The organism is Tenacibaculum sp. AWR4_210, from assembly GCF_056160945.1.
Map to the genome: position 1 here is coordinate 288,358 of NZ_JBSWYF010000004.1, position 57,671 is coordinate 346,028.

49 protein-coding genes and 5 tRNA genes (2 of these 54 only partly in view) are annotated in these 57,671 nt (G+C 38.8%); 21 read left to right on the forward strand and 33 right to left on the reverse strand.

Translation table 11 applies throughout. The features are described from left to right. The 5 genes from ACXAG7_RS09230 to ACXAG7_RS09250 form a co-directional block, all read left to right on the forward strand. On the forward strand, window positions 1-458 hold the 3' portion of the coding sequence (locus ACXAG7_RS09230) for a WD40/YVTN/BNR-like repeat-containing protein (protein ID WP_476666656.1). 2,737 nt of this gene lie to the left of the window's left edge; the window shows 458 of its 3,195 coding nt (coding positions 2,738-3,195); the start codon falls outside the window, past its left edge; its stop codon occupies window positions 456-458. A 67-nt stretch (window positions 459-525) separates the two neighbouring features. Further along, window positions 526-1,194 carry a DUF2490 domain-containing protein gene (locus ACXAG7_RS09235; protein WP_476666657.1) on the forward strand — a complete coding sequence of 223 codons (669 nt, stop codon included), beginning with the start codon at window positions 526-528 and terminating at the stop codon, window positions 1,192-1,194. A 30-nt stretch (window positions 1,195-1,224) separates the two neighbouring features. Next, entirely contained in the window at window positions 1,225-2,619 is a 1,395-nt protein-coding gene (locus tag ACXAG7_RS09240; RefSeq protein WP_476666658.1) for a DUF819 family protein, read from the forward strand. Between the two features lie 108 nt (window positions 2,620-2,727). Further along, window positions 2,728-3,432: a DUF4369 domain-containing protein gene (locus tag ACXAG7_RS09245; RefSeq protein ID WP_408045012.1), complete on the forward strand. Its 705-nt coding sequence runs from the start codon at window positions 2,728-2,730 to the stop codon at window positions 3,430-3,432. 124 nt (window positions 3,433-3,556) lie between these two features. Next, a complete protein-coding gene (locus ACXAG7_RS09250) occupies window positions 3,557-4,693 on the forward strand; it encodes a mycothiol transferase (protein ID WP_476666659.1) in 1,137 nt (378 codons plus the stop codon). 512 nt (window positions 4,694-5,205) lie between these two features. Here ACXAG7_RS09250 and ACXAG7_RS09255 read toward each other — a convergent pair. The 4 genes from ACXAG7_RS09255 to ACXAG7_RS09270 all read right to left on the reverse strand — a co-directional run bounded on the left by ACXAG7_RS09255 (window position 5,206) and on the right by ACXAG7_RS09270 (window position 7,648). Next, window positions 5,206-5,703, reverse strand: a complete 498-nt coding sequence (locus ACXAG7_RS09255) for a hypothetical protein (protein WP_476666660.1) — start codon at window positions 5,701-5,703, stop codon at window positions 5,206-5,208. 323 nt (window positions 5,704-6,026) lie between these two features. Continuing rightward, complete coding sequence (locus tag ACXAG7_RS09260; RefSeq protein WP_476666661.1) at window positions 6,027-6,158, reverse strand: hypothetical protein; 132 nt, start codon at window positions 6,156-6,158, stop codon at window positions 6,027-6,029. A 67-nt stretch (window positions 6,159-6,225) separates the two neighbouring features. After that, window positions 6,226-6,771 carry an RNA polymerase sigma-70 factor gene (locus tag ACXAG7_RS09265; protein WP_408045015.1) on the reverse strand — a complete coding sequence of 182 codons (546 nt, stop codon included), beginning with the start codon at window positions 6,769-6,771 and terminating at the stop codon, window positions 6,226-6,228. Between the two features lie 187 nt (window positions 6,772-6,958). Further along, window positions 6,959-7,648, reverse strand: coding sequence for a Crp/Fnr family transcriptional regulator (locus ACXAG7_RS09270; protein WP_408045016.1), 690 nt, complete (start codon window positions 7,646-7,648; stop codon window positions 6,959-6,961). A gap of 101 nt (window positions 7,649-7,749) precedes the next feature. On the opposite strand from ACXAG7_RS09270, the gene ACXAG7_RS09275 reads away from it, so the two are divergent. From ACXAG7_RS09275 to ACXAG7_RS09330, 12 genes are all read left to right on the forward strand, one after another. Beyond that, the gene (locus tag ACXAG7_RS09275) at window positions 7,750-10,125 is read left to right on the forward strand and encodes a heavy metal translocating P-type ATPase (RefSeq protein WP_476666662.1); all 2,376 of its coding nucleotides are present in this window, start codon (window positions 7,750-7,752) and stop codon (window positions 10,123-10,125) included. Window positions 10,126-10,127: 2 nt separating this feature from the next. After that, entirely contained in the window at window positions 10,128-10,793 is a 666-nt protein-coding gene (deoC, locus tag ACXAG7_RS09280; protein ID WP_476666663.1) for a deoxyribose-phosphate aldolase, read from the forward strand. Between the two features lie 10 nt (window positions 10,794-10,803). After that, window positions 10,804-11,502, forward strand: a complete 699-nt coding sequence (gene deoD / locus ACXAG7_RS09285) for a purine-nucleoside phosphorylase (protein WP_408045019.1) — start codon at window positions 10,804-10,806, stop codon at window positions 11,500-11,502. Between the two features lie 18 nt (window positions 11,503-11,520). Beyond that, window positions 11,521-12,882, forward strand: coding sequence for an oxygen-independent coproporphyrinogen III oxidase (gene hemN, locus ACXAG7_RS09290; protein WP_476666664.1), 1,362 nt, complete (start codon window positions 11,521-11,523; stop codon window positions 12,880-12,882). Between the two features lie 510 nt (window positions 12,883-13,392). Then, window positions 13,393-13,566 (forward strand): cbb3-type cytochrome oxidase assembly protein CcoS, encoded by a 174-nt coding sequence (ccoS, locus tag ACXAG7_RS09295; protein ID WP_408045021.1) that lies wholly within the window; start codon window positions 13,393-13,395, stop codon window positions 13,564-13,566. 59 nt (window positions 13,567-13,625) lie between these two features. After that, the gene (gene ccoN / locus ACXAG7_RS09300; RefSeq protein ID WP_408045022.1) at window positions 13,626-15,830 is read left to right on the forward strand and encodes a cytochrome-c oxidase, cbb3-type subunit I; all 2,205 of its coding nucleotides are present in this window, start codon (window positions 13,626-13,628) and stop codon (window positions 15,828-15,830) included. A 2-nt stretch (window positions 15,831-15,832) separates the two neighbouring features. Then, the gene (locus tag ACXAG7_RS09305) at window positions 15,833-16,003 is read left to right on the forward strand and encodes a CcoQ/FixQ family Cbb3-type cytochrome c oxidase assembly chaperone (RefSeq protein ID WP_408045023.1); all 171 of its coding nucleotides are present in this window, start codon (window positions 15,833-15,835) and stop codon (window positions 16,001-16,003) included. Window positions 16,004-16,017: 14 nt separating this feature from the next. Then, complete coding sequence (locus ACXAG7_RS09310) at window positions 16,018-16,959, forward strand: cbb3-type cytochrome c oxidase N-terminal domain-containing protein (protein ID WP_408045024.1); 942 nt, start codon at window positions 16,018-16,020, stop codon at window positions 16,957-16,959. Window positions 16,960-16,988: 29 nt separating this feature from the next. Further along, window positions 16,989-18,410 carry a cytochrome c oxidase accessory protein CcoG gene (gene ccoG, locus ACXAG7_RS09315; protein ID WP_476666665.1) on the forward strand — a complete coding sequence of 474 codons (1,422 nt, stop codon included), beginning with the start codon at window positions 16,989-16,991 and terminating at the stop codon, window positions 18,408-18,410. A gap of 36 nt (window positions 18,411-18,446) precedes the next feature. After that, entirely contained in the window at window positions 18,447-18,893 is a 447-nt protein-coding gene (locus ACXAG7_RS09320; protein WP_408045026.1) for a FixH family protein, read from the forward strand. Next, a complete protein-coding gene (locus tag ACXAG7_RS09325) occupies window positions 18,893-19,597 on the forward strand; it encodes a sulfite exporter TauE/SafE family protein (protein WP_408045027.1) in 705 nt (234 codons plus the stop codon). The genes ACXAG7_RS09320 and ACXAG7_RS09325 overlap by 1 nt, the downstream gene beginning before the upstream one ends. Before the next feature lie 89 nt (window positions 19,598-19,686). Next, entirely contained in the window at window positions 19,687-20,520 is an 834-nt protein-coding gene (locus tag ACXAG7_RS09330) for a universal stress protein (protein ID WP_476666666.1), read from the forward strand. A 33-nt stretch (window positions 20,521-20,553) separates the two neighbouring features. Here the strand turns inward: ACXAG7_RS09330 and ACXAG7_RS09335 are convergent, their stop codons facing one another. From ACXAG7_RS09335 to ACXAG7_RS09455, 25 genes are all read right to left on the reverse strand, one after another. Next, window positions 20,554-20,877, reverse strand: a complete 324-nt coding sequence (locus tag ACXAG7_RS09335; protein WP_408045029.1) for a DUF3467 domain-containing protein — start codon at window positions 20,875-20,877, stop codon at window positions 20,554-20,556. Between the two features lie 58 nt (window positions 20,878-20,935). Continuing rightward, a complete protein-coding gene (gene rpoC, locus ACXAG7_RS09340) occupies window positions 20,936-25,210 on the reverse strand; it encodes a DNA-directed RNA polymerase subunit beta' (RefSeq protein WP_408045030.1) in 4,275 nt (1,424 codons plus the stop codon). A 98-nt stretch (window positions 25,211-25,308) separates the two neighbouring features. After that, entirely contained in the window at window positions 25,309-29,118 is a 3,810-nt protein-coding gene (gene rpoB, locus ACXAG7_RS09345; RefSeq protein WP_408045031.1) for a DNA-directed RNA polymerase subunit beta, read from the reverse strand. Between the two features lie 234 nt (window positions 29,119-29,352). After that, window positions 29,353-29,727: a 50S ribosomal protein L7/L12 gene (rplL, locus tag ACXAG7_RS09350; RefSeq protein WP_408045032.1), complete on the reverse strand. Its 375-nt coding sequence runs from the start codon at window positions 29,725-29,727 to the stop codon at window positions 29,353-29,355. Window positions 29,728-29,777: 50 nt separating this feature from the next. Then, on the reverse strand, window positions 29,778-30,293 hold the full coding sequence (gene rplJ, locus ACXAG7_RS09355) for a 50S ribosomal protein L10 (RefSeq protein WP_408045033.1): 516 nt from the start codon (window positions 30,291-30,293) through the stop codon (window positions 29,778-29,780). A gap of 21 nt (window positions 30,294-30,314) precedes the next feature. Next, window positions 30,315-31,007: a 50S ribosomal protein L1 gene (rplA, locus tag ACXAG7_RS09360; protein WP_408045034.1), complete on the reverse strand. Its 693-nt coding sequence runs from the start codon at window positions 31,005-31,007 to the stop codon at window positions 30,315-30,317. 20 nt (window positions 31,008-31,027) lie between these two features. Beyond that, complete coding sequence (gene rplK / locus ACXAG7_RS09365) at window positions 31,028-31,465, reverse strand: 50S ribosomal protein L11 (protein ID WP_408045035.1); 438 nt, start codon at window positions 31,463-31,465, stop codon at window positions 31,028-31,030. Window positions 31,466-31,531: 66 nt separating this feature from the next. After that, a complete protein-coding gene (gene nusG, locus ACXAG7_RS09370; protein WP_408045036.1) occupies window positions 31,532-32,080 on the reverse strand; it encodes a transcription termination/antitermination protein NusG in 549 nt (182 codons plus the stop codon). Continuing rightward, entirely contained in the window at window positions 32,080-32,277 is a 198-nt protein-coding gene (gene secE, locus ACXAG7_RS09375; protein ID WP_408045037.1) for a preprotein translocase subunit SecE, read from the reverse strand. The genes nusG and secE overlap by 1 nt, the downstream gene beginning before the upstream one ends. A 53-nt stretch (window positions 32,278-32,330) precedes the next feature. Further along, window positions 32,331-32,403: transfer RNA gene (locus tag ACXAG7_RS09380), tRNA-Trp, on the reverse strand. A 63-nt stretch (window positions 32,404-32,466) separates the two neighbouring features. After that, a complete protein-coding gene (gene tuf / locus ACXAG7_RS09385; protein ID WP_408045038.1) occupies window positions 32,467-33,654 on the reverse strand; it encodes an elongation factor Tu in 1,188 nt (395 codons plus the stop codon). 75 nt (window positions 33,655-33,729) lie between these two features. After that, window positions 33,730-33,802: transfer RNA gene (locus ACXAG7_RS09390), tRNA-Thr, on the reverse strand. Window positions 33,803-33,817: 15 nt separating this feature from the next. Beyond that, a tRNA-Gly gene (locus ACXAG7_RS09395) sits at window positions 33,818-33,890 on the reverse strand. A 21-nt stretch (window positions 33,891-33,911) separates the two neighbouring features. After that, window positions 33,912-33,994, reverse strand: a tRNA-Tyr gene (locus ACXAG7_RS09400). 34 nt (window positions 33,995-34,028) lie between these two features. Then, window positions 34,029-34,102 (reverse strand) — tRNA-Thr (locus tag ACXAG7_RS09405). Between the two features lie 92 nt (window positions 34,103-34,194). Then, on the reverse strand, window positions 34,195-34,500 hold the full coding sequence (hpf, locus tag ACXAG7_RS09410) for a ribosome hibernation-promoting factor, HPF/YfiA family (RefSeq protein WP_408045039.1): 306 nt from the start codon (window positions 34,498-34,500) through the stop codon (window positions 34,195-34,197). An 11-nt stretch (window positions 34,501-34,511) separates the two neighbouring features. Next, window positions 34,512-35,402 (reverse strand): tyrosine-type recombinase/integrase, encoded by an 891-nt coding sequence (locus ACXAG7_RS09415; RefSeq protein WP_408045040.1) that lies wholly within the window; start codon window positions 35,400-35,402, stop codon window positions 34,512-34,514. 87 nt (window positions 35,403-35,489) lie between these two features. Beyond that, complete coding sequence (gene rpsU / locus ACXAG7_RS09420; protein ID WP_408045041.1) at window positions 35,490-35,687, reverse strand: 30S ribosomal protein S21; 198 nt, start codon at window positions 35,685-35,687, stop codon at window positions 35,490-35,492. A 139-nt stretch (window positions 35,688-35,826) separates the two neighbouring features. Next, the gene (locus tag ACXAG7_RS09425) at window positions 35,827-37,209 is read right to left on the reverse strand and encodes an alpha-amylase (RefSeq protein WP_408045042.1); all 1,383 of its coding nucleotides are present in this window, start codon (window positions 37,207-37,209) and stop codon (window positions 35,827-35,829) included. A 188-nt stretch (window positions 37,210-37,397) separates the two neighbouring features. After that, the gene (locus ACXAG7_RS09430; RefSeq protein WP_408045043.1) at window positions 37,398-38,564 is read right to left on the reverse strand and encodes an acyl-CoA dehydrogenase family protein; all 1,167 of its coding nucleotides are present in this window, start codon (window positions 38,562-38,564) and stop codon (window positions 37,398-37,400) included. Window positions 38,565-38,586: 22 nt separating this feature from the next. Next, window positions 38,587-39,474: a ComEA family DNA-binding protein gene (locus ACXAG7_RS09435; RefSeq protein ID WP_476666667.1), complete on the reverse strand. Its 888-nt coding sequence runs from the start codon at window positions 39,472-39,474 to the stop codon at window positions 38,587-38,589. A gap of 11 nt (window positions 39,475-39,485) precedes the next feature. Next, window positions 39,486-41,075: an alanine/glycine:cation symporter family protein gene (locus ACXAG7_RS09440; RefSeq protein ID WP_476666668.1), complete on the reverse strand. Its 1,590-nt coding sequence runs from the start codon at window positions 41,073-41,075 to the stop codon at window positions 39,486-39,488. A 94-nt stretch (window positions 41,076-41,169) separates the two neighbouring features. After that, a complete protein-coding gene (locus ACXAG7_RS09445) occupies window positions 41,170-42,069 on the reverse strand; it encodes an SDR family oxidoreductase (RefSeq protein ID WP_476666669.1) in 900 nt (299 codons plus the stop codon). After that, a complete protein-coding gene (locus tag ACXAG7_RS09450) occupies window positions 42,069-43,073 on the reverse strand; it encodes a potassium channel family protein (RefSeq protein ID WP_408045047.1) in 1,005 nt (334 codons plus the stop codon). The genes ACXAG7_RS09445 and ACXAG7_RS09450 overlap by 1 nt, the downstream gene beginning before the upstream one ends. Then, entirely contained in the window at window positions 43,070-43,291 is a 222-nt protein-coding gene (locus ACXAG7_RS09455) for a PspC domain-containing protein (protein ID WP_408045048.1), read from the reverse strand. Before ACXAG7_RS09455 ends, ACXAG7_RS09450 begins: the two co-directional genes overlap by 4 nt. A 108-nt stretch (window positions 43,292-43,399) precedes the next feature. On the opposite strand from ACXAG7_RS09455, the gene uvrA reads away from it, so the two are divergent. Continuing rightward, window positions 43,400-46,219, forward strand: a complete 2,820-nt coding sequence (uvrA, locus tag ACXAG7_RS09460) for an excinuclease ABC subunit UvrA (RefSeq protein ID WP_408045049.1) — start codon at window positions 43,400-43,402, stop codon at window positions 46,217-46,219. Between the two features lie 31 nt (window positions 46,220-46,250). On the opposite strand, the gene ACXAG7_RS09465 is transcribed toward uvrA, so the two are convergent. Both ACXAG7_RS09465 and ACXAG7_RS09470 read right to left on the reverse strand, forming a co-directional pair. Further along, window positions 46,251-47,045, reverse strand: coding sequence for a tetratricopeptide repeat protein (locus ACXAG7_RS09465; RefSeq protein ID WP_476666670.1), 795 nt, complete (start codon window positions 47,043-47,045; stop codon window positions 46,251-46,253). 5 nt (window positions 47,046-47,050) lie between these two features. Continuing rightward, entirely contained in the window at window positions 47,051-47,608 is a 558-nt protein-coding gene (locus ACXAG7_RS09470) for an RNA polymerase sigma factor (protein WP_408045052.1), read from the reverse strand. Between the two features lie 187 nt (window positions 47,609-47,795). On the opposite strand from ACXAG7_RS09470, the gene ACXAG7_RS09475 reads away from it, so the two are divergent. The 3 genes from ACXAG7_RS09475 to ACXAG7_RS09485 all read left to right on the forward strand — a co-directional run bounded on the left by ACXAG7_RS09475 (window position 47,796) and on the right by ACXAG7_RS09485 (window position 52,045). Then, the gene (locus tag ACXAG7_RS09475) at window positions 47,796-48,305 is read left to right on the forward strand and encodes a hypothetical protein (RefSeq protein ID WP_408045053.1); all 510 of its coding nucleotides are present in this window, start codon (window positions 47,796-47,798) and stop codon (window positions 48,303-48,305) included. Window positions 48,306-48,576: 271 nt separating this feature from the next. Then, window positions 48,577-51,303 carry a CHAT domain-containing protein gene (locus ACXAG7_RS09480; RefSeq protein WP_476666671.1) on the forward strand — a complete coding sequence of 909 codons (2,727 nt, stop codon included), beginning with the start codon at window positions 48,577-48,579 and terminating at the stop codon, window positions 51,301-51,303. 232 nt (window positions 51,304-51,535) lie between these two features. Continuing rightward, complete coding sequence (locus ACXAG7_RS09485; protein WP_408045055.1) at window positions 51,536-52,045, forward strand: hypothetical protein; 510 nt, start codon at window positions 51,536-51,538, stop codon at window positions 52,043-52,045. An 856-nt stretch (window positions 52,046-52,901) separates the two neighbouring features. On the opposite strand, the gene ACXAG7_RS09490 is transcribed toward ACXAG7_RS09485, so the two are convergent. Both ACXAG7_RS09490 and ACXAG7_RS09495 read right to left on the reverse strand, forming a co-directional pair. Then, the gene (locus tag ACXAG7_RS09490; protein ID WP_476666672.1) at window positions 52,902-54,329 is read right to left on the reverse strand and encodes an LGFP repeat-containing protein; all 1,428 of its coding nucleotides are present in this window, start codon (window positions 54,327-54,329) and stop codon (window positions 52,902-52,904) included. 200 nt (window positions 54,330-54,529) lie between these two features. After that, a protein-coding gene (locus ACXAG7_RS09495) for a transglutaminase domain-containing protein (protein ID WP_476666673.1) crosses the window boundary here: on the reverse strand, window positions 54,530-57,671 show its 3' portion. It continues 644 nt past the right edge of the window; the window shows 3,142 of its 3,786 coding nt (coding positions 645-3,786); the start codon falls outside the window, past its right edge; its stop codon occupies window positions 54,530-54,532.

Consider the following 57,671-nt stretch of genomic DNA (forward strand, 5'->3'; position numbering starts at 1 on the left):
CGGCAAAAAAGCTTGAAAGCTACCAAGAAACCATAGCTGCCGCTGTAAAACAATTAGTAACGTCGAAAAAAATAGCTCAAGGATACAAATCTAAATTGAGCAAGAAAGATAAAAAGCGCTACAAAACTACGATTGAAGCATCCGGAAAAATGATTAAAACCATCGATGCCTTACTCGATCAATATCTAGGCAAAAGAGACAAGCGACAGGGAATCACGAGAAACCCTGAGCCCAATGTATACCAGCGTCTTAACACGGCACGATGGTATGTTAACAGTCGTTTTGGTGCACAAACTTCCACAGAACAACGCCTAGTTACTCAAATTAGAGAGGCTCTGAATAAAGCACTAATAGAAACAAACAGCTTTTTTGATACCGAATGGAAGACCTATCAGACTGCTGCTGAAAAGATCCAAATATCTCCTTTTAAGGAAATTACGAATTTCTCGATAAAATAATTATTTTTACGTAAATGAAAACAAAATCTCCTGTTCACGCAGGAGATTTGTTTTAAAAGCTCTTTACATGAAAAAATTATTGATCGTATGCATCTTACTTAGTAGCTATCATTTCCCAACGCAAGCGCAGTCTAACCCCGAAAGTCAACTGGGAGCCTGGTATATGTATGGAGGATCCCACGAACTAGCTGCCTCATGGAAATTAAAATCACTCGCGCACTTCAGAATGTTTGAAGTTGCTGATGAATTACAACAATACCTCTTTAGAATAGGAGCAAATTACAAGATCAATAAGCACCTTAGCCTTACGGGAGGATATGCCTACCTTAATACGGACGCTAGCTATCGTCAGCGCGGTGGTACCGAAGACGAACATCGATTGTACGAAGATGTACTTGTACATCACGCCATTGCAAAGTTAAAATTAGCGCATCGTATTCGACTAGAACACCGATTTTTTGAACGTGATACACAGCATTGGATTCGCTATGAGCTAGGGTTCTCCTACCCTTTAAACAAGCGATGGGGTACCTATTTGTTTGATGAAGTATTCTTTAATTTCCAAGGAGAAACCTTTGCTCAAAACTGGTTGGGAGGCGGTTTTACTTACAAATTGAGTTCGACCACTAAATTCAAACTAGGGTTTATGAATATCGCTACCAATACTGCCAGTTTTAACCGACTGCAAATTGGGGTCGCCTTTAGCACACAGCGAAAATCAAAACGCCCTCAATAGTTTTCTTACATTTGCCAAAATTTTTTCCATATGAATATAACCGAAATTACTAATGATATTCCTTTTTTAGCAAAAGACACCACCATATTTGGAGTGTTATGCATGATTTTAGCAGGAATATTTTATACTTCTAAACACCCGTTATTCTCTAAATTTTACAAGGTTATTCCGGCTTTATTGCTGTGTTACTTTGTTCCTTCTATTTTCAGTTCTATAGGCATTATCGCTGATAAATGGATTGATGTTCAAGCCACTATTGCCCACCTCAGCAAGGTCTATGGCAATTTGGACGGCGTTCATAACCTAGAAGAACTCAAAAACTACATCAGCACGCATCAGATTGCCGCTGCAGAATACCAACAATTTACAGGTAAGAGCAGTATTTATTTTATAGCTTCTCGTTTCTTACTCCCTGCTTCTTTGGTATTGTTAACCTTAAGTATCGATTTAAAGGGAGTGTTCAAATTAGGGCCAAAAGCATTGATCATGTTCTTAACAGCAACGGTAGGTGTTATGATTGGAGGTCCAATCGCCATCGTATTTTTTAAATTCGTCGCCCCTGACATCTTAGTACAAGTAGAAGGTACTGATTTGTGGAAAGGCTTGTCAACAGTGGCAGGTAGTTGGATTGGTGGTAGTGCAAATCAACTCGCTATGAAAGAACAATGGGAAGTAAGCGACAGCTTGTTCAGTATTATGGCTGTTGTGGATGTTTTGGTAGCTGAAGTTTGGATGGCCTTTTTACTCTTAGGAGTTGCTAAATCGGATGCCTTAGACCGTTGGTTAAAAGCGGATAATTCATCCATTACCGAACTCAAAGACAAAATGGAAAAATACTCTCTTGAAACGGCTCGAATTCCTTCGTTTCACGACTTGATGATCTTATTAGGTATTCCTTTTGGGGTAACTACTTTAGGACACATAGTAGGAGACAATCTCGGTCCTTGGATTAAAACAAATTTACCTGGATTGGTCGATTTTGGTTTGGGGAGTTCTTTTTTCTGGTTAATTATCACCGCAACTACTATAGGTATTGTCCTATCTTTCACAAAAGTGAAATCGTATGAAGGTGCTGGTGCCTCAAAAATTGGAACCGTATTTATTTACATACTCGTTGCCGCGATTGGGATGAAAATGAACTTGAATGCAATTGTAGATAATATTAGCTTGTTCGCTATTGGTTTTGTTTGGATGATTATTCACGTCGGACTTTTATTCTTAGTAGCAAAACTTATCAAAGCTCCGTATTTCTTTTTAGCTGTAGGTTCGAAGGCGAATATCGGAGGAGCTGCTTCTGCTCCGGTGGTTGCGGGAGCTTTTCATCCATCATTGGCACCCGTAGGCGTACTCCTAGCTGTTTTCGGATATGCTTTAGGTACCTATGGTGCATTTTTCTGTGCAATTATGATGAAATGGATGAGTTAATGCAAATCTTTTAGCAAGATCCTAAAATAAATATAAAAATTCTGCATATTTGCAATCCTTAAATGAAACAACCAATTGCTTTAAGCAATTACTCTTAAGAAAACACACATGAAAAAAGTATTACTTACATTTTTAATAGCGATAGTAGCGCTCGCTTGTTCATCGAAAAAGCAGGGGAATATGATTGTAAAAGGTCAAATTAGAGGGCTTAAAAAAGGAACCTTATACCTCCAAAAAATGAAAGATACTGCTATTATTTCTGTTGACTCAGTTTCTTTACTTGGCAAGGACACTTTTACCTTAACTGATGATGTTACTTCACCAGTGATGTATTATTTAACCTTTACAGGAAATAAGGATAACAAGAAACTCTTGTTCTTTGGAGAACCAGGAGAAATTACTATTAATGACAATATTGAAGAATTCGGGTTTGCTCCAAAAATTTCGGGGTCTAAAAACCAAGAAGTAATGGATAAGTTTGCCAAAGTTGACAAGCGTTTTATCGATCAGCGATTAGATTTTGTTAAGAAAGACTTAGAGGCAAAGCAGGCAAAAGACGAGGCTTTAATTGCGCAACTTGAGCTGGATTATAAAAAGATGGTACGCAGACGTGTGCTTTTTGCTACCAATTTCGCAATTGCGAATGCAGATACTGAAGCATCGCCGTATATTGCCCTCACGCAACTTTACGATGCAAACATTAAACTTTTAGATACGATTAATAGTAGCTTATCTGACAAAGTAAAGAAATCAGATTACGGACTACGTCTTCAAAAGTTTGTCGATGAAATTAAGAGTAAGGAAAAACAATAGTTTCCAACAATAGTAAAAAGCTGCTTCTAAGCAGCTTTTTTTTTGCTCCATTCTCAGGCTTTCCTCTCCTAAGAATAGATTTAGCCAAAGTGATTTGTGTATCTTTAGCAAAAATTTACTCTATATGAAAAACAACCTTTTTTGGGTTTGTGCATTGTTTATTTACAGTGCTACTGCCCAAGTAAAAACCATTTCAAGAGATTGGACCTCATTTGTTCAATCTGTAACTATTTCAACTAAGACTCCCAAAAAATTCAAGTTGGTCGCAAAGGTAAAAGTAGTTCCTGACGACAACAGAGCTTGGGCTGGGCTATGGGCCAGGGTTGACACTAACAACAGTGAGCCTGGATTTTTTGACAATATGAATGATCGCCCTATAAAATCGACTACCTGGAAAGAGTACAGTGTTGAGGGCAAGCTAGACAAAAATGCGGCATCTTTACATTTCGGAGGCTTGTGTTTATACAATGGATCATTTTGGTTTGATGATTTTCACTTATACATCGAAGACGACCAAGGAAAGTTCAAGGAATTCCCAATTGACAATTACAATTTTGAAACGACTATTCGCAATCAGAAAATTAAGAGTTGGAACGAGTCTATCACTGCCGGAAAATCTGTTCGAGTAAAGGAATTTACTATTAGCTCGAGTACTGATGCTGCTGAAGGAAGTCGTTCTTTATTGATTCGCAGTTCTGGAATTGAGACTCCTGAATACGAGCGAGGAAAAATTGGTAAGGCGGATGCTAAAAATCCACAGATTGACAATATGATTTCGATGTTAGAAGATTTAAGGCTTCGTGTTTCAGGAGCTGTAAAGCATTTAGATTTAAGGGAAACGGATCACTTGCACGACGCCAAGGCCAATCGTATTGGAGCGTTGGTATTGCACTTAGCTGCTGCGGAGGTTTATTATCAGAAATACACTCTTGGGGAGGCTTACAAGGACGCTAAGATAGACAAGGAATTAAAAGCTGCGATGGACTTGGACGATGAAGGAAGAAAAGTACTCAAAGGCAAAGAAATTGGATACTACCTAGACATTTACAACAAAGTACGTAAGAGAACTATTGAAGCGCTTCGCAAAAAGGATGATCGTTGGTTTAAGCAGGTAAATCCTGGCAATGGCATTTCAAATCAATACGCATGGTTTCATGTAATGGAACATCAATCGAGTCATTTGGGTCAGATATTATTCTTAAAAAAGCGAATTCCTAAATTGGAACAGGAGGTAAAACTCAAAAAAAATATTAAAAGTTAATATAAAAAATAGCGTACTAGAGTACGCTATTTTTTTTATGAATAAACCAAAAATCTTCAAAAGAGAATCGTACATATTCTCAAGGGGATACAACAGGGGATAACCATTGAAGGAAACTAATGGTAAGTAAGGTAAAAGCGGAGTCCCCTGTTGTCCCTGTGAAGCAAACCATAATTATTACTCCGTAGATTATATGCAACGGATATTTCTTGTATTCAATTCTAAACTTTGTAATCATTCTATAAAAGAGATTGCTCATTAGAGAAATTAAAAAAGAGATTGCTGGTTGCAAATGGATTTGAATTGGAATAGAACAATTAACCAAATATCTAATATTCAAAAATTAACGAAAAAGGCACCCCTCCACTCCCAACAATCTCTTACTAACTAACTAGATTACAACATTCTTTTACTAATCATAATACATTTTGTTTCTACTAATATTTATTGCTTTACGATTATTTAATACAGTTTTTATTCATTTTATTTCGGTTCTTTTCATATGCCAAGTCCTAGCAAAAAGCTTTCAGACAGCCTGCCATTAGCAATAATCCCACAGTACTCAATGCTATCAACAGCTTATTCCCTAATCTCAGATACGACCAATTGGCTCCCACCTGCTCTCTTTCAACAATCCTCCCTCTTTTCGTTCTACTTATCCTCTCCCAACAACTAGTGCTAGTTTCTTGCTTTGCTATCTTTTGTTCCTCTAGCGCATAATGTATTGGTTCCTGTTTCATTTTCCTATAAATTCCTCCCTTCTTCTCCATTGTTTTCTCTACTTCCTTCTCTCCTCTCTTTCTTCTTCGCTGTATCTTATTTCTCCCTATTCTGAACTGTACCTCATTTTTCCTTTCTAGTTCTCGCAATCTACAAAGCACCCAATTCGCTTTCAATTTGTTAAAAAGCTCCTGATTTCCTTTAGATTTCCGTATCCAATGAATCACAACGCGTTCTTCTTTTCTTGTTACTTTTCGCTCCAAATACCTAATTAAACTCACTTCATCCATGACTCTTCGTTGTATATTCCCTTTATTAGAAGATTATCAGAACTTTTCTATTGCTACAATTGCTAATTCAACTTTTCTAACGGGCTCCTAGTACTAGTACCACCCCAACTAACCCAAAACAGTCAACCTTTACACTGCTCCTACTACAGTAAGGCTTCTTCATTCACCTCCTCACTCACTCACTTCGTCCACTATTTACTGGCCTGCGGGTTCTCTGTCATCGTCCCTTGCCACATATCGGAGGCGGCTATTCACTTCGATCGATCTAACGATAACTACCACTCAATTTTGATCTCATTCAATTTAGCTAACTTCCAATTTTGTCATCTTCCAATTTTGCCATCTTCCAATTTCGCCACCTTCCAATTTTGCCATCTTCCAATTTCGCCATCTTCCAATTTCACCACCTTCCAATTTTGCCACCTTCCAATTTCACCACCTTCCAATTTTGCCACCTTGAGTGTGTCTCCTACTATGTAGACGAAAGAAAAATGATTTCCCCCTATGGGGAAGTAAAAAAAATCACAAAAAATCTTTTAAATAAGCTCTCATGAGCTTGAGGGCTTTGGTCATTTGATTCTCAACAGTTTTAATAGAAATGTTACACTCTTGGGAAATTTCTCGATTCTTATACCCATGAAATCGACTTTTCACAAATACATTTCTGCACTTTTCAGGTAGGTTTGCGATGGCCTTTGCAATTTGCTCATTCAGCTCTTCTTCGATGATCATCATGCTAACGTCATCTTGAAGTGTAGCTACTTGCAGCTCGTTTTCCAGGCAACTAAAAGGATCGTCTAAATACAAATTATACTTTCGCTTTCTGAGATGATCCAAACAAGCATTTCGAGTCATGGTAAACAAAAGGCTGCTCAAGCTTTTCTTCACTACTAATGACTTCTTCTCATGCAGTTTCAAAAAAACGTCGTGAACAACTTCTTCGGCATCTTCTTTCTTTACATAGCTTTCGGCAAAGCACAACAATCGCGGATAATACAAATCGAACAGCATGCTAAAAGCTCGATTATCTTTGCGTTTTAATAATTGAAGTAATACAGTATCCCCCATAGATCTAGGTTTCTTGTGAACATCGAAATTGTGCATGACAAAGCCGTTGTTCTATTAAACAACAAGTCTAGGTGGGTATGGGTTAACTGGGGTAGTTCGCTATCCTTTTATTCTCGATAGCATTCGTATATTAAATTAGAAATTTATACTACTCGTTATGACAAAAATTGAAATTATAAAAGTCGACTTAAAAGCCGTCGGAAATATCTTTCAATCCTTTTTCATTCAAAACAAAAATTTCTTTTCCTTTTAAATTGATAAGGCCTTTCTTTTTAAACTCTGACAACAAGCGAATTGCTGACTCAGTTGCTGTACCGATGACATTCGCAATATCTTCACGTGATAAATGAATATCGATGGCTCCCGCTTCGGTACTGTTAAAACGATCATTCAAATACAACAAGGTAGCGGCTAAGCGCTGTTTTACTGTTTTTTGCGCCATATCGACGATCACATTATCTGCATTTTTTAGAGACAGGGCCATGTTCTTGAGAATCTCCATGGTAAAGTTAGGGTTTTTCTCCAAATCTTTCAATATCTCTTCTTTGGGAATAAAACACACCTCCATGTCATTAACTGCAATTGCCTTTAAATTTGACACTTCGTTATTCACGAGACTTCGTTCGCCAATGAGATCACCTTTACGAATCAAATGAACAATCTGGTCTCTTCCATTATCGCTCATTTTAGAAACCTTACAAACACCGTCGCGAATACAGTATACACCATTAATATGTTCGCCTTCTTCAAAAAGAATTTCTCCTTTTTTGACGTATTTAGACGTTTTACATCCTGATATTCTCACCAACTCATCTTTAGTTAGTGCTTTTAGTGAATTAAACTGACGTACAATACACTGTTCACATTTCCCGCTCATATCGTGCCATTTTGAGGTACTCAAAGGTACTAAAAAGCTGACAAATATCATATTTTTAACGAGGGTATTGTCTGACCTTTGCACTAGGCAAACGAGTAAATATGAAAAATAAAGTGTGTTTCCACTGTGGCAATGAATGTGAAACAGACACCATAGTGCTTGACGAAAAGTTTTTTTGTTGTAACGGCTGTAAAACGGTTTATGAAATTTTTTCAGCAAACGACCTTACCTGTTATTACGACTTACAAAATGCACCTGGCGCAGCACCGTCAGAAATTCAAGGTAAATATGACTTTCTAGAACAAGAGGCGATTATCGCTAAACTGCTAGAATTTCATGAAGAACAGCACCAAGTAGTCCAATTGTACATCCCACATATCCATTGTAGTTCGTGTATCTGGGTTTTAGAAAACCTACACAAACTCCATTCGGGCATCAGTTCGTCACAGGTAAACTTTCCTAAAAAAACAGTGAGAATTGGTTTTAACACCGAAAAAATAAGCTTAAAAGAAGTCGTTTTACTACTCAGTAGCATTGGTTACGAACCTTATATAAGTTTGGAAGACTATGAGGTTGGCAGTAAAAAAGTAGACCGCTCGCTAATTTATAAATTGGGCGTGGCAGGATTTGCATATGGAAATGTCATGTTTTTATCCTTTCCGGAATACTTTGAAGTGAATGAATTTTGGCTCGATCAATACAAAGTCGTATTCCGTTGGTTAATGTTCTTCTTTTCTGTTCCGGTTGTGGGCTACGCAGGTGTTGACTATTTTACGACTGCCTATAAAGGGCTTCGCAACAAAATTCTCAGTATAGACGTCCCCATTGCTCTCGGAATCCTAGTACTCTTTATTAGGAGTACCTATGAAATTTTATTTGATAAGGGAACGGGATTCTTCGATAGCTTAACTGGACTGGTCTTTTTTTTACTCCTCGGAAAATTCTTTCAGCGAAAAACCTATAATTTTCTTTCTTTTGAACGCGATTACAAATCCTACTTTCCGATTGCCGTAACGAAAATACACAAAGACGGCAGTGAAGAAAATATTCAAATTTACGATGTTGTCCAAGGAGATCGCTTGCTGATTCGCAACCACGAATTAATTCCGGTCGATGGTATTGTCATCAATGGAAATGCTCAAATAGATTACAGTTTCGTCACGGGTGAGGCACATCCTGTTCGCAAAAAATCAGGAGATAAAATTTTTGCAGGAGGAAAGCAGTTGGAGGGCACTATAGAAATGGAAGTTTTGCACTCCGTATCGCAGAGTTATCTCACTCAATTATGGAGTAATGACGTGTTTCAAAAAGATAAGCGATCAACCTTTACCACGCTCAATGATAAAATTGGAAAAAATTTCACCATTGCCGTTTTAACCATAGCATTTGTAGCCGGGAGTTTTTGGCTTTGGTACAACAGCGGGAAAGCACTCAACGTAGTCACGGCAGTTTTAATCATCGCCTGTCCCTGTGCTATTGCATTAGCAGCTCCGTTTACGCTTGGAAACCTTCTACGCATACTAGGCAAGCGAAAATTCTACTTAAAAAACGCAACTGTCATTGAACAATTGGCCACCATTGACAGTGTCATTTTTGACAAAACGGGAACCTTAACAACTCCATCAGAAAATCAAATCACGTATCGGGGTACTGAGCTTTCAGCTGCGGAAACTCAACTCTTAAAGAACACGCTCCGTTCCTCAAACCATCCGCTGAGCAGAATGGTATACGCGTACTTACCTCATAGTGAGAAACTCACCTTAACTAATTTTCAGGAACATATTGGTAAGGGGATTAGCGCCAGTCATCAAGGAATGAACATAACCGTGGGCGCTGCTAGTTTTGTAGGAGCTTCTGAAGAAAAGGACCTCCTTGAAACGGCCATACACATCTCCATAAATGAACAATACGCAGGTAAATTTGTCGTGAAAAATGCGTATCGAACACATATCAAAGAAGTTTTTACAGCCCTTGAAAAGCACTGCGAACTCGCAGTAGTTTCTGGAGATAATGAAGGAGAAAAAAACTATTTAAGTACACTACTCCCTGAAAAAACAACGTTCTTGTTTCACCAAAAACCGGCAGATAAGTTAGCCTATGTGGCTGAACTTCAAAAAGCGGGAAAGAAAGTTTTGATGATCGGCGACGGACTCAACGATGCAGGCGCCTTGGCACAGAGTAATGTCGGTATCGCGATTTCAGAGAATATCAATGTCTTTTCTCCTGCCTGTGACGCTATCTTGGACGCCACTAAATTCGAACAAATCAATACCTACTTACAGGTAGCAAAGAAAGCTATTCAAATAATCAAATATTGTTTTATATTATCCTTGTGTTATAATGTCATTGGCCTCTATTTTGCGGTTACTGGGCAGTTAACCCCTGTCATAGCTGCCATCTTGATGCCATTGAGCTCAATCAGTATCGTTTTATTCACTACTATTGCCACAAACATCCTAGGAACTAAAATCAAATAATTATGAAAATCAACCAATATATAGACCACACCTTGTTAAAACCAACAGCTAGCTCAGCCCAGATTGTACAACTCTGTGAGGAAGCCATTACTCATGATTTTTACGCTGTATGTGTGAACGGAAGTCGCGTAGCACTCGCTAAAAAAAGTGTCGCTAACTCGGCGGTCAAGGTCGCGGCGGTCATCGGATTTCCTTTAGGAGCTATGGACACCGAGAGTAAGGTCTTCGAAGCTCGGAAAGCTATAGAAAACGGTGCGGATGAAATAGACATGGTCGTGAATATCGGCAAGGTCCTCGAAGGAGAGTTGTCAGCTGTACAAGACGAAATTTTTCAAATTAAACAAGCAATCGGCGATAAGGTATTGAAAGTAATTTTTGAAAATTGCTACCTAGAAGCTAAACATATTACTGCTCTCAGTGAAATTTCATTGAAAGCTGGAGCGGATTTCATCAAAACATCCACCGGATTTGGAACGGGTGGAGCCACTTTGGAAGACGTGTATCGAATGGCTGCGGCTACGAATAATGGCATTGCAATCAAAGCTGCAGGAGGTATTCGCGACTTGGACACCGCTAAAAAATACCTAGCGCTCGGCGTTACGCGTTTAGGAACCTCATCGGGGGTAGCTCTAGTTACTGAAGGAATAGCAAAAAAAGACAGTTATTAATCCACAAACTATGAGTATACACATTGGCGCTCCTGAAGGAGCTATCGCAGAAACCGTATTACTACCAGGAGATCCTCTTCGTGCAAAATGGATTGCAGAAAACTTTTTAACAGATGCTGTTTGTTATAATGAAGTTCGAGGCATGTTGGGCTACACAGGCTACTACGATGGAAAACGCGTATCAGTACAAGGTACGGGAATGGGAATTCCAACCACCTTAATCTACGCACATGAACTCATCAACTCCTACGGAGTAAAAAATCTAATCCGAGTGGGTTCAGCAGGATCTTATCAAAAAGACGTACAGCTCAGAGATATCGTTATTGCCATGGCTGCCTCTAGCAATTCTGGACTAAACAAAATAAGGTTCAACGGAGCTGATTTTGCACCGACCGCTAGTTTTTCACTGTTTAATAAAGCCATAGAAATGGCACGACAACAACAGCTCCCTATCAAAGCAGGCAATATTCTGAGTTCCGATGAATTTTATGCGGATGATTATGACAGTTACCAGCAGTGGGCAGATTACGGAGTTCTCTGTGTCGAAATGGAAACAGCTGGGCTGTACACCATAGCAGCCAAACACCGCGTAAATGCTTTGGCCATTTTAACTATATCTGACAGTTTGGTGACCAAAGAACACACTAGCGCAGCAGAACGCGAACAAACTTTTAAAGAAATGATCAATTTGGCTTTGTCCATTGCTTAATTCAATACCTCAAGACTTATGAACACGCTCATACAAAAATACAACATACCAGGACCTCGTTATACGAGCTACCCTACAGTGCCTTATTGGGATGAAAAGACTTTTAGTCGTGAAAAGTGGATTGCTAGCTTCCGCCAATCCTTTGAAGAGAGCAATAGTGCGGAAGGGATTAGTTTGTATATCCACCTCCCCTTTTGCGAATCGCTGTGTACCTTTTGTGCGTGTCATAAGCACATTACCAAACGTAAGGAAGTTGCCGACCCCTATATCGCCACCGTATTAAAAGAATGGGATCTTTACCTAGAGCAGGTCAGCTCAGTTCCTCTTATTCGAGAAATTCACCTCGGTGGTGGTACTCCAACTTTCTTTTCGCCAAAGGCCCTGGAACAACTCATCACGGGCTTGTTAAAAAAAGCGCAGAAACATCCTGATTACGAATTCAGTTTTGAAGGACACCCCAACAACACCACTAAAGAACACCTGTTGCAACTGTATAACTTGGGGTTCACAAGAGTGAGTTTTGGCGTTCAGGACTACAACCCTACTGTTCAAAAGGCCATACATCGCGTACAGCCCTTTGAGCAAGTGGCCAAGGTTACCCGATGGGCACGTGAAATTGGCTATACTTCAATCAGTCATGATTTAGTTTTTGGCCTTCCTTTTCAAACAAAGGAAAACGTTATCCATACGATCAATAAAACCAAAGAATTACAACCGGATCGAATTTCTTTTTACAGTTATGCACATGTTCCGTGGGTAAAGGGTGTTGGACAGCGTGGCTTTAATGAAAATGACTTACCTAAAAACGAAGACAAACGCAAACTCTACGAAATAGGAAAAGCACTATTCGTTGAAATGGGCTATCAAGAAATCGGGATGGATCACTTTGCGCTTCCTACAGACAGTTTATACAAAGCGAGTATACAGCAAAAGCTCCACAGAAATTTTATGGGCTACACCGCACATAAAACACAACTGATGATTGGTTTAGGAATGTCATCGATCTCTGACTCTTGGTATGGCTTTGCCCAAAACGTCAAAACTGTTAAGGAATATGAAGCTTTGGTTAACGACGGAATACTTCCTGTATTTAGAGGTCATATTCTTACTCAAGACGATTTGGTTATGCGCCAACACATCCTCAATATCATGTGTCATTTTACTACCTCTTGGGAAACTCCTGCGCTCGAAATAAAAGACCTAGAACTGCATTTGTTAAAACTGCGTGAACTCGTAAAAGACGGATTGGTTCAGGTGCATGACACCAGCTTAAAAGTACCGGAAAAAGCCCGTCCTTTTGTGCGAAACATCTGTATGGCCTTCGATAAAAAACTCCACGAAAAACAGCCGGATACTCAGTTGTTTTCTATGACCATTTAACTAAAATAAATCCTGAGCTCGAAAACTCAGGATTTTATTTTATAGTAAGTGTTTGTAACAAAATGATAAAGTGAAAAAAAGGACTATAAATGAGCAATTTAATTTTTCTACTAACTTAACAATTCAATCTATATAATGAGTCCGAAAATTTAACGTCCTATAGTCCCTAGTTAAATAGAATGCGAAATCATTCAGTGGCCAAAGGTACTCATATACAACAACTTCACCTATACCTATTACCCCTATACTTGGTATCAGGGTTTTCCCTGAGTTACCTACTCAACTCCCCTTAAATCGTTCAATACTGGACACTTACTATTCAGCAACTACAGAAAACTTCGTTTTTTACTTGTGAGAGTACTTTGTCGTTGGTAGCACTGATGGCTTTTCTATTGATTTTACATGAGTATTACTACTATTTAGAACTTCTAAAATTAAGTAAACATGACAAATATCATATTTTAAACAGGCCTCTAAAACTACCTTTGACCTATAATTATCAGGCAAATTATGAGCGTTATTTACTTATTACTTTCACTTAGTATTCTGGTGGCTATAGTCTTTTTTGTAGCCTTTATAGTATCTGTCAAAAAGGGTCAATATGACGATGCGTATACTCCATCGGTTCGTATGCTGTTTGATGATGAATTGGTAAACGAAGAACAACTTAACCAACCGCGTTAAGCTCAACGACAACACCAATGAGAAGCGAACTAACAATAAAAATTAAATTCAAATAGATTATGGAAATGCAACAATTTTATTACGATAATAAAATCGTAAAAAAATTCATCTATGCAACCTTACTATGGGGGATAGTGGGATTCTCGGTAGGATTGCTCTTGGCTTTTATGTTTCTGTTCCCAAATATCACAGATGGCATAGCTTGGCTGAGTTTCGGACGTATTAGACCTTTACATACCAATGCCGTAATTTTTGCCTTCGTGGGGAATGCAATTTTTGCGGGTGTTTACTACTCCTTACAACGTTTGCTAAAAGCGAGAATGGCAAGCGACTTTTTAAGTAATTTCAATTTCTGGGGATGGCAGCTCATCATCGTTGCTGCTGCAATTACGCTCCCCTTAGGATATACTACTTCCAAAGAATACGCAGAACTAGAATGGCCAATTGATATTGCCATTGCACTAGTATGGGTAGCTTTTGGAGTCAATATGATATGGACCATATTAAAAAGACGTCAACGTCATTTGTACGTTGCTGTATGGTTCTATCTAGGAACTTTTGTTACCGTAGCTGTGCTACATATCTTCAATAGTTTAGAACTACCAGTAAACTTCTTAAAAAGTTATTCAGTGTACGCGGGGGTACAAGATGCTTTAGTTCAATGGTGGTATGGGCACAATGCGGTAGCTTTTTTCTTAACCACTCCATTTTTAGGACTGATGTACTACTTTGTACCGAAAGCTGCAAACCGTCCGGTATATTCGTATCGTTTGTCAATCGTACACTTTTGGTCGCTCATCTTCATCTATATTTGGGCTGGACCACACCATTTATTGTATTCTTCACTACCAGACTGGGCTCAAAACTTAGGAGTTGCCTTTTCGGTAATGCTTATCGCTCCTTCATGGGGAGGAATGATCAACGGGTTGTTAACTTTACGTGGTGCTTGGGATAAAGTACGTACCAATCCCGTATTGAAATTTATGGTGGTTGCAATTACCGGATATGGTATGGCTACCTTTGAAGGACCAATGCTGTCATTGAAAAACGTAAACGCTATTGCGCACTTTAGCGATTGGGTTATTGCCCACGTACACGTAGGGGCACTCGCCTGGAATGGTTTCTTAACCTTTGGTATGCTCTACTGGTTAATTCCACGTATGTTTAAAACCAAATTGTACTCAACAGCTCTTGCTAATTTCCACTTTTGGATTGGTACCCTAGGGATTATCATGTACGCCTTACCAATGTACGTCGCTGGATTCGTTCAGGCTTCTATGTGGAAACAATTTAACCCAGACGGAACCTTAACCTATGGAAACTTCTTAGAAACAGTGAACGAGATCATTCCGATGTACTGGATGCGTGCCATTGGAGGAAGTTTATTCATCTTCGGAGCTATCGTAATGCTCTACAACGTGGTAAAAACTGTAAAGCAAGGAACTGAAGTAACCGATGAGTTAGCAGAAGCTCCAGCCTTGAGCAAGGTATCTAAACACAGAACAGGTAGCGAAACTTGGCATACTTGGTTAGAAAGAAGACCTATTAAATTAACAATCTACGCTACGATTGCTATTTTAATTGGAGGTGTAGTTCAGATTGTACCTACCTTATTGGTAAAATCTAACATTCCAACAATTAGTAGTGTCAAACCTTATACTGCCTTAGAATTAGAAGGAAGAGATATCTATATCCGTGAAGGTTGTGTGAGTTGTCACTCGCAGATGATTCGTCCGTTCCGAAGTGAAGTAGAACGTTACGGTGAATATGCGAAGGCAGGAGAGTTTGTTTACGATCACCCGTTCTTATGGGGAAGTAAGCGTACAGGACCCGATTTATTACGTGTAGGAGGTAAATACCCTGACAGTTGGCACTTAAATCACATGTACGATCCACAAAGTACCTCTCCAGGTAGTATCATGCCTCGTTATCCTTGGCTGTTAAAAGATGCCCTTGACAAATCGTACACTGAAAGTAAGATGAAAGCCATGGTAAACCTCGGTGTCCCGTATACTGATGAAGACATTACCAATGCGCAGCAAAGTATGGATGCCCAAGGAAAGCAGATTGAGGAAAACCTCCACAGTGACCCTGACTTTGCAAAGGCCTACCAAGAAGACAAAAAGTACGCTCGTGAAAACGGTTTACAATTCATTGAAATGAAAGACCGCGAAATCGTTGCCCTTATCGCCTATTTACAGCGTTTAGGAACGGATATCAAAGTAAAAGATGTTCAAGAACAATTAGGATCTAAAACCAACTAGTCATGTTAAAATTTGTAAAAAATCACCTCGAATCCATTGCGGGAATTGAAATCTATCCGATTATTTCCCTTACGATCTTCTTTACATTTTTTGTAATCCTTTTTTGGTGGGTATTCACCGCAAAAAAAGAGTATTTAAGCAAGGTAAGTCAATTACCATTAGATAATCAATAGAAAACACGACACTGATGAAAAAATATTTTCAATCACTTTTATACATAACCTTCTTAGCTGTGAGTTCATTCGCTATCGTTACCGCGATAAGCAGCTACGAAAATCCATTTAGTCTTTACGAAAACCCGTTGGTATGGATTGCCATTAGTGCAGTAATACTCGTGGTACTTCTGAAAGAATTAGTCAACATCGTCGCCCTTAAAAAAGCAGAAGAGTTGACCTTAGAAAAACAGGGAATTAATCCAGAAGAAATTGACCATTGGGCCTGGGCAAAAGCATTGATAAAAAAATGGACGAAAGCCAAAGCCATTGCCGATGAAGGTGAAATCGAACTCGATCACAATTACGACGGTATTAAAGAATTGGACAATTCTTTACCGCCATGGTGGTTGTACATGTTTTACATGACCATCATATTTGGAGTAGTCTACCTCATGCGATTCCACGTCTTTGGAGGAGATAACCAAACTGTTGAATACGAAAAAGCCGTAGCCATTGCACAACGTGAACTCAGCGAGTTTCAGGCAACTTCTAAAGAAGCGGTTATCGATATGGAAAACTTAACGGCACTAACCGATGAGGCTTCGTTAAAAAGAGGACGAGCGGTATTTAATTTAAACTGTGCGGCCTGTCATGCAAAAGATGGTGGTGGACTTATAGGACCGAACCTCACAGATCAGTATTGGATACTCGGAGGCGGTATTAAAAATGTATTCCGTACCATTTCGAAAGGTGGACGTGACGGAAAAGGAATGGTCGCATGGGAAAAAACCTTGAAACCTATTGACGTGCAAAAAGTAGCGAGCTACGTACTGTCATTACAAGGTACGACTCCTGCTAAACCAAAGGCTGCAGAGGGAGACTTGTACGAAGAAGCTGCAGCGGCTGCTCCAGTGAAGGAAACCGACACAGCAGCACCAGCAACTCCTGAAGAGCAAGAAACAATTAAAGAATAACCCTATTTGTTATTTATTATTAGGTAAAGATGGAAACACCCGAGAATGAAATTTTTAGAGATAGTATTAGTACTGTAACTAGTGAAGGGAAGCGTTCTTGGGTATTTCCTAAGAAGCCGAGCGGGAAATTTTATAAGTACAGAAGTTTTGTTAGTTATTTTCTGCTCGTCTTTTTACTCAGTGCGCCGTTTATCAAAATCAACGGTAATCAGTTTTTACTATTCAATGTTTTAGAGCGACGTTTTAATATTTTTGGATTCCCTTTTTGGCCACAAGATTTTCACCTCCTAGTAGTCTCTATGATTATTGGAGTAGTATTCATAATCCTCTTTACGGTTGTTTTTGGTCGAATATTTTGCGGTTGGATTTGTCCTCAAACCATTTTCATGGAAATGGTATTCCGCAAAATTGAATACTGGATAGAAGGTGATCGAGGAAAACAACTGCGATTGGAAAAACAAGCTTGGAACGCGGAGAAAATCAAAAAACGCTTGCTCAAATGGAGTATCTTCTTTTTGATTTCCTTTGGTATCGCCAATGTATTTCTGGCCTACTTAATCGGTAGTGACACGCTTATTCAATACGTAACCGACAATCCTTTACACCACGTAAGTACCTTGATTTCTCTACTTATTTTCACCGGTGTATTCTATTTCGTATTCGTGTGGTTTCGCGAGCAAGTATGTATCATCGCTTGTCCGTACGGTCGACTACAAGGAGTACTACTCGACAACAAAACCATCAACGTCGCTTATGATCACGTTCGTGGAGAGAAGGAAAAAGGAAGAGCGCGATTCAAAAAGAACGAGGATCGAGCGGCCAGCGGAAAGGGAGACTGTATCGATTGTTTTCAATGCGTCCACGTTTGCCCAACCGGGATTGATATTAGAAACGGAACACAACTAGAATGTGTTAACTGTACCGCCTGTATCGATGAATGCGATCATATGATGGAAAAAGTAGGACTTCCTACCGGACTCATTCGCTATGCCAGTGAGGAGAACATCCGCAAAAAGGCTCCCTTCAAATTTACGGCGCGAATGAAAGGATATACCGCCGTTTTAGGTATCCTTATCAGTGTATTGATAGGTATGCTCTTTTTACGAAACGATGTGGAGGCTACAGTGCTGCGATTACCAGGGCAATTATACCAACACAAAGAAGGAGGTATTATCAGTAATATATACACGTTTAAAGTAATTAACAAGACCATTGAGGAAATCGATGATGTCAGTTTTAAAATACTCTCTCACAAAGGAAGTATCGAAACGGTTACCCATCAGAATTTTTCCGTTCCTAAACAAGGGCTTGCAGAGGGTACCCTCTTTGTTGAATTGCACACATCGCAAATGAAAAAAGAACGGGTTACCTTAACAATTGGAGTTTACAGTGGCAGTAAACTCATAGAAACTACCAGCACTAATTTTCTAGGGCCAAGGAGTTACCGATAAATTAACCGATAGCCTAGCTATCACAAAACAACACTTATGAAATTAAATTGGGGCACGAGTATCGTTATAGCAATTATCGCCTTTATAGGCTTCATCATGTACTTTGTAATTACCATGAGTACGGACAAAAGTTATAACCACGATTTAGTAACTGAAAAGTACTATCAAAAAGAATTGACCTATCAGGAAAGTATCAATGCTAGCAAAAATGCGAAACAATTGAGCAGCCCTGTCAAGATATACCGAAGTTCTAACGGATTGACCGTTGAGTTTCCGGAAAACTTTGATCCTACCCTACTTAAGGGAAAAGTGTTCCTATACAGACCATCTAATAAACACCTGGATTTTGAAATGCCACTTTCACTCTCCAATAACTATTTGCTCGTGCCTGAGAATCGTTTATTGGATGGTCGCTGGAACATCACTGTACAGTGGACGTACAAAGATACGCCCTATTTAGTCACGGATGAAATTCTTTACTAATGTTAGTATCTGCACTCATACTAGGACTACTAGGAAGCTTACATTGCGTGGGCATGTGCGGTCCTATCGCATTTATGCTTCCCGTCAGTAGAAATCAACCCGTAAAGCAGTTTTTTCAAATAACGAGTTATCACCTCGGGCGCGTGCTCAGCTACAGTATTATCGGATTGCTATTTGGCCTACTGGGAAAAGGATTTTTCTTATTCGGGTTTCAACAGCAATTGTCAATACTCGTTGGAATTGGTATGATACTCTTTGTACTCGTACCCAAAATAGGCAGCAAACTACACCAAATGCACTCCCCGCTTCAAAAGGTTATTCTCCGCGTAAAATCGGCCTTGGGAAAAGAATTAAAGAAACAACAAAACGACACCTTTTTCACTTTGGGCTTTTTTAATGGTCTGTTGCCCTGTGGACTTGTATACATGGCAGTGTTTGGAGCTATTGCCACGGGAAACGCTTGGAAAGGTAGTTCGTATATGGCGCTGTTTGGCCTAGGGACTATTCCGTTGATGACTGCTGTCATCTATCTAAAAGGAATCGCCAGTACACAACTTCGCAAAAGGGTGCAAAATGCACTTCCTTACGTACTCGTTTTTATGGGAATTTTGTTTGTAATTCGAGGCTTAGGCCTAGGAATCCCCTACCTCTCTCCAGCAACTCAGGTAAGTATCCTCGAAGCCGCTCCAAAAGGTTGTCATTAAGCATTTTTTAGAAGCGTAACCTGACAAAAATCATGTTTTAAAACGAGGATTCACAGTACCTTAGAGTAACATTAAAAACCAACGACACTATGAAACGAATAATAGTACCAATCGACTTTTCTGTTTACTCTGAAAACGCCTTAAAATCGGCTGCATATCTAGCAAAAAAATACGATGCTGAAATCCTAGCAGTACACATGTTAGAATTGTCAAATGCCATCGTTTCTAGATCAGAATCCTACGCGCAAGAAGAAACTCTCTTTTTGTACAAATTAGCTGAAAACAGATTCAATGAATTTCTTGACAAGTCCTATTTAGAAGAGCTGTCTATAACTCCCATTATCAAGCACTTTAAAATATTTAGCGAAATTGATCAATTAGCACGTGAAGAAAAAGCCGACCTTATTGTAATGGGTTCACAAGGTAGTAGTGGAATTAAAGAGCTCATTATAGGATCGAATACAGAAAAAGTAATCCGCTATGCTCATATACCAGTATTAGTGGTTAAGGACGTTCCTATTGAAGCATCCTTTAAAAAAGTGGTCTTCGCCTGCGATTTTTCAGACGATGATTTGACTGCTTATCAAGACGTCAAAAACTTTTGTCAAAGTATGGACTGTGAATTAAACTTGGTGTATGTAACCACACCCAATGGTCGTTTTAAAAGTACGGAAGAAATCACTCAAAAACTCAGTAAATTTATCAACAAAGCACACGAAAGTATCGAGCTACTAGAAAACGTAAAAATCATTGCTGACTACAGCGTAGAAGAAGGTGTATTGTACTATGCGAATACTGTACACGCCGATGCCATAGTACTGGCAACCCACGGACGAAAGGGAATCGCTCATTTCTTTGAGGGCAGTATAACCGAAGATATAGCCAACCACAGTCAACTTCCGGTAATGACTTTCAAAATATAAAAAAAGGTGTCTTAAATGACACCTTTTTTAGCTTTATGCTTCTCCTGTAGTTCCACCGAAATTCATCGGGATTGGAGGCTGTTCGTAATCTTTAATTTCCCCGTGAACTTGTTCAAACTTTCGAACGTTATCCGCAAGTGCTTTGGTGAGTCTCTTTGCGTGTTGTGGGGTTAAAATAATTCTCGACTTTACCTTAGCTTTAGGCACTCCAGGCATAATATTGATAAAATCGACGATAAACTCAGATACTGAATGATTGATGATCGCTAAGTTACTGTAGGTACCTTCTGCGATATCCTGATCCAATTCAATATTTAACTGAGGTTCGTGATCATTGTTATTATTGTGATCTTCCATAATTTCTGGGTTTAAAAGAGAAAGGCCTCTGCATTAGAGGCCTTTTCTATATAAGTTCTTATAAACTATTTTCGATTTCGTCTTTTGGTCCAACGATTTGTCTATCGTAGTTTCTCATACCTGTACCTGCAGGTATTCTCTTACCAACGATAACATTTTCTTTAAGACCTTCTAAGTAATCAATCTTACCATTTACGGCTGCTTCATTCAATACTTTCGTAGTTTCCTGGAACGATGCCGCTGAGATAAATGATTTCGTTTGTAACGATGCTCTCGTAATACCTTGTAAGATTTGCTCTGCAGTAGCTGGTTGTGCATCTCTAGCTACTACTAAGTCTTTATCTGATCTACGCAATAACGAGTTCTCGTCTCTCAATTGACGCGCGGTAATCATCTGACCTGCTTTTAGGTTTTCTGAATCTCCAGCATCTTCAACGATCTTCATTCCGTAAATATTATCGTTCTGCTCGATAAAGTCATTCTTGTGAATCAATTGATTTTCTAAGAATAACGTATCTCCTGAATCGATAATTCTAACTTTACGCATCATTTGACGTACTACTACCTCAAAGTGCTTATCGTTAATTTTTACCCCTTGTAAACGGTATACTTCTTGAATTTCATTTACCAAGTACTCCTGAACTGCTGACGGCCCTTTGATATTCAAAATATCGATTGGCGTAATAGCTCCATCAGATAATGGCATACCTGCCTTGATAAAGTCATTTTCTTGTACTAAGATCTGGTTCGATAATTTGATGAGATATTTCTTGACTTCACCAGTCTTCGACTCAATGATGATTTCACGGTTACCTCTTTTAATCTTACCGAATGATACTACACCATCAATTTGAGCAACTACTGCTGGATTCGATGGGTTACGCGCTTCGAATAATTCCGTTACACGTGGTAAACCTCCTGTAATATCCCCAGCCTTACCAGACTTACGAGGAATCTTCACTAATGTTTTACCAGCTTCCACCTTTTCACCGTCTTCAACGATTAAGTGAGCTCCTACTGGTAAACTGTACGAACGCAATGCATTACCATCTGCATCCTCAATGATTAATGAAGCAATAATTTTCTTGTTCTTAGAATCGGTAATTACCTTCTCTTGGAAACCAGTTTGTTCATCGATTTCAACTGAGTAGTTAATTCCTTGCTCTAAGTTATCAAACTTCACTCTTCCACCAAACTCAGAAACGATTACCCCGTTAAATGGATCCCATTGACAGATTTCGTCTCCTTTGCTGATTTCAGTTCTATCCTTATTGAAAATAATCGATCCGTAAGGAATGTTATTCGTACTTAAAGTGATTCCAGTTTTCTTATCTGTTACTTTAATTTCTGCAGTACGAGAAATTACGATTTCGATTTCTTTACCTTCAGCATCTTTACCAGTTACTGTACGCAAGTCATCGATGGCAACATTTCCAGAGAACTTAGCAATCATCTTGTTGTCCTCAGAGATGTTTCCTGCTACCCCTCCAACGTGGAAGGTACGCAGTGTTAACTGTGTTCCTGGCTCTCCAATTGACTGCGCTGCAATTACACCTACAGCTTCACCAATTTGAACTTTTTTACCAGTTGACAAACTCTGACCGTAACACTTAGCACAGATACCGCGCTTCGACTCACAAGTCAATGCCGAACGTACTTCTACGCGATCGATACCCGCTTCTTCGATAACATCAGCAAGCTTAGGAGTAATCAATCCTCCAGCTTCTACCAATATCTCATCCGACATTGGACGATAAACATCGTATAAAGCAGTACGACCTGAAATTCTATCAGAGATAGACTCTACAATCTCGTCGTTCTTCTTTAATGGCATGATTTCTAATCCACGTAACGTACCACAATCGTCTTGATTCACAATTACATCCTGTGAAACGTCTACTAGACGACGTGTTAAGTATCCAGCATCTGCTGTTTTTAATGCGGTATCGGCAAGTCCTTTACGCGCACCGTGAGTAGAAATAAAGTATTCTAAAATTGATAGTCCTTCCTTAAAGTTCGAAAGAATCGGGTTTTCGATAATTTCACCACCACCCGCAGTTGATTTTTTCGGCTTTGCCATCAGACCACGCATACCCGTCAACTGACGAATCTGCTCTTTCGATCCACGAGCTCCAGAATCTAACATCATAAATACCGAGTTAAATCCTTGTTGATCCTCACGTAAACGCTTCATCGATAACTCAGTTAATTCATTATTGGTTCTACCCCAAATATCAATTACCTGGTTATAACGTTCTTTTTGAGTCAACATACCCATGTTATAGTTCATGATAATTCCGTCAACCTCTTTGTTGGCTTCAGCAATCATTTCATGCTTTTCTGGTGGGATAATGATATCCCCTAATGAGAATGACAATCCACCTTGGAAGGCAAATGTATAACCCATATCCTTGATTGAATCTAAGAATTTACCTACTTCAGGTATTGAAGTCACCTTTAAGATTCCTCCAATAATTCCACGTAGTGATTTCTTAGTCAATACTTCGTTGATATATCCAGCTTGCTCAGGAACTACCTCATTAAACAACACTCTACCTACAGTTGTTGCAATGATTCTGTCTACTAAGTTTCCATTCTCATCGATGTCCTTAGTACGAACTTTAATTCCGGCATTTAAGTCAACACGCTCTTCGTTGTAGGCGATGTTTACCTCTTCAGGAGAGTAGAAAGTTAATCCTTCTCCTTTAATAGGTACTTCTGGCGTTGACTTACGCTCTTTTGTCATATAATACAATCCTAATACCATATCCTGAGAAGGTACGGTAATAGGTGCACCGTTTGCTGGGTTTAAGATATTGTGAGAAGCGAGCATTAATAACTGAGCTTCTAAAATAGCCTCTGGCCCTAACGGTAAGTGAACCGCCATCTGATCCCCATCGAAATCGGCGTTGAAGGCCGTACATACTAATGGGTGTAAGCGAATTGCTTTACCTTCGATTAATTTTGGTTGGAAGGCTTGGATTCCTAAACGGTGTAAGGTAGGAGCACGGTTTAATAATACCGGATGTCCTTTAATTACGTTTTCAAGAATATCCCAAACTACAGGTTCTTTTCTGTCGATAATTTTCTTTGCAGATTTAACCGTTTTTACGATACCTCTTTCGATAAGCTTACGAATTACGAATGGCTTGTACAATTCAGCAGCCATATCTTTTGGTAATCCACACTCGTAAAGCTTTAACTCAGGTCCAACAACAATTACCGAACGCGCTGAGTAATCCACACGTTTTCCTAATAAGTTTTGACGGAAACGTCCTTGCTTCCCTTTTAAACTATCAGAAAGTGATTTTAATGGACGATTCGATTCCGTCTTAACTGCTGATGCCTTACGCGTATTATCGAATAACGAATCTACAGATTCCTGTAACATACGTTTTTCGTTACGCAAAATCACCTCAGGTGCTTTGATCTCCATCAAACGCTTTAAACGGTTGTTACGGATAATCACACGACGGTATAAATCATTCAAATCAGAAGTCGCAAAACGACCACCATCTAACGGTACTAACGGACGTAATTCTGGTGGGATTACTGGTACCACCTTCATGATCATCCATTCTGGTTTGTTTTCTCTGTTCTTTTGAGAATCTCTAAACGACTCTACAACATTCAAACGCTTTAATGCCTCGTTTTTACGTTGCTTTGAAGTTTCTGTATTCGCTTTGTGACGTAACTCGTAAGAAAGTGCATCTAAATCGATACGCTCTAACAAGTCGATCAAACACTCAGCTCCCATCTTAGCGATGAATTTATTTGGATCACTATCTTCAAGGTACATATTGTCTTGAGGAAGTTCATCCATAATATCCAAGTACTCCTCTTCCGTTAAGAAATCCATTTTTTGCAATGGCTCTCCTTCGGTATTTTTGGCGATACCTGGTTGAATTACTACGTAACGTTCGTAGTAAATAATCATATCTAATTTCTTAGATGGCAACCCTAAAAGGTATCCCATCTTATTTGGTAACGATCTGAAGTACCAAATGTGTGCTACAGGAACGACTAAGTTAATGTGTCCAACGCGGTCTCTACGTACTTTTTTCTCAGTAACTTCAACCCCACAACGGTCACATACGATTCCTTTGTAACGAATTCTTTTATACTTACCACAAGCACACTCATAATCTTTTACAGGACCGAAGATTCGCTCACAGAACAAACCGTCTCTTTCCGGCTTATGCGTACGGTAATTAATAGTTTCTGGCTTTAACACTTCCCCTCTAGAAGCCTCCAAGATAGACTCTGGTGATGCTAAACCAATTGAAATTTTGTTAAACTTCTTAACAGTGTATTTTTCGTTTTTTCTTGCCATGATAATGGATTCGAATTAAAATAAAATGTCTTTTACAAGACGCATATTGAAAAAATGATTTGCCTCAGCACACGAGGTGCTGAGACATTTCACTGTGCTTATTCTTCTAACTTAACGTCTAATCCTAAACCTTTAAGTTCGTGCATTAATACGTTGAATGATTCTGGTAAACCAGGTTCTGGCATAGCCTCACCTTTAACGATGCTCTCATAAGTTTTGGCTCTACCGAGTACATCATCAGATTTAACCGTTAAGATCTCACGTAGGATACTCGATGCACCATAGGCCTCAAGAGCCCATACCTCCATCTCTCCAAAACGCTGACCTCCAAACTGAGCTTTACCTCCTAATGGCTGTTGAGTAATCAACGAGTAAGGTCCAATAGAACGGGCGTGCATCTTGTCTTCAATCATGTGACCTAGTTTAATCATATAGATTACCCCTACGGTTGCTGGTTGATCAAAACGCTTCCCAGTACCTCCATCAAATAAGTAGGTATGACCAAAACGAGGAATTCCAGCTTCGTCTGTCAACTTATTGATTTCGTCTAATGAAGCTCCGTCGAAAATTGGAGTTGCGTACTTCTGACCTAATTTCAATCCAGCCCATCCAAGTACTGTTTCATAAATCTGTCCGATGTTCATACGCGATGGTACCCCTAATGGATTCAATACGATATCTACTGGTGTTCCATCTTCTAAGAATGGCATGTCTTCTTGACGAACGATACGTGCAACGATACCCTTGTTTCCGTGACGTCCTGCCATTTTATCTCCAACTTTCAATTTACGTTTCTTAGCTACGTAAATTTTAGCCAATTTCAAGATACCCGCTGGAAGCTCATCCCCTACAGAAATGGTAAACTTCTCTCTACGCAATACCCCTTGTAAGTCATTCACTTTAATCTTGTAGTTGTGTACTAATTCCACAACCAATCTGTTTAAGTCTTTGTCTGTTGTCCAAACACCGCTCAAGTGCGTGAAGTCTTCTACAGAATTCAACATCTTTTGCGTGAACTTCTTACCTTTTGGCAATACCTCTTCTCCTAAGTCATTGTAAACTCCTTGTGAAGTTTTTCCAGTAACTAAATTGAAAAGTTTATCTACTAAACGCTCTTTAAGCCCTTCGAACTTAGAAACGTAAGACGCTTCTAAGGTTGCAATAGCTTCCTTATCACGTGCACGTTTGTTCTTGTCCTTAACAGCGCGTTTGAATAATTTTTTATTAATTACAACTCCTCGTAAAGAAGGTGATGCTTTTAATGATGCATCTTTAACATCTCCAGCTTTATCACCGAAGATTGCGCGTAATAATTTCTCTTCTGGAGTTGGGTCAGATTCTCCTTTTGGAGTAATCTTACCAATTAAGATATCTCCAGGGTTTACCTCCGCTCCAATTCTGATCATTCCGTTTTCATCGAGGTCTTTGGTAGCCTCTTCAGAAACGTTCGGAATATCATTTGTCAATTCTTCCGCACCTAACTTCGTATCACGTACATCCAATGAATATTCATCGATGTGGATAGATGTAAAGATATCCTCACGTACTACACGCTCAGAAATCACGATTGCATCCTCAAAGTTGTATCCTTTCCAAGGCATGAAGGCAACTTTCATGTTTCTACCTAAAGCTAATTCCCCTTGTTGGGTAGCGTATCCTTCACAAAGTACTTGTCCTTCCTCAACGCGATCTCCTCTCTTAACGATAGGCTTCAAGTTGATGTTGGTTCCTTGGTTGGTTTTTCTAAATTTAATAAGGTCGTACGACTTTTCATCAGAATCAAAACTCACCATACGCTCTTCTTCGGTACGATCGTATTTGATAATAATTTTGTTCGCATCAACGTACTCTACTTCACCAGCTCCTTCCGCATTGATCAAAATACGTGAATCTTTGGCAACGCGACGCTCTAATCCAGTTCCGACAATTGGAGATTCTGGACGCAATAATGGTACTGCTTGACGCATCATGTTCGATCCCATCAAAGCACGGTTGGCATCATCGTGTTCCAAGAAAGGAATTAGCGACGCTGAAATCGAAGCGATCTGGTTAGGAGCAACGTCCATATAATTAATTGCCTCAGGCGTTTCCACTGGGAAGTCACCTTCTTCACGAGCAATAACTCTGTCCGTTCCGAAAGTTCCATCTTCGTTAACAGGAAGATTCGACTGTGCAATTTTCTTTCCTTCTTCCTCCTCAGCACTTAAATAGATAGGCTCTTCTGGAGCAACAACCCCATTCTCTACCTTTTTATAAGGAGTTTCGATAAATCCTAAATTATTTACCTTAGCAAATACCGCTAAAGACGAAATAAGACCAATGTTCGGTCCTTCCGGTGTTTCAATAGGACATAAACGACCGTAGTGCGTATAGTGAACGTCACGCACCTCGAATCCTGCACGCTCTCTCGATAAACCTCCAGGCCCCAATGCCGATAAACGACGCTTGTGAGTAATCTCTGCTAATGGATTGGTTTGATCCATAAATTGAGACAACTGGTTAGTTCCGAAGAACGAGTTGATTACAGACGATAACGTCTTTGCATTAATCAAATCGATTGGCGTAAAGACTTCGTTATCACGAACGTTCATACGCTCGCGAATCGTACGTGCCATACGCGCTAAACCAACACCGAATTGTCCGGCTAACTGCTCACCAACGGTTCTCACACGACGGTTCGATAAGTGATCGATATCATCTACTTCAGCCTTAGAATTGATCAACTCAATCAAGTACTTGATAATGGTAATGATATCGTTCTTAGTCAATACCTTTTGATCTAAATCTTCATCTAAACCTAATTTGGTATTCATTCTAAAACGTCCTACTTCCCCTAAACTATAACGTTGTTCAGAGAAGAATAACTTCTCGATAATTCCACGAGCAGTCTCCTCATCTGGCGGTTCAGCATTACGTAATTGTCTATAGATATGTTCTACGGCCTCTTTTTCAGAGTTCGTAGGATCTTTTTGTAATGTATTGTGGATGATGGCATAATCGGCCTGTAAATTATCCTCTTTGTGAATAAGGATAGTTTTAGCTCCAGACTCGATAATTTCATCGATGTGTTCTTTCTCTAAAATGGTATCACGATCAAAAATGATTTCGTTACGCTCAATCGATACTACTTCTCCTGTATCCTCATCAACGAAATCTTCGTGCCAAGTTTTTAATACTCTCGCAGCTAATTTAGCTCCTAAAATTTTCTTTAATCCAGCTTTAGAAACCTTCACTTCCTCTGCTAAATCAAAGATCTCTAAAATATCTTTATCTCTTTCAAAACCTATGGCTCTGAATAACGTAGTTACTGGTAATTTTTTCTTTCTATCGATATAGGCGTACATCACCTGATTGATATCGGTAGCAAATTCAATCCATGATCCTTTAAAAGGAATAACTCTGGCTGAATATAATTTTGTTCCATTTGCGTGGAACGATTGTCCAAAGAATACACCAGGAGAACGGTGTAACTGAGATACCACTACACGCTCGGCACCATTGATAATAAAGGTACCTGAATTGGTCATATAAGGAATTGTACCTAAATACACATCTTGAACGATCGTTTCGAAGTCTTCGTGTTCAGGATCGGTACAGTATAACTTTAAACGCGCTTTTAAAGGTACACTATAAGTTAATCCACGCTCAATACACTCTTGGATGCTGTATCTTGGTGGGTCAACAAAGTAGTCTAAAAATTCTAATACAAATTGATTACGGGTATCAGTAATCGGAAAGTTGTCCATGAAAGTCTTGTATAAACCTTCATTACCTCGCTCCTCAGCCTTCGTTTGAAGTTGGAAAAAATCCTGGAAAGATTTTACCTGAATATCTAGAAAATCTGGATAGTCAGCTCCTAATTGAGATGATGCGAAGTTAATTCTTTCAGTAGTGTTTATCGTTGCCAAAAGAGATACTATTTTTAAATTAAAAATATTTTGTTTGAAACTGTAGGTTTCAAGAATGCAATTTTTATTGCAACAACCGATTCTAAATCAGTTTTTTATAGTCGTATAATCACAGAGAACGGTCTGTGATTCGATATAGAACGAATATATACACAAAATGGTTTAGGTCTAGAAACATAAGTCTCTAGTACCTAAACCTTTATTGTTTTCCCCGTGGATTCACGGGTGAAGAAATTACTTAAGCTCTACTTCAGCTCCAGCTTCTTCTAAAGACTTCTTAAGACCTTCAGCCTCATCTTTAGATACTGCTTCTTTTACTGCTGCTGGTGCGCTATCAACGATCCCTTTAGCTTCTTTTAATCCTAAACCAGTTAATTCTTTAACTAATTTAACAACTGCTAATTTAGATCCTCCTGCTGCTTTTAAGATCACGTCAAATTCAGTTTTCTCTTCAGCTGCTTCTCCTGCTCCTCCAGCTGGACCTGCTACTGCAACTGCTGCTGCAGCTGGCTCAATACCATACTCTTCTTTTAAAATATCAGCTAATTCATTAACTTCTTTTACTGTTAAGTTAACTAATTGTTCTGCGAAATCTTTTAAATCTGCCATTTTAATTGTTTTTTAAAAATTTTATTATTTTAGTTTATTAGTGCGCTATTTTATTTTTCTGATAAGGTCTTTAAGATACCAGCCAACTTACCTCCACCTGATTGAAGTGCTGAAACAACATTCTTCGCAGGCGATTGTAATAATCCAACGATATCACCGATAAGTTCTTCTCTAGACTTGATGTTAACAAGAGCGTCTAATTGGTCATCTCCAACATAAACAGCTTCCTCAACATAAGCACCTTTTAATAAAGGCTTGTCTGATTTTTTTCTGAACTCTTTAATAACCTTTGCTGGAGCGTTAGACGCCTCAGCGATTAACATTGAAGTGTTACCTTTCAATACGTCTTGTAACTCTCCAAATTCTTTATCAGAAGCTTCCATTGCCTTAGCAAGCAATGTGTTCTTTACAACAGCCAATTGTACGTTAGCTTTAAAACAAGCTCTACGTAAGTTAGATGTAGTGACTGCATCTAAACCAGAAATATCTGCTAAATAGATCGTGTTAGTATCTGCTAATTGTGCTGTTAAATCTTGTATTACTTGTGATTTTTCTTCTCTAGTCATGATAAAAAAGTTTTAACTGCCTTACGATACAGATTTTACATCTACTGCAATACTAGGACTCATAGTAGAAGACATAAAGATGCTCTTCATGTAAGTTCCCTTAGCTGCAGTTGGCTTTAATTTGATAAGTGTTTGAATTAACTCATTTGCATTTTCTTCAATCTTCTTAGCATCGAAAGATACTTTTCCGATTGCAGCGTGTACAATACCAGTTTTGTCAACTTTAAAGTCAATTTTACCAGCTTTAACTTCTTGTACTGCCTTTGCAACATCCATCGTTACTGTACCAGTCTTAGGGTTTGGCATTAAACCTCTTGGTCCTAAAATACGACCTAAAGGACCTAATTTCCCCATAACACTAGGCATAGTGATGATTACATCAACATCAGTCCACCCTCCTTTAATCTTTTGTAGGTATTCATCTAATCCTACGTAGTCAGCTCCAGCTTCTTTAGCTTCTGCTTCCTTATCTGGAGTTACTAATGCCAATACTTTTACATCTTTACCTGTTCCGTGTGGTAATGTTACAACCCCACGTACCATTTGATTTGCTTTACGAGGATCTACTCCTAAACGCACAGCTACATCTACTGATGCATCAAACTTAACGGTAGTAATATCTTTTACTAACGCTGATGCTTCTGCTAAACCATAAACTTTAGAGCTATCAATTTTAGCGCGAGCCTCTTTTTGTTTTTTAGTCAATTTTGCCATTTTCTAAAACGCTTTAAAATTTATTCAGGAGCATCACCTGTTACTGTTAATCCCATTGAGCGAGCCGTTCCTGCAATCATTCTTGCTGCTGAAGCGATTTCGAAAGCATTTAAATCTGCCATCTTATCTTCTGCAATTGCAATACATTGATCCCAAGTAACGCTAGCTACTTTTTTCCTATTAGGTTCTCCAGAACCTTTCTTAATCTTGGCCGCTTCTAATAATTGTACTGCAGCTGGTGGTGTTTTTACAACAAACTCGAAAGATTTGTCTGTATAAACTGTGATAACAACAGGTAATACTTTACCTTGTTTGTCCTGTGTACGAGCATTAAACTGCTTACAGAACTCCATGATGTTAACACCGGCAGCACCTAAAGCGGGTCCAACTGGTGGCGACGGATTCGCAGCACCTCCCCTAACTTGTAGTTTTACTAATTTACTTACTTCTTTTGCCATTGTTTAAGATTTAATGATGTGCCGTTTAGTGGAAGCTAACAGCCATCTTTAATATAGGTGTAACAATTAAATTTTCTCTACTTGCATATAGTTAAGTTCCAATGGTGTTTTTCTACCAAAGATCTTAACCATAACTTCTAGCTTACGCTTTTCTTCATTTACATTTTCAACCGTTCCGTCGAATCCGTTAAATGGTCCGTCAATAACTTTGACAGTTTCTCCAACGTTGTAAGGAATCGCAACGTTCTCATCTTTTACAGACAATTCGTCTACCTTACCTAACATACGATTTACTTCTGATTTACGCATTGGAACAGGATCACCTCCTTTAGTTTCACCTAAAAACCCGATAACTCCAGTTACCGATTTAATTACGTGAGGAACCTCTCCGGCTAAATTAGCTTCAACCATAACGTATCCTGGAAAATAAACGCGTTCGCGGTTTATCTTTTTCCCATTGCGTACTTGAATAACCTTTTCCGTAGGAACAATAACTTGGTTTACATAATCCGCTAACCCATGACGAGCAATTTCAGTCTCGATATACGTCTTTACTTTATTCTCTTGGCCACCAATTGCTCTCACAACGTACCACTTCATCACCGTTTCTGCCATTACTGAGCGATCATGTTAAAAAAGTTATCTAATCCCATCTGAAAAACTTTATCTATGCCAGCTACTACTACAGCGAATATAACTGTAAATGCAGCAACAATTACCGTAGACTTTTGTGCTTCTTCACGAGTTGCCCAGGTCATATTTGTATTTAATTCTTCAAAAGAATCCTTAATGTATTGTACAAAGTTATTCATGATTTAATCCTTTTAACGAGTTACAGTAAGAAACCATAACTCGTTTAGTTTTGCACGGGTTGAGAGACTCGAACTCCCGACACCTGGTTTTGGAGACCAGTGCTCTACCAACTGAGCTAAACCCGTATTTGTTTTATTTGAAAAGAGTCTCCGTCTCGACAGAGACTCTTTTTTTATATAGGTAAATTATTAGTCTAATAATTCAGTTACCTGACCAGCTCCTACTGTTCTACCTCCTTCACGGATAGCGAACTGTAAACCTACGTTTAATGCGATAGGTTGGATTAAGTCAACAGTAATAGTTAAGTTATCACCAGGCATTACCATTTCAACTCCATCAGGAAGCGCGATGTTTCCAGTTACGTCAGTTGTACGTACGTAGAACTGTGGACGGTAGTTGTTGTGGAATGGAGTGTGACGTCCACCTTCTTCTTTTTTCAAGATATATACCTCAGCTTTAAACTTAGCGTGTGGAGTTACAGAACCTGGCTTACAGATTACCATTCCTCTCTTGATATCATTCTTGTCAATACCTCTTAATAAGATACCAGCGTTATCACCAGCTTCTCCTCTATCTAAGATTTGACGGAACATTTCAATACCAGTTACAGTAGAAGTTAATTTCTCCTCACCCATACCGATGATATCTACAGCATCTCCAGTGTTGATGATACCAGTTTCGATACGTCCAGTTGCAACAGTACCACGACCAGTAATAGAGAATACATCCTCGATAGGCATTAAGAAATCTTTCTCAGTATCTCTTGGTGGCTCCTCGATCCAAGTATCAACAGCCTCCATTAATTCTAATACTGTGTTCACCCACTTCTCTTCACCGTTTAAGGCACCTAAAGCTGAACCAGCGATTACAGGACCATTATCTCCATCGTACTCGTAGAAAGACAACAAATCTCTAACTTCCATTTCTACTAACTCTAATAACTCCTCATCGTCAACCATATCAACTTTGTTTAAGAAAACAACGATACGTGGAATACCTACCTGACGACCTAATAAGATGTGTTCACGAGTTTGTGGCATTGGACCATCAGTAGCAGCAACTACTAAGATAGCACCATCCATTTGTGCAGCACCAGTTACCATGTTCTTTACGTAATCGGCGTGACCTGGACAGTCAACGTGAGCATAGTGACGATTAGCTGTAGCATACTCTACGTGAGAAGAGTTAATTGTAATACCTCTTTCTTTCTCTTCTGGAGCGTTATCAATTTGATCAAATGCTCTTTGCTCAGAGTATCCTGCATCTGCTAAAACTTTAGTGATTGCAGCAGTTAAAGTAGTTTTACCGTGATCTACGTGACCGATAGTACCTACGTTTAAGTGCGGTTTCGAACGATCATAAGTTCCTTTTGCCATGATTATTAATTTTAATTCTTAGTTAAATATATTTAGTGTTACTTTAAAACCTAATTTTTTAAAAAACTCTAAAAGAGCCAATGACGGGACTTGAACCCGTGACCTCATCCCTACCAAGGATGCGCTCTACCAGCTGAGCTACACCGGCTTTAAAATGATTTAGAGCGGGAGACCGGGTTCGAACCGGCGACATTCAGCTTGGAAGGCTGACGCTCTACCAACTGAGCTACTCCCGCTTTAAAATTTAAAAAATATAGTGGGGAGAGCAGGATTCGAACCTGCGAAGTCGAAAGACAACGGAGTTACAGTCCGTCCCATTTGGCCGCTCTGGAATCTCCCCAAATACTTTTTACTATTTTAATGAACTTTTTTTGAGCCGATGGAGGGACTCGAACCCACGACCTGCTGATTACAAATCAGCTGCTCTAGCCAGCTGAGCTACATCGGCTTTCCCTGTATAAAAACAGTCCGCTATTTCTAACGGACTGCAAATGTAAAAAGTTATTTCGAATATTTAAAACTTTTTTTGAATATTTTTTTTTAAACAACGGTTGCCCTCAGTTTTTCTTTGGATTTTCGCAACTGTCTTTTTAGAGATTCCACGCTGATACTCACGCCCTCTTCAAAGGTTTTACACTGTTTTTTTACCATCAATTCATTTCCTGGAATATTTATCTTAACTTCCGTAATCTTATTTTCCTTTTCACTCGTATTTTGAACTTTTAAATAGACTTCTACATCTACAATCTTGTCGTGAAACTTTTCTAAACATCCAACTTTCTTCTCGATGTAGTTGATTAATTTCTTGTCCGCGGTGAAGTTAACAGATTGTGTAAATACCTTCATAATCTTCCTATTTATTTCGACCCCCTAGGGTGAGCCATGTTAAACACTTTTTTAATTTCTTCCAAGTCGTTGTGTGTATAGACTTGGGTAGCGGCTAAACTTTCATGCCCTAGCAATTCCTTAACCGAATTTAATGACGCGCCATGGTTCAGTAAATGGGTCGCAAAAGCATGTCGCAGCATATGCGGACTTTTTTTTACCTTACTTGACACCCTACTAAAATACGAATTAATTATGCGATAAACAAGCGTTTCATACACTTTAACACCGCGCTTGGTCAGAAACAAGTAAGGACTCTCTCCTCGCTCTAAAACAACTTCTTTTCTCTTTGTCAAATACTTATCAAGTACCTCTTCTACAAAAGGCAATAGCAAAACCAAGCGCTCTTTATTTCGCTTGCCCTTTATTTTTATCGTTTTCTTAACAAGATCCATAGATTCCAGCTGTATCCCTATCAGTTCAGATCGCCTGATTCCCGTGGCGTAAAACAATGAAACGATCAAGTGATTGCGAACAGCTTCAAAGTCGTCTCCTTTTCCCAAAAGACGCAAGGCCTCTGTCACTTCTGCTTCCGTAAAGGGCGTGTGCACCTGACGCTGCATTTTTAGGGATTTGTGTTTGGCCAAAGGGTGTACAGAAACATCTCCTGTTTTCTGGAGAAAATTGTAAAAAGATCTCAGACTGCTGGTCTTTCTATTTACCGACCTGTTGGAAATACCTGAATCTACCAATTCAATCACCCATGCACGCACCTGCACATAGCTTACAACGCGTAAGTCATCCACTTCGTAAACTTCCTTACAAAACCGCTCAAAACGCTCTAAATCGTTTTTATACGCAAGAACAGTATGCGGCGAGTACTTTTTTTCTATCTCCAAATAATCTAAAAATGCCTGTATCATGGTTATCGTATATCGTTAACGTAAACTAAACTAACAAAAAAACCCATATTGCTAGGCAATATGGGTTCATTTATTGTGTGAAATAGCTTATCCTATTTCTTCTTGTGTTCTTAATCTCTGAACGTAAGCTGCTTTGATTCGCTGAGCTCTGTTCGCTACTGAAGGCTTGGTGAATTGCTTTCTACTACGCAATTGTCTCATTGTCTTCGTACGATCGAATTTACGCTTATAACGCTTTAACGCTCTGTCGATATTCTCTCCTTCTTTAACTGGAATGATTAACATATGTTTGCACCTCCTTTCATTGTAGTATTCTATATTTTAGACGCTTCCCTCATCGCTGTGCTTATAGGATCGCGGTTTATTCTATTTTTTCGGTGTGCAAAGATACAGAGAGTTTTATAAATAACAACTTAATTTTAAATTATTTTGGCGCCCACACAGAATAGCTCTTCGGCGGTACTTGAATCTTAACCCATTTTCCTCCTTGAGTTACAGGTTCCCAGCCAGAATGCCCTGTAAAATCCTTAATTCTAGTATTCGACCAGTTGGTTTCAACCCATCGCTCTTGCCAGTGATTCGCATTGTTGATATACACAATTAACCCCGCATTGTTATGTCCGTTTCGTTTGGCGATGTATTCATCATTGTCTGTATAGAGTATGTTTGTACTACCTCCGGCCAGATTGTTATGGATCCAAATAAGGTTATTTAGTCGTTCTTTGTTTAACCATTCTTCGTAGTCTCTATAAAATATAGTCGGATACCCTTCATGCGTCAGTATGTAGGCATAAGCCAACATTTTTCCGTGATAAATTTCATTGGTGTCGTGATTGGTTACGAAGGTTACCGCACGTGATGCATTGCGCTTCCAAAGCATATCGTCTTTCAATTTATTGAGGTTATTACCATCAAAAGCATCTCTCATACGGTAATAACAAGCAAAATCAAAAGCACTGGCCTCTGCTTGACCTGACCACCAGTCTAAGGTACCAGCATTTCCATCCCAGTATTCTCCTACTGTAAATCCACCGACTTCATTTTTCCAATCTTTAACCACCCATGGTTCGAATCCTTTTACGTAATCGAAACGCCAACCGTCAAAGCCTATGACATTTTTGTAGTACTTAGCTACCGATTCTGGATTTTTCCACAATTCGTTTTGCACGCGTACCTGTTTGTGACTCAAATCAGGGAATCCTCCAAAAACTCCCGTATCACTTTGATAATTACTATTGGGATGGAAGTCTTCGAACGTTCGAATAAATCGTCCGGATTTCGGCTGAAACTTCGTCCAGTAATTTTTACCGCTTACCGGATTAAATTCACTCTGTCCTCCACTGTTGTGATTGATAACAATATCTGCGATAACGCTAAGTTTTGAACCGTGAGCAGCGCTGATCAAGTTCTTTAATTCCGATTCTGACCCAAAACGCGTTTCTACGCTTCCCATCTGATCGTATTTTCCGAAGTCAAAATAATCAAAAGGATCATACCCCATAGACAGGGCTCCATTTTGAGCTTTTGTCGCAGGAGGTAGCCAAATGGCATCAATCCCAGCATTGCTCCAATCTTGTACCTTAGAACGTACCGTATTCCACCAAGTACCTCCAGCGGGAACATCCCAATAGAAGGCCTGCATCATAACTCCTGATCCGATGGGTTTCAATCCAGGGCGTTGATCTGATACGGTTTTTACCTGTCGTTCTTTAGTAGCGATTTGTTCTACCGGATCTTCCGAAGAACAACTCATAAAAAAAGGTGCGGTTGCCAAAAGCAATCCACAAGTATTTAGAAGAGTTTTCATGTGTATAATTTTTAATTCGTAAGGAAATTAGTAAGAGTTCCTGACACTGCGAAATCGTTATCGAAACGAAAACGATTTCGTGTTGAAAACTTATTAAATTCGCAGGATTAGAATCGAAAAATAACACAGTTTACAAAAAAAGCCTTTCGAAATTCGAAAGGCTTTAATCTGTTATATCATTTACCGATTTAGGTTGCCGGCTTGTATTCTTTTTTGTCAATCACCATTTTTGCGATGATCTCCTTTAGGATCTCAGAAGTTCCTCCTCCAATAGGCCCTAATCTACTATCGCGTAGTAACCTCGCCATTGGGTATTCTTCCATATATCCATAACCTCCTAATAACTGCAGTGCATCATAGATAACCTCATCAGCCATTTTAGTTGATAATAACTTACTCATACTCGCTTCTTTTACCACGTATTGCCCATCGTTAAGACGCTTGGTAATAGAGTAGTTATATTCTTTGCACATATCAACACGGCTTGCCATCTCAGCGATTTTATGACGTAACGCTTGAAACTCATTGAGGTTTTTACCAAAAGCTTGGCGTTCGCTCATGTATTGTAATGCGTAATCTACGGCGTATTCTGCACGTGCATGTGCATTGATTCCCATCACCAATCGTTCAAGAGCAAAGTGTTGCATGATATAAGAAAAACCAAGTCCTTCTTCTCCCATCAAGTTTTCTTTCGGCACTTTAACATTGTCAAAAGCAATTTCTGCTGTATCTGATGCACGCCAACCTAACTTATCGAGTTTTGTCGATGAAATCCCTGGAGTATCTCTATCTACTACAAAAATACTCATTCCTTTGTGCTTTGCATCAGGATCTGTTTTTGCAGCAACTACCAAATAATCCGAATACACTCCATTGGTGATAAATGTTTTTGAACCATTGATTACGTAGTGATCTCCTTCTTTGAGTGCAGTTGTTCTCATCCCGGCAACGTCGCTTCCTCCAAAAGGCTCCGAAATACACAAACACCCTACTTTATCTCCTTCAATACTCGGTGTCAAATAGGCTTTTTTGATTCTGTCATCCCCTTCTTTATTTAAGTGCGTCATTGCTAAATACGCATGCGCCCACATGTTTGCAGCAAACCCTCCAGAATTAACTTTCTGTAGCTCTTCAAGAAATATTACTGTATAGAAAAGATCTAATCCTAGTCCTCCGTACTCCTCAGGTTGGTTTAACCCAAAATATCCCATCTCACCAAACTTCTTCCAAATGAATCTCTCCACGGTACCGTCTTTCTCCCATTTATCAACATGTGGTACTACTTCTTTTTGTAAGAAATCCCTAAAACTTTGACGAAAAGACTCATGCTCTTCGCTAAAATACATACTATTCATTGACTTTATTTTAGTTGTTGTTTTATTCAGCTAACAAATATAAGACTATTCTATTGTATTTTTTCATAGGGAAATTGCTAATATTTTGCAAATCCTCAATATTTTGAATCTCAGCAACCTCTTCTTTATAGTCCAGAATCATTTTTGCCGTTTTATAATCTACATAGGGAATCCGCAATAGTTCTCTAAAAGTCAAGTCATTTACATTCTTCTTTTCAATATACGGTGGATGTTTTAAGGAGAACACCGTCCATATTTGCTCACAATTAATTTTACTCAGGCCCCACACCTCCTCCAATTGCGACTTGTAAGTAAATCCTATTATTTTACGGCGATAATTTACAATTCTCTTTGCCAAATCTGCTTCGAGTCCTAATGCACGGATGAAGTCATTGGCTGAAGCTCTGTTAATACTGGTCTCTGCGGGCGAGTAGCGTTTTATCACCCCCCTGGTAGTTCTGGGCTTCTTCTTCGCTGGTTGGGTTTGAGCTTCATACTGTTTTCTGCTTGTGAAATACGAATAGGATTGGAGGTGTCGCGCCAAACTATCCGTCAATTTAGCTACCGTTTTAAATTGCTGAAATGAATGCAGGTAGCCCCCTTGTTTTCGAAAGGTTTGTAAACGCTCCCATTGCGACAGTGAAAGTCCCCAAAAATACGCACTGCCTTCGTTTAGGTAATTTGGATTAAACGGGTACAACGTCCTTTTTACGCTTGTTTTCAATTGCGACAAACTATCTAACTGCCGTCTTATACGGATCAGCTCTGAAGAATTCGTACTGTCCGTTACCTCTTGAGGGTTTCCGATACTGTAGTAATACACCTGTAGTACCACAACCAGAAGCACCAAAGCAAAAATCCCATTTCTGTGACGTTTAGAGTACCAGAAATGGGATTTGAATATTTTCATGTTGTTAACCTTTAGCCTCGAATCGCTTCTAAATAGCGTTTGAGTTGTTTTTTAACCACTGGCATCAAGAAGTAGAGTCCTACCATATTCGGGAATACCATTGCGAAAATCATCGCATCTGAGAAGGCCCAAATAGAATTCATACTTGCTGCGGCACCGATTACCACAAAAGTCAAGAACATAATCTTATACACCAAATCAGCAGTCTTACCTCTTCCAAACAAGAACTTCCAAGACTGTAATCCGTAATACGACCATGAAATCATAGTTGAAACGGCAAACAAAACTACTGCGATTGTCAAGAACACATTTGAAAAAGGAATGTATTGTGCAAAGGCTTTTGATGTAATTCCTGCTCCTTCCACACGGATACCGTCAATCAAAACTCCACCAGTTCCATCACCACCGTATTCGAAGAATCCTCCAAAATTGAAGATAATGATCACTAAAGCAGTCATACTACAAATAACTACGGTATCGATAAATGGCTCCAATAAGGCTACTAACCCTTCAGAGGCAGAATATTTCGTTTTTACTGCAGAGTGTGCAATTGAGGCAGAACCAGCACCTGCTTCATTCGAGAAAGCTGCTCTTTTAAATCCTACCAATAAAACACCGATAACTCCACCAACTCCAATAGCTTTTGGATTGAAAGCTTCTGAAACAATCAAAGCAATGGCATCGTCAATCATGCTAAAGTTAGCACCTAAGATATACAAACACGCCAATAAGTATAACAAGGCCATGAATGGCACTACTTTTTCTGTTACTGTTGCAATACGCTTGATTCCACCGATGATGATGATTCCTACTATTAAAGCCAATACAACACCAATAATTGCTCCTGCACTAGATCCTTCTAATCCTAATAATTCTTTAATAACTACGGTCGCTTGGTTTGATTGGGCAGCATTACCTCCACCAAACGATCCACCAATACAGAAAATAGCAAACAACACAGCTGCAATTTTCCCTAATGTTTCAAATCCTTTTTCTTTAAGTCCTTTTGAAAGGTAGTACATCGGTCCACCGTAAACAGTTCCGTCTTCTCCTACATCTCTGTACTGAACTCCTAAAGTACACTCAACAAACTTAGTTGACATCCCTAGTAAACCACAAATAATCATCCAAAACGTAGCACCTGGTCCACCGAGGGCAATTGCCAATGCAACTCCTGCAATATTTCCGTTTCCTACTGTTCCTGAAACTGCGGTTGCTAATGCTTGGAAGTGCGATACTTCTCCTTCATTACTTTCGTCTTTAATAGTCTCTATGGAATCTCCTCCTGGAGTTACATCTCCATAAGCAGGTTCAACAGTTGCGTGATCCAAATCGTCATACTTACCGCGAACTACATTGATTGCGGTTAAAAAGTAACGGATATTTGGGAACCCAAAATAAATCGTAAAAAAAGCGGCACTTGCCACTAACAATATCAATACGAACGGGGTGTCTCCAATAATTGGAAAAAATACTAGACCACTAAAAAAGTCAGAAATAGGTTGAAACTTTTCGTCTATAATTTGGTCTAACCCCTTTTCTTGGGCAAAAGTAATCATGGGTAAAAACACCATGAGAAAGGACAGAAGTTTTGTCTTCATAATATAAAGTGTATGATTAGATTTTTGAATTAGCGGGTTGCAATATCTTAAAAAATTGAAGTTTTCCCAACTTTTAAGCGTTAAATATGAGTTTTTACGTTATACTATGTTTAAATTTTTGTAAATCTTCTTTAAAACTTCTCGTAGCCAACCCGAGTTCCTTTTCCGTTTTATCAAGATTAAAACCTGTTTTTAAAGGCCTTAGGGCTCGTTGATTCAGTACTGATGACGGTATAGGTTTTATTAAATTACCGTCTAATTCGAAGGTTGTTGCAATCTCTTGGGCTATTTCGTAAATGCTCATTAAGGTATTGGAAGAAATGTGAAAAGTACCGTAAGAGGCTTTCGCAATCGCTAGTTCACAAGCTTTGGCCAACTCCACTACATAGGTAGGCATGCGGTATTGATCCGTAACTACGTTAATTTCCTCTCCTCTTTCCAGTGCTCCTTTTACCCAAAGCACGATATTACTACGCGACATATCGAATACCTTACCATATACCAATATTGTACGCAGCACGGTGTACAAACAGTTTGACTGTTGCAAAACCTCTTCGGAGCGCACCTTTGATTTGCCGTAATAACTCAGAGGATTCACGGCGTCCTCTTCTTTGTAGTAGCCCCTTTGTCCATCAAAAACAAAATCAGTTGACAGGTGAATGAGATGGCACTTTGTTTTCGCTGCATAAGTTGCTAACACTTCTACCAGTGTAATATTTAAAGCATCGCACTGCGCTTTCGCGTCTTCGCACTGATCAACATGGGTCATCGCTGCCGTATTTACGATGACATCCGGTGCCACTTCTTCCAAGGTATCGATTAGTGTTTCGGTAGCCAATAAATCCAGATCTCGGTATTCAAAATCCGTTCGTCCGCTTCTGTTATTGCCTCTTGCAACCCCTATAACGGTATACTGCTCAGGTTTACTGAGCAAGACTTGCAGTAAACTCTGCCCTAAAAGGCCATTACTACCAGTAACTAGTACTTTTTTCATTAAAATAATTCTCTTAGTTTTTGAATTTGCTCAGGACGACCAAGTACGATGAGATTCGCATCGGCAGTTAAGGTTAAGGAGGCATCGGGATTAATGACGTACTCTTGTTCCGGTGATTTATATCCGATTACGGTACATCCCGATTTTCTTCGAAGGTCTAAATCCAAAATCGTTTTACCTATATAAGACGTAGGCAAATCATTGACTGCAATTTCTTCTAGGTTCGCAGTAGTATCACCTTCAATAGTTAAGCGATCTACAAACTCGATAACGTCAGGAGTAACGACTAACATCGCCATATGAGCTCCCCCTAATTTGTCGGGCATGATAACATTGTCAGCCCCTGCTATTTTCAGTTTGCTATTCGAAGTTTCTTTAGAAGCTCTACTGATAATTTTACATTGTTTATTTAACTGCTTTGCGGTAAGTACCACAAACAAATTATCCGCATCAGAAGGCAATACGGTAATCAAATTGGCGGCTCTGTAAATTCCCGCCTTTATTAAAGTCTCATCTAAACTCGCATCACCTTCCACATTTAGAATTCCGCGGCTATCGAGTGCTTCTATGATTTCTTTATCCTGTTCGATGATTACGACCTGCTGTTTGTAGCTATCTAACTTGGCCAGAGCTTGACGCCCATTTCTACCATAACCACAAACGATAGTATGTCCTGTTAATGCCTCAATTTTCTTTTGCACTTGTTTAATTTTTAATTGGTAAAAAAACTGTCCACTAATAAGGTATTCTGAGAATGAAGAAACCGCATAACCAAAGATGATCAAGCTGGACAAGATGAGTCCTATGGTAAAAATCTTCTCTCCTTCACCAAACTCATGCACTTCTCTAAACCCCGTTGTAGACACGGTAATAATGGTCTGATACAAAGCGTCGATAAACGAATAGCCAAAAACGTACTGATACCCAGCCCATCCGGAAACGAGTATAAGCACAGAAAAAGCAATAGCCTTTCGCAAACGCGATTGTAAAAGCCTAGTTATCATAAATCAAATACAGAAGTTCTTTTGGTGTAAATCATATCTTTTAGGCGCAATAAAAAAGCCAAGGTTAAATACACTCCGAACGACAGTCCAATGGTTACAAAGGAAATATAAATAAAAAACAATCGCACATTAACAGCTCGAATTCCCAAACGGTCGGCCAATCGCGCCGAGACATAAAATCCATTTCTCTCAAAAAAATAGCGTACAGAATCAATCACTGAGTTTCTAAATTTAGATTTTAATGCAAGATACTATTTTGTTTAGTTCTAGTAAACTAAAATACATAAGATTGCTTAAATTTGCTACTTCCTGAAAATGACCCACCTTTGAAAGAACAAGAATACATTGAAGTTTACGGAGCCAGAGCTCATAACCTAAAGAATATAGATGTAAAAATCCCACGAGAAAAACTAGTTGTAATAACTGGACTCAGTGGTAGCGGAAAGTCATCACTTGCCTTTGACACAATATACGCCGAAGGACAGCGGAGGTATATCGAAACCTTTTCTGCGTATGCACGTCAGTTTCTGGGAGGGTTGGAAAGGCCCGATGTGGATAAAATTGAAGGCCTGTCACCAGTGATTTCTATTGAACAGAAAACGACAAACAAAAGTCCACGTTCAACCGTTGGAACCATAACAGAGATCTACGATTTTCTGCGTTTGTTATTTTCCAGAGCAGCTGATGCCTACTCGTTCAACACAGGTGAAAAAATGGTCAGCTATTCCGATGAGCAAATCAAGGAATTGATCCTACACGATTTCGACGGAAAGAGAATTGCCGTCTTAGCTCCCTTAATCAAATCTAGAAAAGGACATTACCGAGAGCTCTTTGAACAAATTTCTAAACAGGGTTTTGTTCGTGTTCGCGTAGATGGAGAGATCCGGGAAATCGAAAAAGGAATGAAACTCGATCGTTATAAGACGCATGATATTGAAGTCGTAATTGATCGTTTAGTTGTCAACGAAGCTGCCGAAAAGCGCCTTGAAGAAACCATTAAAACGGCCTTGTACACGGGGAACAATATTTTAATGGTTATCGATGTAGACGATGAGAAACCGCGTTATTTCAGTAGAGACCTCATGTGTCCGAGCACCGGAATTGCCTATCCTAACCCGGAACCCAATACCTTTTCGTTCAATTCACCGAAAGGAGCCTGTCCGCAGTGTAACGGATTGGGGATTACCAACGAAATTAACTTACAAAAAGTAATTCCAGACGATACTATTTCTATAAAAAACGGGGGGATCGTTCCGCTAGGAGAGCAAAAAAGCAGTTGGATTTTCAAGCAACTTCAAACCATTGCGGAGCGCTATAACTTTAAATTGACAGATCCTATCAAAAACATCCCTGCTGAGGCCTTACAAGTCATCTTGCACGGAGGTAAGGAAAATTTTTCCGTTCAATCGAAAGCGGCAGGAGTAACGCGCACCTACAATATCGATTTTGAAGGTATCATTGCCTTTATTGAAAATCAATACAAGGCTACTGATAGCTCAAGTATTAAACGTTGGGCCAAAGGATTTATGGAAGAAGTTAGCTGCAATTCTTGTGAAGGAAAGCGACTAAAAAAAGAGGCCTTACATTTTAAAATAGCAACAAAAAACATCAGTGAACTCGCACAAATGGATGTCAGTGAATTGGCCAAATGGTTTCAAAACATCGACGATCAATTGAGCGAAAAACAACATAAAATTGCCGCTGAAATCCTCAAGGAAATCCGCACGCGTATCCAATTTTTATTGGATGTCGGACTGGATTATTTGACCCTTGACCGAAGTTCAAAATCGCTCTCAGGAGGTGAAGCACAGCGCATACGACTGGCTACCCAAATAGGGTCTCAGCTCGTTGGCGTATTGTACATATTAGACGAACCTAGTATTGGCCTTCACCAAAGAGACAATGAAAAACTAATCAACTCATTGGTCAAGCTTAGAGATGTAGGTAATTCTGTACTCGTAGTGGAACACGATGAAGACATGATTAAGCAGGCAGATTACGTGCTAGATATCGGTCCGGGAGCTGGACGACATGGAGGAACCATCGTCAGTGAAGGAAGTTTTGACGAATTAAAAGAACAGCCAACCCTCACTGCTGATTATATTTCTAAAAGAAAAACCATCGAAGTCCCTGCGGAACGAAGAGCAGGAAATGGGAAAACAATTACCTTAAAAGGAGCCACAGGGAATAATCTTAAAAATGTTTCCGTAAGTTTTCCTCTCGGGAAAATGATTTGTGTTACTGGAGTTTCGGGAAGTGGAAAATCGACCCTGATCAACGAAACACTCTACCCCATTCTCAATGCGCATATCTATCGAGGTGTTAAGAAGCCGAAACCTTATAAAAGCATCAAAGGATTGGAGCACATCGATAAGGTGATTGATATTGACCAATCTCCTATAGGGCGAACACCGCGATCGAACCCTGCTACCTATACCGGAGTTTTTAGTGAGATACGCAGTTTATTTGCCAAAACCCCTGAGGCCTCTATTCGAGGATACAAACCGGGACGCTTTAGTTTTAATGTAAAAGGAGGTCGTTGTGAAACCTGCCAAGGAGGCGGATTACGCGTTATAGAAATGAACTTCTTACCCGATGTTCACGTAGAGTGTGAGACCTGCCAAGGAAAGCGTTTCAACAGAGAAACACTAGAAATTCGCTACAAAGGTAAATCCATTGCCGACATCTTAGAGATGACGATTAACGAAGCTGTGGCCTTTTTTGAACACATCCCGAAAATTTATCGAAAACTAAAAACCATACAAGATGTAGGCCTTGGGTACATTACTCTCGGACAACAATCAACAACCTTATCAGGAGGAGAGGCACAGCGCATAAAGTTAGCTACCGAACTCTCCAAAAGAGATACGGGAAATACCTTTTATATACTAGACGAGCCAACAACAGGTTTGCACTTCGAAGACATTCGCGTATTGATGGAAGTTTTAAACCAGCTTACTAACAAAGGAAATACAGTATTGATCATTGAGCACAATCTGGACGTTATTAAACTAGCGGATCATATTATAGATGTCGGATTGGAAGGCGGAAAAGGCGGAGGTCAAATACTCGTTACAGGAACTCCAGAACAAATTGTGGATCATCCGACGAGTTATACCGCGAAGTTTCTCAAGAAAGAATTATAAAAAAAAGAGTGATGTTCCCATCACTCTTTTTTTATACTAGTTTTTTTAACAGTGCTGTAGCTTCCAGGTGTTTAAAATAATTGTTCTTTACAATTTCATTGAGCAGGCCAATCCCTTCCTCTTTTTCTCCTGACAACAATAAGTTCAACGCTTTGTACCAATAACCTTTGGAGCTATCTAACAAATCACTGCTGATGAGCTGGTCAAGAACGCGATTTGCATCGTCATACTTTTTCAATTGCGTATAACTAACTGCGGTGTACAAATATAAGTTTGAACTATCTTTAGTTACCTCTAAGGCCTTTTCAAAAACCGGTAGCGCCTTTTCAAAATCTCCCTGCTTAAAATAATTCTCAGCCTCAGCCAAACTATTATCTTCTGTTACACTTCTGTGAATCATACTGGGAATTTCACTTGCGTTCAAGTATTCCATGTACGAATCTTCAACACGTGTCGTTCCGTTACCTGTGGTCGACACCCAGAAAAACCCGATTAAAAAAGCGATACTGGCAGCGACAACAAGCATTTTCATGTTAATGCGTCTGACTTTCGTCGGTGCCTCTTTCGTCGGTTTGGCCGCTTTAATCACGCCTTCGAACTTTTTAAACTCCTCGCTCTTAAAAAAGGCTGTTAGCTCCGCTACCTCCTCTGTGTCTCGCTCCTCAAAATTCCAAGATTCTCCATCATAGGCATTGAAGAGTTCACGCTCTTTGTGATACAGATCACTAAATTCCTTATCGGAAGCGATACGACCTTCCACAAACTTTTGCTGGTCGTTATTCAAGTCTCCTCTCAGGAAACCTGCTATTAATAATTCATCTTCCATACGTACTATACTTTGAGTTTTAGGTAACGGTGATCTCCCCTTACCAAATCGGTTAGCTTCTTTTTACACTTAAATACGCGTTGTCGAATTACAGTTTCTGAGTTGTACTCCGTTCTCTCCAACATTTCTGCATACGATAACTTCGCGAAAAACAAACTCAGAATACTCTTACAATTTTCTGATAACATTCCTAATTTTTCAATAAACAATTCTTGCTTTTTCAATTCAATATACGACAAGGCCGATTCTTGTTCGTCACTCACTTGTTCAACAACCTCGTTATTTGTTACCCTATTTTTTCGTTTGTTTAATTCACGTCGCCATAAATTTTTACAAACGGTATATAAAAATCCACCAAAACTCTGTTTGATTTCGAAATTTTCTCGCTTTAATCTCGCTGCGATTTGTAGTAGTGCTTTTTGAAAAATATCTTCAGCATCTTCGTGATTCCCTTTATTTTGAACAATAAAGGTCTTCACCGTAAAAAAGTTCTCCGTATAGATTTGCTGAATTAATTTCGAGTTATTTTTTTCAAGAGCAGTTAAAAACGTTTTTCCATCCATTCTAAAAAATTATAAACAAAAATAACAAAATTTAATTTTAAGGGTAACATTTCATAAAACACGGAACATTTAGTTAGTTGCCAATAATTTAAATAGAAAAACAGGATTTTTTCTATTTCTTTGCTCAAAACGTACACGGCATAAAAAGCAACTACAACAATGATTTATTAATTAAAAAAAAAGAAAAATGAAGCTTACTACATTCAAACAAAAAATGAACATTTTAAAGCTAGTACTGGTATTCGTGGGGGCGTTTACTATTTACAGTTTTACATCAGCACCCTCTGCAACAACGGATCCAATTACTACCACGGATGTAAAATCGGTAGAAGGTCATTCTGGAAGAGCACTAGTAACTTTTGCTCCAGGGGTTTCACACCGTATCCTTGCCAATTTATTTAGTAATATTCAAACACAATATGGTTATTACAGTACTATCGTTGAACCTTGTATCTCCACGCCAAATACCTACATTATACGTTATGGAAGAGGTAGCTTGAGTAGAAGTCTCCCTACAACATTGTTAGACCCTAACGATGATGATGGTATGGGTGGACCAGTGAGACCACAATTAGATACTTTTAAACAAATACTTAACTATGAAGGTGGAAGTATAGTAATGCGTTATGAAGAAGACGGTGTTTGTAGCAATGACGATTTCGGAGGTGAAGGTCCCAAAAAAATCTTCTTACGATAAACCTCAAAAAGCTGCCGTATTTCGGCAGTTTTTTTTTGCCTGACACTCAAATACAGGTACCAGTCTACCACAAGTGAAGTCTCTTAATTTAGCTATTCGCTTAAAAGGCTGCTTTAAACGTTTTGCCCCCACTGTTCTCATCATCCAAAAATACACACGCTCTGTATTAAGAAACCAATCTCCTGGTAGTTCACACAAATTATGCTATAAAATACACATATTTTTAGTAAACTTGTTCCTATTTTACGCATTTCAATTCCTACTGATAACTATGAGATTTCATTTCGTACTACTTTTTCTTACGCTATTCTCTACCTCACCATTTTTTGCTCAATATTCTCGACCCGAAATCGCAAAGCGCCATCAAGTTAAACCATATACAGAACATGAAATCGACAGTATTCTCGATTCACAACCTACAAGAGACTTGGAATTCGCGAAGATCGCCCATAGTTTTTCCTACTTTTTCAAAGGAAAGGACTATGATTTGGCTATAAAATACGGTAAGATTGAACTCAATGTTTTTGAAACTCTCGGTGTTGACAACAAAGACTACGCAAATCAACTCTTCAACCTCGGGGTATTTTACTTTTTTAAAAATGACATTGATGAAGCCATCTCTTATTTCCAACAAGCTATTCAATCCAATCAATGGCCGTTAAAAACTGCACAATCCTATTGCATGCTGGCCAGATCGTTCCGAAAAAAAGGAGAATTCTACAAAGCTCTAGAATACTACCACAAAGGACTTCCATTAATGAGGAAACTGAGCCCTGAAAATGGTTATGTTTTTCACGCCACACGATTGGCGGCTACCTGCTTTTACCTCGACGAACCGGAGCACACGGAGTTTGCATTGACTCATTTGAACAGAGTAGATAGCATCTTGCGCTTACATCCTAATTCTAAGGTAGCCAAAAAACACAATATCATTCTCAACAGCAATATCGGTGCACTCTATACGCTACCTCACAACTACAACTACCAAAAAGCAAAAACCTACTATCAAAGAGGAGCTACCTTAGCGAAACAACAAAACAACGCTCTCATGGCTTCCTTCATTTATAACAACCTCGCCGATTTATATCTAAAATCAGGAAATGACAGTTGCCTATATGCAGTAAAGGAAAGTATGGAGTTTGGTAAAAAGAAGAAGCAGTTCTATTTTGAATCAAATCGAATTCTAGCAGAGTACTATCTAAAAAAGCAAGACTACGCAAGGGCTCATCAATACATTACCAAAGCTATTATGCTGAATTTTCAAACTTCAGAGCCTGGAATGATCTTAAAAAGCAGTAAACAAAAAATAATCAATGCCTATGATATTTCTATTGGCCTTTCCTCTTTAAAGACAAAACTCAAGCTACTTCTAAAACTGTATGATGAACAAAAAGAAACTGACTTTTTAAACCGAGTTATCACAACCGTAAAGGAAGCAAACTACGTTGCTAACACCATTATCAATCACAGTTCAGAAGCCAACACAAAATACCTTTGGCGAAAAGAAATGGATGAAATTTTCAAACTCGGAATTCACGCCTCTTACCTTATGAATTCCCCTGAGTATACCGTAGAATTCATGGAAGCTAACAAAGCCCTTTTGTTAGCCAGTGACATCAAATCAAACGATCAATTCCTTCAACTTCCAAAAAGTGTTGTAAAAAAATACCAATTTTTAAAGAAACAAATACTCACCTTAGAAAATCGATCTCAAAATTCAAAAACTCCTGCTACCAATACCAGAGACTCGCTGTTCAACTTAAAAAAGGAATTCCAACATTTTAAAACTGATATTTCTAAAAAATACGCTACTACCCTTGATCTTACAGAATCAATACCGACGCTTGACTTACGTACTTTAAAAAGTGCGCTAAAAAATGATGAAACAGTAATCTATTATTCAATTCTCAACAATGAACAAGAAACAGCATTCAATGGTTTAACAGGATTAATACTCACAAAAGATCAGACCTATTTTTTTAAAGAAGCGAACACCTCTCCTTTCATTAAGGATCTCAACCTTTTTAAGTACTACCTAAAAACTCCTTTAAAAACAAAAACGCAATTTCAATCTTTTGAAAAAAATGCACATCAATTGTTTACCAAGCTGTTTCCTGAAAACTCTTACCAACACTATGTAAAAAATAAAAAGGTAACTTTTATTACGGATACACAATTAGAAAACATCGCACTTGAAGCGCTTAACACCACCGCCCATAAGCTTACGTATTTGGTAAACTCAACCACTATCCACTACGCCTACTCAATGTCGTTTAACGAATTTAATAGACAAAAAATACGAAGTCAAAACACGGATTATTCCAGCTTTGCCCCCGAACAGTTTAAATTAAAAAGACTCGCTGGATTACCGAACTCTTCAAAAGAAACAACCCCATTGATCAACGCGACTTACGAAGGGAGTCATTTCCGTGCAGAAGAGGCTTCTAAACAAAATTTCACAAAACTAACTGAGGGAAGTAAAATTATCCATTTGGCAACCCATGCCAGTACTGAGGGAGAACCGACCATTTATTTTCAAAAAGACTCCTTGAGTTTACACGAGCTATACAGTTATAAAAACAATGCTGACTTAGTAGTGCTCAGTGCTTGTGAAACCAATTTAGGTGCCGTTAAAGATGGTGAAGGTGTTTTAAACCTAGCACGAGGCTTCTTTTACTCAGGAGCCAATTCGGTAGTTTCTTCTTTATGGAAAGCCAACAATCAAAGTACGGCTAACATTATGGTTGACTTTTATAAAAACTTGACAAATCACCAATCAAAAGCGACTGCCTTAACACAGGCAAAAAGAGCCTATTTAAAAACTCACACCCTATCGGAGCAATCACCATTTTACTGGGCATCCTTTGTCCTTATTGGAAATGCAGAACCTACATTTAAGAAATCATTAACTCCTTGGATAATTTTAGGGGCTTCGATACTATTATTCCTTTTAATTGGTATGGTATATAAACGCTTAAAAACGTCTAATTCAAAATAATTTCATAAACTTGCATTTTTATTAAGAATACCAACACTTTTATCTTAATTCAATACGATAAAATTGTTTTTTTAACAAAGGGGGGACAAAAAAAATTATATGCTAAGAACACTTTTTCTAGAATTATGGTAAAATTCGTATTACCATACTTTTCAAGTGCTATTGAAATTCAATTCACCTAAAACTGAGTTATTACAATAACACCTTAATTACTAATTCAAAAATTAATGCCATGAATCCTACTACATTCATCAAAAAATCACTCGTATTTAAAATTGCTACGATTCTCTGCTTAAGCATAGGGCTCTACAGCTTTATTCCAAAGGCAGCAAACAACAACCCAATTACCAAAACATTTTCTATCACCGCTGAAGATGAAGCCTTGTTTAAAAAACATCAATACGTACTCATTATGTACGCTCCAAATGTTTCTGAGCTAGAAAAACAACAACTGCGAAACTGTATCGGCGTTATGGACTACAACCCTTGTGGTAATTTTCCGCAAGCTGAGACTGCCTCATTCCGCGGAAGTTATATCGCAGGAAGAACATTACTCGATCCAAACGATGACGACGGAATTGGCTCGCCAGCACCACCGATCAATTTTTATGAAATCATGAGAAAAGTCGATCGTTGCTCAAATGGAAAAATTATTTCTGTAACCCTCGGAGCTCCTTGTTCAAGATTTGACGGACTCGTTCACCTAGGAAATACAGGAATTAAAGAATTCTTTATGAATTAACGGTTCTTTGTACCGAAATTATTAGCGTATTAAATTTTTGTTCTCTTAATAACAGCAAAGACCTTCACTTACTAAAAAGTGAAGGTTTTTTTATTACTCATACTGCCGGAGTATCCGAAGAGGATTGGATATCTTTTACATGGGTATCTATTTTTCAAACTACCTCAAATGTAGCATCCGTTTCAAATATGCTAATGTTTGATATTTCCTTCTACGCACACAGTTATTATTCTTGATCTTTCATAGTAGAATACAGCTTTCCTGTAATCTTCTCAGCTCCCATTCAAAACATTTTCAATAAAAATAAATTACAAAACACTGAAAATCAATGATTTTGATTTTTTATTGTTTTTTTTTCAAAAAAAAAGGGTAACAAATAGATCTACAAGGAACATAATAGTAAATAATGTAATTAGTAACACGTTCTTAGACTTATCGATTAATTTTTAGAGTACAAACCACTACAACAATTTTTTATGTTTGAAGAAACTACTTGTTCTCAGGTTTCAAAAAACATATAAGAGATTGCTAAAGGAAATTTGCTTTAAAGAAAATTAAATACGCTATGAAAAAGAGTTTTCATAAAGTTTTCATGAATTTCAAAAATTGCTATGTTTTTATCTCATGAAAGCGGTAGTGAAATGCAATTTTAATATTCAAATCAACGCTAAAAATTGCTATGAAAAAGTTTAGCTTAGAATTAGAAGGGTCTTAAAACCAAATTGCTAGAAAAAGAAAAAAATGTATAGTTTAATTTAGTAGATGCAATTAATTGCTATGAATTGCACAAAATTAATCGATTTTCGGGGGAAAATTTGTTACTAAAAAAAGAGCTGCAAAACAGCTCTTTTTTTTTTTACAAATCTTTTAATTTTTCCTGAGCTACCAAAGCTACGATACGTCCGGTAGTGTTTCCAGTAAAATACAACTTAATACCACCATCTTGCTGCACTTTAAAGCTCAGTAATCCTGAATTCTGAGGAACCTCCCCTAACTCAAATGGTCGAGAAAACCCTTCTAGTACTGCTTTTTTCAATCCTTTTAACAGGGAATCGTGTCCTACACCCGAAGTATGAATATGCCAATGGGCTAATCGAGCACTCAATTTACAGGCTACTTTTCCGTTGGGATGGGTATCACTTTCAAAAGCTATTTTTAACGTAATCGTATAAGAAGGATTGGGTATAAAAAACACACCACTCTCATAATTACCACTAATTTTAAAGGTTACAGTTCTGTTTTTGCTTCTCGTAAAATGATATCCGGTATCACTTACAGAGGCTATGCGTACACTTTCGATGTTCAGATCTTTTTGGCTGGCAGCCTTTTCTTTAAAAATTTTTTCGAACAAACCGCGGACCTTAGCTCCATCCAACCCTGCGGTATAAGGTGCAATCGATTTATTTTTAGCCCAGTAAATCACGCCATTTTGAAAATCGCTAAACCATTCACTTTTATCGGGATCAATTCTTATCTCATCAGAAGTAGGATAGCCGTATTGTCCTCGTTCCCATCCTGTCCTTGCCCAAGTTCCTCGAATTCCTCCTCGAACTAATTTGGGACCGGTTGTCGGATGCCAATACACACTCCCATTTCCCGTAAAGTGATTAAACTTCCCCTTACCATCGGGAGTCGTCGTTTCATCGGTAGCTGGTAACCCCAAAGCGTTGTCAGGTCCTCCCACAGCATTGTACTTCTGACGAATAGCTCCATGTATTTCATGAGGTCCTGTTTGTGGCGAACAGTAAATATCACATTTTTGAAAACCAACCATCTTTCCATTTCGAACACTCACAGGACGATCTATGGCTGTTCTTGGGCTTCCTGTAAACCCAGTTCCTAATTCTTGGGCCTTTGCTTTGATACTGTTTTTGCAATCATCAGCGGCAATTGAAGTATTGCGTACTTGTAAGGTAATATCGGCATAATCTCCTCCTTCCGCTGTATTGCGAACGCGAAAAGTAATGGTCTTACTCGTATTTTTTTTAATGGTCGTACTTTTACTTGCGGTCCCGTCCAAATCATTTGTATCAGTGCTTATACCTTCAAATAACTTAGCTGACTCTTTTACTTTCACATCGCCATTCGACACTTGTTCAAAATTGATGGTTAGCTCTACACGTACTTCTCCTCCACATTTCCCGACAAAAAATAACGTGTTTTTCTTTTTTGAAGCGTCCAGTAAAAACACTCCTGTATTGCGAACCCTATTGCGTTCATTTGATCCGAAAAGTTCGTCGTCAACGATATTCATGACCGACGTATACATGATTTTGTTTTGCATAATTAATTTGTTTTTAGTTTGTAATTCACTACAAATCAAGCGCTTTAAGCGCAAAACAAAAACCACAAAACACTGAGAATCAGTACTGAAATCTCCCCATTTTTTTCCGGTGTTTACAACCTGTTTTTAGAGGATTTTCCTTGAATAAAGCACAAAAAAAAACGAGGTTTCCCTCGTTTTTGTTGTGATAACTCGTTCAATTACTTGATACCAATTACGATATCCTTTGCTTCCAATACCTGTTGGATGTAGGTTTTAAATGCTGGATACTCTGCAACCGTAATGTTTTGTTTCGAAGGGCGTCCTTCAATAACTACCTTTAACACGCCTTTTTTGGGCTTGCTATAACGGATGCTATAGCTGTGTTTTTTATAGGTTAAACTGGCATTTTCAGGATACTCCACGATGTCCTTTCCAGCCGGAGCTGTAATCTCGTATTCTGAATAATAGTGATCGTTGTTTTCATAATTCTGGTACACAATTGGGTACGAACGTTTTTCCACATCGATAATACTCGGATTGTACGTGTGTATTACCAAAGGAAGTTTCATAATTTTCATACGACCAATCTTATTCATTTTTTGTTTTGCAGTCAATTCCGCATCAAACACAACAGCACCTTCTGAGGTTTTCACTGCTATGTTTTTTAAGGTATCTAACTGTACCAAGGCCTCTTTCCCCATGGCTCCCTTAAAATCTTTCAGAATAGCTTCTTTTACTGTTTCCTTATTGGCCTCGTTAAACGTTCGGCGATACCAACTAGTCATCGCTCCACGAACCTCTGTATGTACTTTAATATCTTGAGTCTTATCTTCTTTCAACCTCATCTTAACCTTTGTGATGTACTCACTTTCTTTACCTCTAGGAGCCGTTAAATGAACCAGTTTTGCTCGTTTAAGTGTCTCTTTGGTTGCTTTGTAAGGAATTTCGAGGGTTGTAGCGTTCAATAACGAATTCGGAATTGCTTTAAACGGTAAGTTTTTATTCGTCAATTCCAAGTAATACGCTTTACCATCCATCATTACTTTTACGATACAATGATTAAAATCTTGAGAAGGTAAAATCAATTTTTTCTTACCATAGTCAGAAGTCAATACCAATACCATAGTCGTTTTTAATCCTGCCTTTTGCGCCAAAACTGTAAACAAGGTTGAAAAATCTTTACAATCCCCTAACTTCGTCGTAATGGTTTTAAATGGCTTTTGCGGAACAAAACCACTTTGTTTAAAGTTTACATGGCTGTAATTAAAATTATCCATGATGTACTCATAAATCTTCTTTGCCTTCGCTTCATCCGACATCGTCGATAAACGCTCTTTACTAAACAAGTTATTGAATACTTTATCCACTTCTGCATTCGATTCTAACTGCGAACGTACCAAATCAGAATACCAATTGGCAATTTCTCCCCATGACTTGATGGTACTGATGTGTAACATTCGTGCGTAATCTGAAAACACTGGACCATATGATTCCGATTTTTTCATTTCCTTGGCATTCAACAATTCCCATGAATGCACTTCGTAATCGTCAACCGACTTCTTTTTATACTCCAAATCGCCATTTTCTACTACTGCGTCAAACTTCATTCCTTTCGGAACGATTAAAGTATAATTTGTTTTCAAGCAGAAACTCTCAGAATCAAACTGGTACAAATCCGTAAAATCCTTGTAAAAACGTCCGCTTCCCGTCGAATTCAACTCGTATTCAATGAGTAACAAATCGCCAATTTCCAAGCCATTGAACACAAAACTACTCCCCTTGCGTTCTGCAGTTTTTATGGTCTTATCTTTTTTTACGATTTCTGCCTTTATAATCTGATAATTCCCCGACAATCCTAAATCGTATTCCTTATATCCTTCTACACCCGATTCTGTGGTTACCTCATAGGCCAAAATAGATCGTATTTTAGCACTCCCGTTATCAAACAACTGAGTTACCGTATTGTCTAAAAGGATGTTCACCCCATAATTGTTTTCCGTATACTTCCCGCGGTGTGCTTCGAGGTACTCGTAAATATTTTGAGTAAGCTCTTTCTCCACGAGATTTTCTCGGCGTAACAAAGTCTGTAAACGCTTGTGCAAAGCTCTGTCGGTATTGTTGTAAAATAACGATTTCTCAAAATAGCTAATTGCTTTTTCCTTTTTGCCTGTTTGAACAAGTGCTTCTCCCATTAACTTCATCCCTCTAAATGAGTACGGGTAATTTTTAAGTATTTGCTCTATATAAGGAATCGACTCCTCGTACATTTTGTAATCGTGTAACTTTTCTACGAGCGTCTTTAAAAAGTAATTGTCGTAGGCAAAGGCTTCCGAATTGCGCTTTAATACGTTAATGGCATCCTCTTTTCGTCCTAACTTATCGTAGTACCTTACCAAAGTGAGAGCCAAGGATGACTTGTATCTCTTTTTTTCTAAGGCTTCTAACAATTGTACCGTTTTTTCCTTATCCCCAAACATCGTATCGTAAAAAGGAATGAACTTGATTTGAATTTGAACGCGATCCTCGTAATTCTCGACCATTTCATCCACTACTTCGCGTAATTGAGCCATATTTTGCGAACGCACTCCCATCATCAAACGGGTATACATGGTCATAATAGGCTGATCCGTAGCCGCTTCCATTTTGGCTAAATAGGCCTCCAAACTCTCCATATCCATACGCTGGAGTTCTTTGAGCTCCGATGATTTTTTTAGCAAAGCGTAATAGTAATCTGGATCTTCTTTCTCGATATTTTTATTTACCTCCGTCACCAAATCATAGTTCCCTTCGTAAGAGTGTACGTAGGTTTGTAGTAACCTCAGCATAGAACTATTCGGATACTTCTTAAGAATCGGATTTAACACAGCTTTGGCCTGCTCGTAATTTTCATTTCTCAAAAAGGTGTGAATCAGACAAAATTGATACAAGAAATTATTAGGGTTCTCTTTAATTTTACGCTGAAAAAACGAAACCACCTCGTGATCTTTTCTCTTCGGATTCACGGATTTCTGCGTAGCCTTCTTGTACTTCTTATAAGCACTGCTGTATTGAAGTTCAGGAATTTCATTTCCTGCTAAGTCTGTAATTCTCGCGATAAAATAAGGCGTGCCATCGCGTTCTGCATTTTTGATTAACAAACGGTTGTATCCTTTATCGAGGGTCAATTCCACTGCATAGGCATCCAAATCCGTTTTCATGTTTTTACTATTCTCAAAAACCTGTACGTCATTCATCCATACTTTAAAAGCTGACGAATTTCCTAAAAGAAGTACCACGCGTTGTTTCTTTTCAGAACGAATAAATGTCTGTGCATAATTGACACCATATCCGTATTCAAGATGATTACTCAAAAACTGATAG

Excerpts from the sequence above, each read along its gene's own strand:
- ACXAG7_RS09265 (WP_408045015.1), bottom strand. The coding sequence starts at position 6,771 with ATGGGGGATACTGTATTACTTCAATTATTAAAACGCAAAGATAATCGA.
- tuf (WP_408045038.1), bottom strand. The coding sequence starts at position 33,654 with ATGGCAAAAGGAACTTATGATCGTTCGAAACCGCACTTAAACGTAGGT.
- ACXAG7_RS09475 (WP_408045053.1), top strand. The coding sequence starts at position 47,796 with ATGAAGCTTACTACATTCAAACAAAAAATGAACATTTTAAAGCTAGTA.
- ACXAG7_RS09330 (WP_476666666.1), top strand. The coding sequence starts at position 19,687 with ATGAAACGAATAATAGTACCAATCGACTTTTCTGTTTACTCTGAAAAC.
- ACXAG7_RS09465 (WP_476666670.1), bottom strand. The coding sequence starts at position 47,045 with ATGGAAGATGAATTATTAATAGCAGGTTTCCTGAGAGGAGACTTGAAT.
- ACXAG7_RS09240 (WP_476666658.1), top strand. The coding sequence starts at position 1,225 with ATGAATATAACCGAAATTACTAATGATATTCCTTTTTTAGCAAAAGAC.
- ACXAG7_RS09325 (WP_408045027.1), top strand. The coding sequence starts at position 18,893 with ATGTTAGTATCTGCACTCATACTAGGACTACTAGGAAGCTTACATTGC.
- ACXAG7_RS09305 (WP_408045023.1), top strand. The coding sequence starts at position 15,833 with ATGTTAAAATTTGTAAAAAATCACCTCGAATCCATTGCGGGAATTGAA.
- ACXAG7_RS09425 (WP_408045042.1), bottom strand. The coding sequence starts at position 37,209 with ATGAAAACTCTTCTAAATACTTGTGGATTGCTTTTGGCAACCGCACCT.
- hpf (WP_408045039.1), bottom strand. The coding sequence starts at position 34,500 with ATGAAGGTATTTACACAATCTGTTAACTTCACCGCGGACAAGAAATTA.
- ACXAG7_RS09480 (WP_476666671.1), top strand. The coding sequence starts at position 48,577 with ATGAGATTTCATTTCGTACTACTTTTTCTTACGCTATTCTCTACCTCA.
- rplA (WP_408045034.1), bottom strand. The coding sequence starts at position 31,007 with ATGGCAAAATTGACTAAAAAACAAAAAGAGGCTCGCGCTAAAATTGAT.
- ccoN (WP_408045022.1), top strand. The coding sequence starts at position 13,626 with ATGGAAATGCAACAATTTTATTACGATAATAAAATCGTAAAAAAATTC.
- nusG (WP_408045036.1), bottom strand. The coding sequence starts at position 32,080 with ATGGCAGAAACGGTGATGAAGTGGTACGTTGTGAGAGCAATTGGTGGC.
- ACXAG7_RS09270 (WP_408045016.1), bottom strand. The coding sequence starts at position 7,648 with ATGAGCGGGAAATGTGAACAGTGTATTGTACGTCAGTTTAATTCACTA.
- ACXAG7_RS09235 (WP_476666657.1), top strand. The coding sequence starts at position 526 with ATGAAAAAATTATTGATCGTATGCATCTTACTTAGTAGCTATCATTTC.
- rplK (WP_408045035.1), bottom strand. The coding sequence starts at position 31,465 with ATGGCAAAAGAAGTAAGTAAATTAGTAAAACTACAAGTTAGGGGAGGT.
- rplJ (WP_408045033.1), bottom strand. The coding sequence starts at position 30,293 with ATGACTAGAGAAGAAAAATCACAAGTAATACAAGATTTAACAGCACAA.
- hemN (WP_476666664.1), top strand. The coding sequence starts at position 11,521 with ATGAACACGCTCATACAAAAATACAACATACCAGGACCTCGTTATACG.
- ACXAG7_RS09435 (WP_476666667.1), bottom strand. The coding sequence starts at position 39,474 with ATGAAAATATTCAAATCCCATTTCTGGTACTCTAAACGTCACAGAAAT.
- rplL (WP_408045032.1), bottom strand. The coding sequence starts at position 29,727 with ATGGCAGATTTAAAAGATTTCGCAGAACAATTAGTTAACTTAACAGTA.
- rpoC (WP_408045030.1), bottom strand. The coding sequence starts at position 25,210 with ATGGCAAGAAAAAACGAAAAATACACTGTTAAGAAGTTTAACAAAATT.
- ccoS (WP_408045021.1), top strand. The coding sequence starts at position 13,393 with ATGAGCGTTATTTACTTATTACTTTCACTTAGTATTCTGGTGGCTATA.
- ACXAG7_RS09320 (WP_408045026.1), top strand. The coding sequence starts at position 18,447 with ATGAAATTAAATTGGGGCACGAGTATCGTTATAGCAATTATCGCCTTT.
- rpsU (WP_408045041.1), bottom strand. The coding sequence starts at position 35,687 with ATGTTAATCATTCCAGTTAAAGAAGGAGAGAATATCGACAGAGCGTTA.
- ACXAG7_RS09415 (WP_408045040.1), bottom strand. The coding sequence starts at position 35,402 with ATGATACAGGCATTTTTAGATTATTTGGAGATAGAAAAAAAGTACTCG.
- ACXAG7_RS09310 (WP_408045024.1), top strand. The coding sequence starts at position 16,018 with ATGAAAAAATATTTTCAATCACTTTTATACATAACCTTCTTAGCTGTG.
- deoC (WP_476666663.1), top strand. The coding sequence starts at position 10,128 with ATGAAAATCAACCAATATATAGACCACACCTTGTTAAAACCAACAGCT.
- ACXAG7_RS09335 (WP_408045029.1), bottom strand. The coding sequence starts at position 20,877 with ATGGAAGATCACAATAATAACAATGATCACGAACCTCAGTTAAATATT.
- ACXAG7_RS09275 (WP_476666662.1), top strand. The coding sequence starts at position 7,750 with ATGAAAAATAAAGTGTGTTTCCACTGTGGCAATGAATGTGAAACAGAC.
- ACXAG7_RS09430 (WP_408045043.1), bottom strand. The coding sequence starts at position 38,564 with ATGAATAGTATGTATTTTAGCGAAGAGCATGAGTCTTTTCGTCAAAGT.
- ACXAG7_RS09485 (WP_408045055.1), top strand. The coding sequence starts at position 51,536 with ATGAATCCTACTACATTCATCAAAAAATCACTCGTATTTAAAATTGCT.
- secE (WP_408045037.1), bottom strand. The coding sequence starts at position 32,277 with ATGAATAACTTTGTACAATACATTAAGGATTCTTTTGAAGAATTAAAT.
- ACXAG7_RS09470 (WP_408045052.1), bottom strand. The coding sequence starts at position 47,608 with ATGGATGGAAAAACGTTTTTAACTGCTCTTGAAAAAAATAACTCGAAA.
- ACXAG7_RS09255 (WP_476666660.1), bottom strand. The coding sequence starts at position 5,703 with ATGGATGAAGTGAGTTTAATTAGGTATTTGGAGCGAAAAGTAACAAGA.
- ACXAG7_RS09245 (WP_408045012.1), top strand. The coding sequence starts at position 2,728 with ATGAAAAAAGTATTACTTACATTTTTAATAGCGATAGTAGCGCTCGCT.
- ACXAG7_RS09490 (WP_476666672.1), bottom strand. The coding sequence starts at position 54,329 with ATGCAAAACAAAATCATGTATACGTCGGTCATGAATATCGTTGACGAC.
- ACXAG7_RS09445 (WP_476666669.1), bottom strand. The coding sequence starts at position 42,069 with ATGAAAAAAGTACTAGTTACTGGTAGTAATGGCCTTTTAGGGCAGAGT.
- ACXAG7_RS09440 (WP_476666668.1), bottom strand. The coding sequence starts at position 41,075 with ATGAAGACAAAACTTCTGTCCTTTCTCATGGTGTTTTTACCCATGATT.
- ACXAG7_RS09450 (WP_408045047.1), bottom strand. The coding sequence starts at position 43,073 with ATGATAACTAGGCTTTTACAATCGCGTTTGCGAAAGGCTATTGCTTTT.
- ACXAG7_RS09250 (WP_476666659.1), top strand. The coding sequence starts at position 3,557 with ATGAAAAACAACCTTTTTTGGGTTTGTGCATTGTTTATTTACAGTGCT.
- ccoG (WP_476666665.1), top strand. The coding sequence starts at position 16,989 with ATGGAAACACCCGAGAATGAAATTTTTAGAGATAGTATTAGTACTGTA.
- deoD (WP_408045019.1), top strand. The coding sequence starts at position 10,804 with ATGAGTATACACATTGGCGCTCCTGAAGGAGCTATCGCAGAAACCGTA.